This is a genomic window from Staphylococcus sp. HMSC34C02, assembly GCF_001838705.1.
GTDB lineage: Bacteria > Bacillota > Bacilli > Staphylococcales > Staphylococcaceae > Staphylococcus > Staphylococcus borealis.
The window spans coordinates 35,278-77,429 of record NZ_KV838585.1; the positions used below are offsets into that span (position 1 = coordinate 35,278).

General features: G+C 33.7%; 41 protein-coding genes, 1 pseudogene and 2 riboswitches. Of the genes and pseudogenes, 37 read left to right on the forward strand and 5 right to left on the reverse strand.

Annotation, left to right across the window (positions count from 1 at the left end; translation table 11 throughout):
• The first annotated feature begins 420 nt into the window (after positions 1 to 420).
• From HMPREF3239_RS07320 to HMPREF3239_RS07350, 7 genes are all read left to right on the forward strand, one after another.
• On the forward strand, positions 421 to 996 hold the full coding sequence (locus HMPREF3239_RS07320) for an immunodominant staphylococcal antigen IsaB family protein (protein WP_070855193.1): 576 nt from the start codon (positions 421 to 423) through the stop codon (positions 994 to 996).
• A 182-nt stretch (positions 997 to 1,178) separates the two neighbouring features.
• Positions 1,179 to 1,643: an arginine repressor gene (locus HMPREF3239_RS07325; RefSeq protein WP_053029001.1), complete on the forward strand. Its 465-nt coding sequence runs from the start codon at positions 1,179 to 1,181 to the stop codon at positions 1,641 to 1,643.
• Positions 1,644 to 2,000: 357 nt separating this feature from the next.
• Positions 2,001 to 3,236, forward strand: coding sequence for an arginine deiminase (gene arcA, locus HMPREF3239_RS07330; RefSeq protein ID WP_053028999.1), 1,236 nt, complete (start codon positions 2,001 to 2,003; stop codon positions 3,234 to 3,236).
• Positions 3,237 to 3,404: 168 nt separating this feature from the next.
• Positions 3,405 to 4,835: an arginine-ornithine antiporter gene (gene arcD / locus HMPREF3239_RS07335; RefSeq protein ID WP_070855194.1), complete on the forward strand. Its 1,431-nt coding sequence runs from the start codon at positions 3,405 to 3,407 to the stop codon at positions 4,833 to 4,835.
• 34 nt (positions 4,836 to 4,869) lie between these two features.
• The gene (locus HMPREF3239_RS07340) at positions 4,870 to 5,553 is read left to right on the forward strand and encodes a Crp/Fnr family transcriptional regulator (RefSeq protein WP_053028994.1); all 684 of its coding nucleotides are present in this window, start codon (positions 4,870 to 4,872) and stop codon (positions 5,551 to 5,553) included.
• 302 nt (positions 5,554 to 5,855) lie between these two features.
• On the forward strand, positions 5,856 to 6,617 hold the full coding sequence (locus HMPREF3239_RS07345; RefSeq protein WP_070855246.1) for an alpha/beta hydrolase: 762 nt from the start codon (positions 5,856 to 5,858) through the stop codon (positions 6,615 to 6,617).
• A 475-nt stretch (positions 6,618 to 7,092) separates the two neighbouring features.
• Positions 7,093 to 8,088, forward strand: a complete 996-nt coding sequence (locus HMPREF3239_RS07350) for a LacI family DNA-binding transcriptional regulator (protein ID WP_070855195.1) — start codon at positions 7,093 to 7,095, stop codon at positions 8,086 to 8,088.
• A 50-nt stretch (positions 8,089 to 8,138) separates the two neighbouring features.
• On the opposite strand, the gene HMPREF3239_RS07355 is transcribed toward HMPREF3239_RS07350, so the two are convergent.
• Positions 8,139 to 8,504, reverse strand: coding sequence for a DUF4870 domain-containing protein (locus HMPREF3239_RS07355; protein ID WP_070855196.1), 366 nt, complete (start codon positions 8,502 to 8,504; stop codon positions 8,139 to 8,141).
• Between the two features lie 159 nt (positions 8,505 to 8,663).
• Between HMPREF3239_RS07355 and HMPREF3239_RS07360 the strand changes: the two genes are divergently transcribed.
• The 7 genes from HMPREF3239_RS07360 (at position 8,664) to HMPREF3239_RS07385 (ending at position 14,266) form a co-directional block, all read left to right on the forward strand.
• On the forward strand, positions 8,664 to 9,623 hold the full coding sequence (locus HMPREF3239_RS07360) for a helix-turn-helix transcriptional regulator (protein ID WP_070855197.1): 960 nt from the start codon (positions 8,664 to 8,666) through the stop codon (positions 9,621 to 9,623).
• A 62-nt stretch (positions 9,624 to 9,685) separates the two neighbouring features.
• A complete protein-coding gene (locus HMPREF3239_RS12480) occupies positions 9,686 to 9,832 on the forward strand; it encodes a hypothetical protein (RefSeq protein WP_176747958.1) in 147 nt (48 codons plus the stop codon).
• A gap of 119 nt (positions 9,833 to 9,951) precedes the next feature.
• Complete coding sequence (locus HMPREF3239_RS07365) at positions 9,952 to 10,305, forward strand: hypothetical protein (protein WP_239469370.1); 354 nt, start codon at positions 9,952 to 9,954, stop codon at positions 10,303 to 10,305.
• Positions 10,298 to 11,017, forward strand: coding sequence for an ImmA/IrrE family metallo-endopeptidase (locus HMPREF3239_RS07370; protein ID WP_070855199.1), 720 nt, complete (start codon positions 10,298 to 10,300; stop codon positions 11,015 to 11,017). The genes HMPREF3239_RS07365 and HMPREF3239_RS07370 overlap by 8 nt, the downstream gene beginning before the upstream one ends.
• Positions 11,010 to 11,615, forward strand: coding sequence for a hypothetical protein (locus HMPREF3239_RS07375; protein ID WP_070855200.1), 606 nt, complete (start codon positions 11,010 to 11,012; stop codon positions 11,613 to 11,615). The genes HMPREF3239_RS07370 and HMPREF3239_RS07375 overlap by 8 nt, the downstream gene beginning before the upstream one ends.
• Positions 11,616 to 11,697: 82 nt before the next feature.
• Positions 11,698 to 12,492, forward strand: a complete 795-nt coding sequence (locus HMPREF3239_RS07380) for a hypothetical protein (RefSeq protein WP_083324767.1) — start codon at positions 11,698 to 11,700, stop codon at positions 12,490 to 12,492.
• A gap of 1 nt (position 12,493) precedes the next feature.
• Positions 12,494 to 14,266: a hypothetical protein gene (locus HMPREF3239_RS07385; RefSeq protein WP_070855202.1), complete on the forward strand. Its 1,773-nt coding sequence runs from the start codon at positions 12,494 to 12,496 to the stop codon at positions 14,264 to 14,266.
• 98 nt (positions 14,267 to 14,364) lie between these two features.
• On the opposite strand, the gene HMPREF3239_RS07390 is transcribed toward HMPREF3239_RS07385, so the two are convergent.
• Positions 14,365 to 14,697, reverse strand: coding sequence for an SdpI family protein (locus HMPREF3239_RS07390; protein WP_070855203.1), 333 nt, complete (start codon positions 14,695 to 14,697; stop codon positions 14,365 to 14,367).
• A gap of 258 nt (positions 14,698 to 14,955) precedes the next feature.
• Here HMPREF3239_RS07390 and HMPREF3239_RS07395 point away from each other — a divergent pair, with 258 nt between their 5' ends.
• Positions 14,956 to 16,038, forward strand: a complete 1,083-nt coding sequence (locus tag HMPREF3239_RS07395) for a CapA family protein (protein WP_239469369.1) — start codon at positions 14,956 to 14,958, stop codon at positions 16,036 to 16,038.
• A gap of 195 nt (positions 16,039 to 16,233) precedes the next feature.
• Here the strand turns inward: HMPREF3239_RS07395 and HMPREF3239_RS07400 are convergent, their stop codons facing one another.
• Positions 16,234 to 17,874, reverse strand: a complete 1,641-nt coding sequence (locus tag HMPREF3239_RS07400; RefSeq protein WP_070855205.1) for an alpha-keto acid decarboxylase family protein — start codon at positions 17,872 to 17,874, stop codon at positions 16,234 to 16,236.
• A 151-nt stretch (positions 17,875 to 18,025) separates the two neighbouring features.
• On the opposite strand from HMPREF3239_RS07400, the gene HMPREF3239_RS07405 reads away from it, so the two are divergent.
• Positions 18,026 to 18,472, forward strand: coding sequence for a MarR family winged helix-turn-helix transcriptional regulator (locus HMPREF3239_RS07405; RefSeq protein WP_053028986.1), 447 nt, complete (start codon positions 18,026 to 18,028; stop codon positions 18,470 to 18,472).
• A gap of 49 nt (positions 18,473 to 18,521) precedes the next feature.
• On the opposite strand, the gene HMPREF3239_RS07410 is transcribed toward HMPREF3239_RS07405, so the two are convergent.
• Positions 18,522 to 19,148: an FMN-dependent NADH-azoreductase gene (locus HMPREF3239_RS07410; RefSeq protein ID WP_070855206.1), complete on the reverse strand. Its 627-nt coding sequence runs from the start codon at positions 19,146 to 19,148 to the stop codon at positions 18,522 to 18,524.
• Between the two features lie 219 nt (positions 19,149 to 19,367).
• Between HMPREF3239_RS07410 and HMPREF3239_RS12125 the strand changes: the two genes are divergently transcribed.
• The 9 genes and pseudogenes from HMPREF3239_RS12125 to HMPREF3239_RS07450 all read left to right on the forward strand — a co-directional run bounded on the left by HMPREF3239_RS12125 (position 19,368) and on the right by HMPREF3239_RS07450 (position 26,969).
• Entirely contained in the window at positions 19,368 to 19,469 is a 102-nt protein-coding gene (locus HMPREF3239_RS12125) for an SE2200 family small protein (protein WP_016930637.1), read from the forward strand.
• A gap of 511 nt (positions 19,470 to 19,980) precedes the next feature.
• Positions 19,981 to 20,643 carry a YveK family protein gene (locus tag HMPREF3239_RS07415; RefSeq protein WP_070855207.1) on the forward strand — a complete coding sequence of 221 codons (663 nt, stop codon included), beginning with the start codon at positions 19,981 to 19,983 and terminating at the stop codon, positions 20,641 to 20,643.
• Positions 20,644 to 20,654: 11 nt separating this feature from the next.
• On the forward strand, positions 20,655 to 21,365 hold the full coding sequence (locus HMPREF3239_RS07420; RefSeq protein WP_070855208.1) for a polysaccharide biosynthesis tyrosine autokinase: 711 nt from the start codon (positions 20,655 to 20,657) through the stop codon (positions 21,363 to 21,365).
• Positions 21,358 to 22,125, forward strand: coding sequence for a tyrosine-protein phosphatase (locus tag HMPREF3239_RS07425; RefSeq protein ID WP_070855209.1), 768 nt, complete (start codon positions 21,358 to 21,360; stop codon positions 22,123 to 22,125). The genes HMPREF3239_RS07420 and HMPREF3239_RS07425 overlap by 8 nt, the downstream gene beginning before the upstream one ends.
• Before the next feature lie 30 nt (positions 22,126 to 22,155).
• A pseudogene (locus HMPREF3239_RS07430) lies at positions 22,156 to 22,749 on the forward strand (nucleoside-diphosphate sugar epimerase/dehydratase); the annotation flags it as partial.
• Between the two features lie 32 nt (positions 22,750 to 22,781).
• On the forward strand, positions 22,782 to 23,612 hold the full coding sequence (locus tag HMPREF3239_RS07435) for a glycosyltransferase family 4 protein (RefSeq protein ID WP_070855211.1): 831 nt from the start codon (positions 22,782 to 22,784) through the stop codon (positions 23,610 to 23,612).
• A complete protein-coding gene (locus tag HMPREF3239_RS07440) occupies positions 23,605 to 24,831 on the forward strand; it encodes a lipopolysaccharide biosynthesis protein (protein ID WP_070855212.1) in 1,227 nt (408 codons plus the stop codon). The genes HMPREF3239_RS07435 and HMPREF3239_RS07440 overlap by 8 nt, the downstream gene beginning before the upstream one ends.
• Complete coding sequence (locus HMPREF3239_RS07445; protein ID WP_070855213.1) at positions 24,821 to 26,050, forward strand: O-antigen ligase family protein; 1,230 nt, start codon at positions 24,821 to 24,823, stop codon at positions 26,048 to 26,050. Before HMPREF3239_RS07440 ends, HMPREF3239_RS07445 begins: the two co-directional genes overlap by 11 nt.
• The gene (locus HMPREF3239_RS07450; protein WP_256323744.1) at positions 26,025 to 26,969 is read left to right on the forward strand and encodes an LCP family glycopolymer transferase; all 945 of its coding nucleotides are present in this window, start codon (positions 26,025 to 26,027) and stop codon (positions 26,967 to 26,969) included. The genes HMPREF3239_RS07445 and HMPREF3239_RS07450 overlap by 26 nt, the downstream gene beginning before the upstream one ends.
• A gap of 139 nt (positions 26,970 to 27,108) precedes the next feature.
• Here HMPREF3239_RS07450 and HMPREF3239_RS07455 read toward each other — a convergent pair whose 3' ends face one another.
• Positions 27,109 to 28,578 carry an alkaline phosphatase gene (locus HMPREF3239_RS07455; RefSeq protein WP_070855215.1) on the reverse strand — a complete coding sequence of 490 codons (1,470 nt, stop codon included), beginning with the start codon at positions 28,576 to 28,578 and terminating at the stop codon, positions 27,109 to 27,111.
• A gap of 225 nt (positions 28,579 to 28,803) precedes the next feature.
• A riboswitch (SAM riboswitch) is annotated at positions 28,804 to 28,904 on the forward strand.
• A 73-nt stretch (positions 28,905 to 28,977) separates the two neighbouring features.
• Between HMPREF3239_RS07455 and HMPREF3239_RS12485 the strand changes: the two genes are divergently transcribed.
• The 12 genes from HMPREF3239_RS12485 to HMPREF3239_RS07505 all read left to right on the forward strand — a co-directional run bounded on the left by HMPREF3239_RS12485 (position 28,978) and on the right by HMPREF3239_RS07505 (position 42,147).
• Entirely contained in the window at positions 28,978 to 29,148 is a 171-nt protein-coding gene (locus HMPREF3239_RS12485) for a hypothetical protein (RefSeq protein ID WP_174841336.1), read from the forward strand.
• Between the two features lie 176 nt (positions 29,149 to 29,324).
• The gene (locus HMPREF3239_RS12490; RefSeq protein WP_176747959.1) at positions 29,325 to 29,489 is read left to right on the forward strand and encodes a hypothetical protein; all 165 of its coding nucleotides are present in this window, start codon (positions 29,325 to 29,327) and stop codon (positions 29,487 to 29,489) included.
• Between the two features lie 28 nt (positions 29,490 to 29,517).
• Positions 29,518 to 30,186 (forward strand): response regulator transcription factor, encoded by a 669-nt coding sequence (locus tag HMPREF3239_RS07460; RefSeq protein ID WP_070855216.1) that lies wholly within the window; start codon positions 29,518 to 29,520, stop codon positions 30,184 to 30,186.
• Between the two features lie 2 nt (positions 30,187 to 30,188).
• The gene (locus tag HMPREF3239_RS07465) at positions 30,189 to 31,085 is read left to right on the forward strand and encodes a sensor histidine kinase (protein WP_070855217.1); all 897 of its coding nucleotides are present in this window, start codon (positions 30,189 to 30,191) and stop codon (positions 31,083 to 31,085) included.
• A gap of 184 nt (positions 31,086 to 31,269) precedes the next feature.
• Positions 31,270 to 32,019 (forward strand): ABC transporter ATP-binding protein, encoded by a 750-nt coding sequence (locus HMPREF3239_RS07470; protein WP_053028952.1) that lies wholly within the window; start codon positions 31,270 to 31,272, stop codon positions 32,017 to 32,019.
• A 1-nt stretch (position 32,020) separates the two neighbouring features.
• Entirely contained in the window at positions 32,021 to 34,012 is a 1,992-nt protein-coding gene (locus HMPREF3239_RS07475) for an FtsX-like permease family protein (RefSeq protein ID WP_070855218.1), read from the forward strand.
• 90 nt (positions 34,013 to 34,102) lie between these two features.
• Positions 34,103 to 35,026, forward strand: a complete 924-nt coding sequence (locus HMPREF3239_RS07480; RefSeq protein WP_070855219.1) for a DUF4064 domain-containing protein — start codon at positions 34,103 to 34,105, stop codon at positions 35,024 to 35,026.
• 354 nt (positions 35,027 to 35,380) lie between these two features.
• Positions 35,381 to 35,481: riboswitch (TPP riboswitch) on the reverse strand.
• A 232-nt stretch (positions 35,482 to 35,713) separates the two neighbouring features.
• On the forward strand, positions 35,714 to 36,913 hold the full coding sequence (locus tag HMPREF3239_RS07485; protein WP_070855220.1) for a 5,10-methylene-tetrahydrofolate dehydrogenase: 1,200 nt from the start codon (positions 35,714 to 35,716) through the stop codon (positions 36,911 to 36,913).
• Positions 36,910 to 38,031, forward strand: a complete 1,122-nt coding sequence (locus tag HMPREF3239_RS07490) for a 5,10-methylene-tetrahydrofolate dehydrogenase (RefSeq protein ID WP_070855221.1) — start codon at positions 36,910 to 36,912, stop codon at positions 38,029 to 38,031. Before HMPREF3239_RS07485 ends, HMPREF3239_RS07490 begins: the two co-directional genes overlap by 4 nt.
• A 183-nt stretch (positions 38,032 to 38,214) precedes the next feature.
• Entirely contained in the window at positions 38,215 to 39,018 is an 804-nt protein-coding gene (locus HMPREF3239_RS07495) for a zinc-ribbon domain-containing protein (protein WP_070855222.1), read from the forward strand.
• Positions 39,019 to 39,371: 353 nt separating this feature from the next.
• Positions 39,372 to 40,103, forward strand: a complete 732-nt coding sequence (locus tag HMPREF3239_RS07500) for a phosphoadenylyl-sulfate reductase (protein WP_070855223.1) — start codon at positions 39,372 to 39,374, stop codon at positions 40,101 to 40,103.
• Between the two features lie 175 nt (positions 40,104 to 40,278).
• Positions 40,279 to 42,147, forward strand: coding sequence for an assimilatory sulfite reductase (NADPH) flavoprotein subunit (locus HMPREF3239_RS07505; RefSeq protein ID WP_070855224.1), 1,869 nt, complete (start codon positions 40,279 to 40,281; stop codon positions 42,145 to 42,147).
• Positions 42,148 to 42,152: the final 5 nt, after the last annotated feature.

A 42,152-nucleotide genomic window follows, 5' to 3' on the forward strand; every position in this document is an offset into this window, starting at 1 on the left:
ATTCATCTGGCGCATTAGGATTTGGAATCATGTTAACCATCTCAACATCATTATAGAACATATGTTCGTACTTCGGAAGAGGTTTTTTACAATATAAATGAATTTTATATTTATGGCGGAAAAGTAAAAAAGACTATATAAAAGAGCCATAAGTTTAACAAAGGGGAAGTAAACTTATGGCTATAGTCATTACATAATATAACTTTTTGTGAAGGAGTTAATGGGGATTTTACTCCTACATTTAGTATAACATAATTTATATAAAAACATTATTTAACGATTTGTGAAATTTAATTTTGTATAATTTGTAACATTCACACATTAAGCACAAATGCGCTTTCCTTATCAAGGAATATAAATTGTATAACCACTTTGAATAGCGTATGATATGTTTAGTTATAAAGAAAGAAGGCTATTCATTTGAGAAAATCAACGCAAACATTCGTCACTGCAACCTTGGCATTAAGCACATTATTCGGTGTAGGTGTTACCGGTACATTAACGGAAACATCTATCGCACATGCCGAATCTAAAACGATGTCAAACACGACGACTACTAAAGCCAATGCGACATCTGCCTATTACAATTATAAAGGGTATGCGGGTCAAGACGTATCTTTTGTATTAGATAAACATTTTAAAAATGCAGTAAAAGCTGAGAATGTCACATTTAATGGTGTTAAATTAAAGGCAACATCATCGACTAAAAATGTTAAAAAATATGATCAATATTTCAGAAATGTATCTAAAGACGGTAAAACAGCATCATTACTAGATTTAAAGGTGACTGGGCAATTATCATTAGACCAGTTAAATAAAGTTTATGGTAAAGACTTACAAAAAATTGATAATCATAAACATAATACAACGGGTATTTACTACTACCAACCCAATACAAAGGGAATGACAGTTTGGTTTGATGTAGAAAAAGGTAAAGTGGATCGTGTAGTAATGGGCTATAGTACCGTGAAACAAGCAATGAAAGAAACGAAATAGCATAATGGTGACGCTCCGAAAGTTGAGTAATAATGCTCACTTTTGGAGTTTTTTTGTGAAAATAAATAAAAATTATAGCAAAATTCATGAAATAGCCAACACCACGATTTACGAAAAGATGATACGTTAAAGGTAAGAATACATACAGCTTTATGCTGTATAGGGGTAGAGGAGTTTATAATATGAAAAAGAGTAAACGTCTAGATCTCATCGAAACGGTAGTTAAGAATAATCGATTTAATAAAAAAGAAGAGATTGCAGATTATATTGATACACATTTTGGCGTACGTTATAGCATCACTACAATTTCAAGAGATTTAAAAGAATTAAAGATATTCAAAGTCCCAGCAGTAAGTAACCAATCGTATTATAAAAAGTTAGATAATACGCAACAAATGGATGCTAAAACGAAACTACTTCATTATTACGATAATGAAATTCAAAGTATCATCATCAAAGATAGTTACATACTAATCAAAACCTCTCCTGGATTTGCACAAGGTATAAATTATTTTATTGATCGCATGAATATTGCAGAAATCCTTGGAACAGTGGGGGGCAATGACACATTAATGGTACTTACAAATTCAGAGGAAATGGCAAAATATGTTCACTATAAACTGTTTAATCATAAATATTCAAATTAATGCATAAAATATAATGTAGATTTACGTTTTGATGTTATCTATAATAGTGTGTGAAACGCTTAAAATGCAATGTTCACATCTTGAGCGTTCATCATTTTAAACGTGAAATTGATAAGTGTTTATAAATACAGAATGATGCATAAAAAACTTTTTGGGTTAGACATCGGCATGTCAACATGAATGAAATATACATAATAATCACTAATTACCTAACATTATTGTATATTCAATCAAAAATATGCATTGAATAACCAAAAAGCATGAATTAACACACATTTAGAATGTGAAAACAATCACATAATGAAATCTGAAAGCGCTTTATACTCTAGTTGTAGATAAATAAAGGAGGAAATGAATATGACTCAAGGACCTATCCAAGTAAACAGTGAAATCGGCAGATTGAAAACAGTATTACTCAAACGACCTGGTAAAGAACTAGAAAATTTAGTACCAGATCACTTAAGTGGCTTGCTATTCGATGATATTCCTTATTTAAAAGTGGCACAAGAAGAACACGACAAATTTGCACAAACACTTCGTGATGAAGGTGTAGAAGTTGTTTATCTAGAAAAACTAGCAGCTGAAGCCATTGCAGATAAAGATGTGCGTGAACAATTTATTGACGATATTCTTGCAGAATCTCAAAAAACAGTCTTAGGACATGAAGCTGAAATTAAAACATTCTTTGAGACATTATCAGACCAAGAATTAATCGACAAAATTATGGCTGGTGTAAGAAAAGAAGAAATTGAACTTAAAACAACACATCTCGTTGAATATATGGATGATAGATATCCATTCTATTTAGACCCAATGCCTAACCTTTACTTTACACGTGACCCTCAAGCATCAGTAGGTAGAGGTATGACAATCAACAGAATGTATTGGAGAGCACGTCGTAGAGAATCTCTATTTATGACATACATTCTAAAATATCATCCAAGATTTAAAGATGCAGATGTACCGGTATGGTTAGACAGAAATTCACCATTTAACATCGAAGGTGGCGATGAGTTAATTCTTTCTAAAGATGCTTTAGCCATTGGTATTTCAGAGCGTACATCAGCACAAGCGATTGAACGCTTAGCACGTAATATATTCAAAGATGAATCTACAACATTTAAAAAAGTGATTGCGATTGAAATTCCAAATAGCCGTACATTCATGCATTTAGATACAGTATTCACAATGATTGACTACGATAAATTCACAGTGCATTCAGCAATTTTCAAAGAAGAAAATAATATGAATTTATTTACAATTGAATACGATGAAGCCAAAGACGACATTAAAATTACACATTCTAATAAACTACGTGAAACACTTGCAGATGTACTTGGTGTTGAAAAAATCGAGTTTATTCCAACAGGTAACGGTGATGTTATCGACGGTGCACGTGAACAATGGAATGACGGTTCAAATACATTATGTATCCGCCCAGGTGTAGTTGTGACTTACGACCGAAACTACGTATCAAACCAATTACTTCGTGACAAAGGTATTAAAGTACTTGAAATCACAGGTAGTGAGCTTGTTCGTGGACGTGGGGGCCCAAGATGTATGAGCCAACCATTATTTAGAGAAGAAATTTAAAGTATTTCGAGCAAATGTAAGGACTTATTTTGAAAATACATCGCCGAGAAAGTGATGTAGCAATATAACACAAGGAGAAGGGTTTGAAGCAAAATTACCAATCAATTGAATAACGATGCTTCAAGCCCTTAATTTAAAAATAATCCTCCTTAGAAGGGGAAATGAATTATGAATGAATCAGACACAAACAAACTTGGTAAAACGTCACTCATTGGTTTAGTCATTGGTTCTATGATTGGTGGCGGTGCGTTCAACATCATTTCTGATATGGGTGGTCAAGCCGGTGGTTTAGCAATTATGATTGGTTGGATCATCACCGCAATTGGAATGATTTCACTCGCATTTGTCTTCCAAAATCTCACTAATGTAAGACCGGACTTAGAAGGCGGTATTTACAGTTATGCACAAGCTGGATTTGGTGACTTTATTGGTTTCTCAAGTGCTTGGGGCTATTGGTTTGCTGCTTTTCTAGGTAACGTAGCCTATGCAACATTATTGATGTCAGCGGTAGGTAACTTCTTCCCAATCTTCAAAGGTGGTAACACACTACCAAGTATTATCGTCGCTTCTTTCTTGTTATGGGGTGTGCACTTCTTAATACTTAGAGGTGTTGAAACCGCAGCTTTCATTAATAGTATTGTAACTGTTGCAAAGTTAATTCCTATATTCTTAGTTATCATTTGTATGATTGTAGTATTTAATTTCGATACATTCAAAGCAGGATTCTATGGCATGACAAGCGGAGGTACAGGTATATTTAGTTGGGGCGATACAATGTCTCAAGTGAAGAGTACAATGCTTGTAACCGTATGGGTGTTCACTGGTATTGAAGGTGCAGTGGTATTCTCAGGTCGTGCTAAATCGAAAAAAGACGTAGGTACTGCTACCGTCATTGGACTTGTTTCAGTCCTCGTTATTTATTTCTTAATGACCGTCTTAGCACAAGGTGTCATTCAACAAAATCAAATTGCTGATCTTGCAAGTCCATCTATGGCACAAGTGTTAGAACATATCGTTGGTCATTGGGGTTCAGTCCTCGTTAACATTGGTTTAATCATTTCTGTATTAGGTGCATGGCTTGGTTGGACACTATTAGCTGGTGAGCTACCATTCATAGTGGCCAAAGATGGCTTGTTCCCAAAATGGTTTGCTAAAGAAAATAAAAATAAAGCACCTATTAATGCATTATTAATTACAAATATTTTAGTACAAATATTCTTAGTCAGCATGTTATTTACAGATAGTGCATATCAATTTGCATTTTCACTTGCATCAAGCGCGATTTTAATTCCGTATATGTTTAGTGCCTTTTATCAATTGAAATATACAATTGAACATAAAGGACATGCTACAGTGAAACAATGGGCAATCGGTATCATTGCATCTATCTATGCGATATGGCTTGTGTACGCTGCAGGTATTGATTACTTGTTGTTAACCATGTTGCTCTATATCCCTGGTCTATTTGTTTATCGTTTCGTACAACGTAATAATCATAAACCGTTAACGAAAGGTGATTATATCTTATTTGCAGTCATCATCATACTTGCAATAATAGGTATTATTCGCTTAGCGATGGGTAGCGTTTCAGTATTCTAATAAAAAGTTTTAAAAGGTTTAGGAGTGTATCTCAATGGCTGGAAAGACATTTATCAACAACAGAGATAATGATTTAAGTGAAGGACTCAAACAATTAGCGTCTTACTTAAATATTCCAACAGGTGTCATTCAAGCATTCAAGAGTGAGTGTTTCATACGACATTACAATAAAGGACAAATCATATATTATTCATCTGATCAACCGACATATGTGTATTTGTTACTAGACGGGATTGTTTTGCGTGAAACAATAAATGAAGATGGAGACGCTTATCGTAAGCTGAATAAAGCGCAGGTATTATTTCCGTTAAATCATCTCTTTCGGAAAATGGAATTAAACGAGATGTGCACAGCTATTACACCATGTAATGTAATAGGAATACCTAAAGATATGTTGGAATATCTTTGTAAAAATCATGACGACATATTTGTTACACTGTTCGAAAAGTTAAATAACGAACTTGAACTTCTAATGGAATACAATATGGCATTAACTACAAAATTGGCGAGAGAGCGCATTGAGAAAGTACTATATTATTTATGTCATGCAATAGGATGCGATCATGATGAATTTTACGAAATTAATCATATCATGACCATTCAACTACTAAGTGATTTAGCAGGTATTTCACGTGAAACAACAGGCCATATTGTACATGAACTAAAAGAAGAGAAAAAATTAATAAAAAATGGCAAAAATTGGATGATTATAAAGTAATACAATAAGACACAAAGACCCCTTTATATAAACAACGTTTATATTAAACTACCAAAACCGATATAAACACAATTGCTACTTTGAATCCGGGACATAAAGTTCCTGGATACATAAGGCACCTCGTTCATTGAATTAAATGATGCGAAAGGTGCCTTATTTTTTATGCATTCTAATATGAAATGATATAGAAATGCAAAGTAACTTGGCGAGATGACTGAAGGAGTCGCGCTTTGGTGACACCTTTGTCGAAAAAAGTGTAAAATGGATATAATGATTTATTATTAGAAGGGATGATAATGAATATGGCACTTATGACAATCAATTACTTCTCACCAGCTTTAGGTATGCAACAATCGTTTGTAGCAATCATTCCAGAAGACGGGAGTTTCTTCGACGATACATCATCGCCGAAATCGTACCAATCATTGATGTTGCTACATGGATTATCAAGTGATGCAACATCGTATACACGTTTCACAAGTATTGAGCGATATGCAGATGAACATCAATTAGCCATTATTATGCCAAATGCAGATCATAGTGGTTATGCGAATATGGCGTATGGTCATAGTTATTATGACCACATATTGGAAGTGTATCACTATGCGCATAAGTTACTGCCATTATCGACACGGCGTGAAGACAATTTTATTGCAGGACATTCAATGGGTGGATATGGCACGATGAAATTTGCATTAACACAAGGCGAGCTTTTCGCTAAAGCATCACCATTGTCTGCAGTCTTTCAAGCACAAGGACTAATGGAACTTAATTATACTGATTTCGCACCTAAAGCAATCACTGGGGAAGATACCAATATCAAAGGGACTGAACTCGATACATATCATTTAGTTGATGAAGCCATTGACAAAGGCTTAACTCTACCTGAGTTATTCATTCAATGTGGGACAGAAGACTTCTTATATGAAGACAACCAACAATTTATGGCCTACTTGGATGATAAAGGGATAGACTATCAATATGAAGAAGGCCCAGGTGAACATGATTATGCCTTCTGGGATAAAGCGATTAAACGTACAATTGAATGGTTAGTGGAAGCATAAATAGGAGCCTAAATGATTTCATCATTATACGAAGATGGCGCCAATAAAGTGCTATCTTCGAGACTGAAACATAAATAATATGATCATGCTACTTTGCCAATTCGCAGTAGCTGACTGAACTGAGATATCGCTTAAATCAAGCTATTCTCAGTTCTAGTCATCCTTGCGGGCGTGGTCCCAACAAAGAGAATTTCACTAAGAAATTTTACAAGCAAAGCAAGCTGGGAGTGGGCCCCCAGCAAAGAGAATTTCACTAAGAAATTCAACAAGCAAAGCAAGCTGGGAGTCGGGGCCCCAACACAAAAAATCACGAAAGTGATTTCACAAACTAAGCAAGCTGGGAGTGGACGACGAATTTTAAAAGAATCCTGATCCACACCCTATTAACTATTGAATATCTAACTTGAGCGATTGACAAAAATGTAGCGACAACCTATCATAAATAATGAAAACGGTTTCATTGAAGGTGGGTACTATGGCGACAATTAAAGATGTAGCTCAGAGAGCGGGATTATCCATAACGACGGTTTCAAGGTATATGAACCATCATCCCTATATTTCTGAGGAAAAGAAAATTAAAATCCAACAAGCAATGGATGAACTGGATTATGTTCCGAATTCAATCGCGATGCAATTGCGCTCTAACAAGTCTTATACGATTGGCATTATTGTACCTAGAATTACGAATCCGTATTTCGCATACTTAATAGATGCAATTGACAAAGAAATTAAAGATACGCCATATCATACGTTAATCATGCAGACATATAATCATAAAGATGAAGAATTACGGTTATTAAATATGTTTAAACAGAAGCACATTGCTGGCGTGATTATGGGTACGCTTGAAAATGATATAGAGGTTTTAGAACCGTATACGCAATATGGTCCTATCGTATTATCGGCGGATCAATCAACTCAGTCAGATAAAGTGAAAATCATACATACCAATCAACGTCAAACGACGTATGATGCCATTCAATACTTAATTAATAAAGGCTATCGTCATATAGCGTATTGTACAGATAATCATTACTATGATCATTGTTTCAATAAGCCTAGAAATATTGGATTTAGAGAGGCAATGAAAGACAATGGTTTAGCCATTAGACGAGAGTGGATTTTTAATAATGTGCATACGATTGAAGACGGTGAACGCATAGGGGAAACATTGCTAGAACAAGACGTGTTGCCAGATGCTATATTTACTGGCAGTGATGAAGTCGCATTAGGGTTAATTCATTTTTTAACTGAGCATCATATTGATATTCCAAATCAAATCGCGATTATGGGATATGATAACCAACCCATTTCTAGTTTATTGAAGATTCCTTTATCGACAGTGAATCAACCAGTTAATGACATTGGTAAGCAATTGATTCACTATTTATTGGCATTGCTTGAAGATACAACATTTGAAAGTAATCATGACGTATTAAAATTAAATATCGTAGAACGACAAAGCACGTAAATAAAGCCTTCCATTTCGAAGTTTAAACGAAGTGGAAGGCTTGTTTTGTTTTATTTAATTATTTCAATTGTGAATGGAACGACGTAATCTTCACCTTTATTGCATGACACAATTGCTAATATCGTATAAGTGATGTTGGCAATGATTAAAGCCATTAGAGCCAAATAACCAATTAAAATAACAGTCAATAAGAAACTAACAATACCGTAGATACCGTAACTAATAGCGAAATTCAGGCAATTTTTCCCTTGCTTATCAATGTATTCAGATTCGTCTTTTTTGACTAACCAAATCACTAAAGGTGCTACAAAACTTGTGAAAAAGGTTAAGACCCACATAATCATTGCCAGTGTTTTATCTTCTTTTGAAACATGGTTAAACATTTGCGGATGTTTGGACTGGTTTTGCAAATTCATTCTTATTCCCAACTTTCTAAGTGTTTTGAACTGCTTGAGCTTAGTATACCTCCAAGGTGCGTCAATTTTTGTCGTAGTAAAAAGATGTATCTTACATTTTTAATTTTATTGTTGTTTAATAAAGTAGAATCATTCATTTTCCAAAAATGGGAGGTAATTATGACTAAAACAACTGACACGCTAGAGCTGTATTTAAAGTTTATGTCTGGCGAACGCTTATCTAAGGCACAAATAGGCGACATCATAGGTAAAAAATCTGACAGAACCGTGCAGCGTTATATCGCGCATTTAAATGACTTCTTTGCTAACAGAACGGATATGGCGCATTTGAAGATAACGATGAATATGACAGACCGTAAATATGAAATGGTCCACAATAGTAGTGAAACCTTTGATAAAACACAGGTGCTAGCGATATTAAAAATTCTTATTTCAACAAGAGGACTATCTGAAGATGAATTACAAATGATTGTTAATAACCTTACGAAACATATGTCTGATGAGAATCAACGTGTAATTGAAAAGGCCATTCAATCTGAACTAGTTTATTATGAGCCCATGAATCATGGCGAGCCATTATTAAATAAAATTTGGGATTTAAATCATATTATTCAACAAAATCGCGTGATTGAATTTAACTATTTTAACGCAATGAACAAAGGGCGTACACATGTCATCAAACCGATGTATATTACATTTTCTGAACTGTACTTTTATTTAGTAGGGGTTAATGATAGAGAACAGGTACTCATTTTTAGGATAGATCGAATTCAAGAATATAAAGTATTGAACACTAAATTTAACGTTCCGAATTCACCATATATTAGAGAAGGCGCTTTGAAACAACGTATCTATTTCATGTATGGCGGCCATTGGAAGAAAGTACGCTTTGAATTTAATGGCGGGATTATTGAGTCAGTGCTTGATCGTTTCCCAACTGCACAATTATTGAAAAAAGATTACACCAATAACCGATTTGTAGTAGAAATTGAAGTCATTGGCGATGGCATTTTAATGTGGCTGTTATCACAAGGGTCTCGCGTTAAAGTATTATCACCAAATAGCTTGAAAGAGAAACATATCGCTGAAGTTGAAAAGATACTTCGCAACTATAGGTAGACAAATTTTGTCTATGTAGTGCGGTAAACTATGATCAAATCAATCAAAGAGGAGTTGTAATTATGATTAAACTAGATAACGAAGCGAAGAAGTTAGCTAGAAAAGCACTACTAAAACCTAAATTTCTAAGAACACACGTAGAAAATGTCATCATTACAATGATTAAAAGGGGAGTATATTGTAAAGGTAGTAAAAAGAAAATTTTCTAATTTTTTCAGTTAAATAAATTGCATAGATACCTTATTTTTAATATAAAATGTATAGCAAAATATTAATTAAATAATTATAATAAACATGTATCATTCATAAACGAAAGCAGGAAATACATATGATACCCAAATACACGCAAGTCGAAATAAGTAAGCGCATACAAAAAGAGATGGAATTCAGTGGTTTAAATCAAGTGGCATTTGCTAAACATCATGATTATGACACTAAGCAACTGCGTAAGCTTTTAAGTCCAAACTTAATATGGTTAGCGCAAGATTATCAACGTGCAGCTACAATATTAAAGACGACACCTGAAATACTTCTAGAACATTTACCTCAAGAAGACTTAGATAGCATTTCATTTCGTGCATTGGAGAATACAGAAGAAATTAACCACAGAGTCAAACAACTCGATGACATCTTCCAATTGCTGACATATCAATTAAAGATTGAAAGTGAGTCACGTGACTGAATCATACCGTGAAACAATAGAACGTATTATTCCAGTGGCAGAACAATTCATTACAGATCATCAACTCCAATATCCGATAACGAATTCAACGCAAGTGTTATCTGAAATGGGCTACTACATTGTAAAAGCACAAGCACCTAATAATTTATCCGGTTTTTATATGAAGAAAGATCGATTTCCGTTCATCTTTGTGAATACAAATCATAGTAAAGGCCGTCAACAATTTTCATTGTGGCATGAAGTATACCACCATTACATGAATCATCAAAATGGAATTAGTGATTTTAATCATAAGTCATTGGAAGAAAGAGAAGCGGAAATATTTGCAGGTATTGTGTTATTGCCAAATGCAGAAATTCAAAAATGGATGGCAACATATGATGATATTATGCGCCCCGATGTGATTGCGCGCATGAGTGTACATTATCAGATTAGTTTTGGTGCGGCTATGATAAGAGCAATGCAGCTGAATCCTATTTCAAGTGATACGTATCAACAATTGAGTGCACTCTCTCGTATAGATCATAAGGCTCAATTGTATGCAATTTACACAGATAATGATTTACCAACAGATATCTTAGAACCGACAAATGATATTCAAATCTCGCCTAATATTATGACGGTGCTAGAACATAACTATAATGAAGGTCTCGTTTCTGGAGCGAAGATCAATGAAATTATCAACAAAATAGAGGTGCTCAATCATGACTAATAAGGGTATGACGCCGCCAATCGTTGATACAGATATATGGGTTTATCTTATATTGTCAGGCTATTACGAACGAATTATTGCATATTACGGTTATTTGCAATTTTCCGATGTTGTAGAAAAAGAAATACTAAAATGGCAAAGTAATACGCAAGAATTTTCAAATGTAGCGCGTGTATTTAAAAATTTAAAAGACCAACATGATGTCAGAGTTATATATTTTGACGATTTTGATGCATTGTCACAAGCAAGCATCAATCACACACTTAGTGAATATGGATTAAAAACCGTAGATATTTTAGAGAAAAACAAAGGTGAATTTACAAGTTTACTATACGCCTTACATAAAGACATACATCGATTTAAAACAAACGATCGAAAGTTCAAAGAAGAAGTTGAAGACACATTAGATGAAACATTTACCTTCGTCAATTGGATAGACATCTTAGATAATTACAGCACCAACTTCAAAGAGAAACTTGAAATTCAAAAACAAGTTGATATCAAACAACTAAAAATGAAAAAACAAAACCATGATCACAAACATACTAAACAAGACCCACGATGGGATAAATTAAAACAGTATATTAAGGAGAAATAACAATGTTAAATAAAAAAATAGAGTAGCAGCAGTTAATAGTTTAGAAAAAGCAATTCAAAACTTTGAAGTAGAAAAAGCGTATATGGTTACACAATCAGAAAAACTATATAAAGAAAGATTAGTTCTAAAAGATAATATAAAGAAAGTTTGGCAATTTTTAAATAGTATGAGAAATAAACCTGAAGAAGTGAAAATACAGGTAGAAAAATTAAAAATAGAATTTAAAAAATTCGAGAATTTCGTTAGTGAAATTAATGAAGAAGTAGATATGTCTTTCAAAAAAACAGCTGGTGGAGCTGGTAGTGGAGTGGTTGCAGGAGCTGGTGTTGCAGCTTTTGGTCCTTCTGCAGCTATGGCTATTGCAACAACATTTGGTACAGCTTCTACGGGTACTGCAATTTCAACATTAAGTGGCGCTGCAGCAACTAATGCAGCACTAGCATGGTTAGGGGGAGGCGCTCTAGCAGCTGGTGGAGGTGGCACTGCAGCTGGTTCAGCATTGTTGGCTTTATCTGGTCCAATAGGGTGGACAATTGGTGGAGTAAGTATTGCAACGGCTGGTTTCCTTAGAAACTCTAAAAATAAAAAAGTAGCTAATGAAGCTAGAGCTAAAGAAGTTGAAGTCCAAGCGCAAATTAAAATGCTAAAAGGTGCGAGTGAAGAAATAATTGAAACAACTAAATTGACTGAAACTACTAACACAGTAATTGATCCATATTATGATAACATTCTAAATCGTACAGCAAAATACAAGTCTGATTATAAAGAGATTAAATTAGCAGGGGACAATGAGTTGATTAAAGACTTAGGCAGTTTAATTAATCAAACTAAAGGAGCTACTGAGTTATTAAATAGAGCTATAGGTAAGGTGTCTTAATATGGAAGAAGCAAAAAACTTAGATCTTTTTTTAGATTTAAACTATTTAACAGAGTCTAGCCTATTTAAAATTAAAGATGTTAATGAATCTACAAATAAATTATTAGAGGAATATAAAGAAATAGCCATTAATCAAGTCATTCAAAATTTTGGATTAGATAAAATATTAAATATTTACAAAGATGGCGGTAATGTAACTACTGTACACAATGCAAAAAAAGGTATATACACAAATAAGAAAATTAAAGAAAAGTTTGATGATTTAAAGCAGTATAATCGAGATGATTATTCAAATAATATTTATAGTTATGATAAAGAGGGAAATAAAACTATAGAAGCTATGGGTTTGAGCAGTTTGAGAACTCAAACTAAATTGAAAGTCGAACAAAAGCATAACCCTTTAGCTAATACAATAAAAGTAAAAAATGAAAATAGAACTAATGGTCAAAAAAGTCATTCTAGGTATAAGACAAGTGAAAATTACAAAGAACAAATGTCTAATTTTTTAAGTGATTCTTTTAATGAAGATGGTAAGTTATTTGATAGATATAATTCGACAAATAGTTATGAAAATGCCAAAGAATTGCACATAGATCACATAGTTTCAGCTAAATCAATACATTATAGAACAGATTTAACATTGTTTATGTCTAAAGAAGAAAAACAATTATTAGCCTTAAATCCTAATAACTTAGCCTTTATTAAGGGATCTGCTAACCAATCTAAAGGTGAGCATGACTTATTAGTTTGGGCAAATAGTAAAAGTAAAAAAGATCCTAGTAAAACTAATGCTGAATACTTCGATTTAGATATTAATGATGTCAATAAACTATATCAAACGGCTGTAAAAACAATTAATGAGAAAGCGAAGACTGCCAGAAGAAAGTATTACACTAAAGAAACTTTAAAAGGGAGTACTAAACAAGGTATTCAAATGGGCATGAAAGAAATGCTAGGAATGCTACTTTATGATTTGCAAAATGAATTTTTTAAAGAGATGAAGTATTACTTTAATAATTTTAAAAATTTTCATAAAAATAAAGTTAAATGGCAAGAATTAACATTATGCTTCAGTAGAATAAAAGATAAAGTATTTAATAAAGCAAAATCTTATTTTGTAGGATTTAGTACAGGATTTATTAGTGGTTTTCTAGGCAATATATTAACAGTTATTATAAATACATTCAAAACAACTTATAAACGATTAGCGAAATTAATCGGTGAGACATTTAATGGGGTAGTTAAATCAGTTAAGTTATTACTAACGGCTGAAAATGATGAAACAAAGTATAAAGAAGCAGTCAAAGTTTTTACTGCTACTGTAATTGGAGCTTTAGGTGGAATTATGACAGAAAGTTTAATTACCTACTTAAGAACTACACCTTTTTCAATTTTTGCAGAGTTAATTGGTGCAACTGTAGGTGGTATTTTAACAGGAATGACTGTTGCCTCAGCAATGTATATGATTGATGATTTCAAAGGGGTTATTGAGTCGTTGAAAGGCATATTTACTAAAGATAAATATTCTCAAGAAGAATTGAAAGCTAAGTTTGATGAATTACTGTCAAAAATAGATGAAGAATATACTATTATTCTAAAAAGAATTAGAAGAGAATATTTGAAGCTAAATGAGCTGACGATAAACGCATTTAATATGGAATTAAGCGCCACTGAAAGATTCGCTAATACTATAGATTATGCTTCAGCGATGAATGTTCAAGAAGAGAAAATTGTAAGAAATTCGAAAGAAATAGATGATTTCTTTTTAAATTAAATTAGATAATCAACGCAAAAGACTGCTCAACCAGCAGTCTTTTTGATTTCCAAAAAATAAATGGATTTCGCTAATGTTACTATGTCATTAATCTATCATCACAGTTCTCTCTCGACTTTCCAATAGATGATGAATAAATACCATACCATTACTACCAATTCTATGCCTAAACCGGCCATAATGATTAAATCATTGTTTCTCGCTATACCTACAATTTCAATCACGAGTCCGATAATTCCAAACAATATGATCACCCATAAGTATTTTAGAGAATAGATGCCATATTGTTTTTGTGCTTTAATCCAATTGCGATCATTGGCCATGGATTTCTTTGTTCGATAACCGTACCAACCGTTGCGCTCGGTAGGTGGATGGCATTTAAAGATGTAACCAAAGCACCCCATAATGATGCTTAGTGGTAATAATATCATGTTATAACTCCCTATAATAATTAATAAAAATATACAATTAAATGATATATTAAACTATTTTCTTATTCAAATTGCATCGAAATAAGTAATCTACTAAAATTAAATAAAAGCTATGATTATAAAGCGTTATACAATTTATTTAAAGATGTTCTGAATATAAAAGATATTATAATGCTTTAATGAAAGAGGGCACGTATTGTGATTAAATATTATGTCAGCTGTATAATATTATTTTTTACTTTTACTATCCTTTGTGGCATGACGTTAGCCGAAGATGTGACTGATGAGGCGTCAGTGGTTGCGGTCGGAGATAATTTAATACATCCCGTTGTGTATAATGATGCGATGCAACAAGATGGCACGTTTAATTTTAAACCTATGTATTCACACATTAAGCAGGACATACAAACACCTGATCTTGCGTTTATTAATCAAGAATCTCCTTTAGGTGGTGATGATCGCCCATTTTCTGGATTTAAGCACTTTAATACACCAAGCCAAATTGCGCAAGATGTTGTCGCAACAGGCTTTGATATGGTCAATGGTGCCAATAATCATGTTTTAGATCAAGGTGATGAAGGAGTCTTAAACCATCTTAAGGCTTGGAAACCATTTGAAGGTCATGTTTTATTTACAGGTATTTTTAATTCGGAAAAGGACGCTCAAACGATACCAGTCATGACTGTAAATGGCATTAAGGTGAGTTTACTAAGTTATACATATGGTACAAATGATATGACATCACGCTATCCATATACGATTAAAACGTTTGATGAAAAGACAATTAAACGAGATGTAAGAAAAGCTAAACAACAAAGTGATGTCGTGATGGTGTCGGCCCATTGGGGGTTAGAGAATCATCATGAGCCAAATCGTACACAAAGGAAATATGCGCAATTATTTGCGAATGAAGGTGTAGATGTCGTAATAGGCACGCACCCCCATGTCATACAACCGGTTGAGTGGGTGAAGAGTCAACATGGTCATCATCAAACATTGGTCGCTTATTCATTAGGTAATTTTCTGAATGGACAAGATACTGGAAATGAACATAATCAATTATTAGGAAGATTGAATTTTGATATCGTTAAAGCGCCTAAAGGTGCACACATAGAACATGTGAAGTGGACAAGTATGGTCAATCACTATCAGCAGTGGGATGAAACCGATAAAGACACGAGACATGGTTTTGAAGTGTACAACTTAGATGATTATAATGAGAGTTTAGCGCAACAACATGGTTTGAGACACGACAATAAAAGTCAATGGAATCTTAAACATCTCCAAGATATAACGAAAGACGTCATTGATTCCGACTATTTAGATGAAAAGAGTATATAAATAAAGCTATACACAAACAAGGGAGTGGGACAGAATTCTTTTAAATTCGTCGTCCCACCCCCGCAAGGATGACTAGAACTGAGAAAAGCTTGATTTAAGCGCCTTTTCAGTTCAGTCAACTACTGCGAATTTGCTAAATAGCATTATTATATTATTTATGCCCCAGCCTGTTGTTGTTTAGCAGAAGCAATATTTTTATTTATTTTGTGCTGCAAAGGCTTTTGAAATGTCGCGAAGTTTGGCTGGTGCGTCATCCCATTTCATTGTAACTTCAGTGAAGTGTAATTGCTCTGGTGCAGCGTTAATGGCGTCAAAGACGTTCTGTAAGTCATTAGAAGTCTTCACTTCATGCACAGCAACGTTATTGCCACCAAATACTTTCGGTAGCGCTTTATAATCCCACATACGGATATCATTGTATGTTTCTTCCATACCGTGGATTAAGCGTTCTACTGTATAACCATCGTTATTAATCACGAAGATAATCGGTTTGATATCTTGGCGAATCATCGTAGATAATTCTTGAACTGTAAGTTGTAATGAGCCATCCCCGATTAATAAGATGTTACGGCGATTTGGATCAGCCATTTGCGTACCTAAAGTAGCTGGTAGTGTGTAACCGATAGACCCCCATAATGGTTGTCCGATGAATGTCATATCTTTCGGTAAAGCTAAATCATACGCACCGAAGAATGATGTACCTTGTTCAGCTAATAAGACATCATCATCTTTAATAAAGTGTTGCATCATGTCAAAGTAAGTTGCTTGCGTCAAGATATCGTCTGATAAAGTTATTTCATTTGTTGCTTCCTTTTCAAAAGGAGGGAACGTACCCTCATATCGATAATCAATTGTATTCAAGCCGTCGATTAAGCGAGGTAGCGTCACGTCTTCAGCAGTTGTTTCGTTCAGCTTGAAGTTATGGTGATTAAGCATAACGACGTCATTAATATCAAATTTATAAGAGAAACCGGCTGTAGCTGAGTCAGTCAATTTAGCTCCAATATTTAAAATAGCATCACTATGATCGACATAATCTTTAATTTGATTTTCTGCAATTTTGCCATCGTAAATACCAATATAATATGGATTCTCTTCGTTAAAGGCACCTTTACCTAGCGATAATTGAACGACTGGAATCTGTGTTCGATTAACAAATTGCTCAAGTGCTTCGTGTAAGTGGAAACTGTTAATTTCATGACCTGTAATAATGACGGGTTGTGATGCAGAACGTAATTTCTCTGCAACCATATTAATATAGTGCTCAACGTTGACGTCTGGTGCTGGTGTCACATCAAATGATGATTCCACCTCAATTTCAGTCATTGCAACATCAATAGGAAGATGAATGTGCACTGGGCGGCGTTCATGAATAGCAGCATTGATGACTCTAGGAATTTCAGTTGTAGCATTCTCAGCAGTAATGTACGCTTGCGCAGTCGTAATATGTTCAAACATCTTCTGATAGCTATCGAAACGACCTTCACCTAATGAGTGATGCACATATTTACCGGCTTGTTCTACTGCTTGTGTTGGTGCACCTGTAATCGCAATAACAGGGATACGTTCAGCATACGAACCTGCAATCCCGTTAACCGCGCTTAATTCACCTACACCAAATGTTGTAACAAGCACGCCTAGTCCATTGATACGTGCATAGCCATCCGCAGCATAACTCCCGTTAAGTTCATTCGTTGTGCCAACCCATTCCACACCGTCATGACGCACGATGTCATCTAGAAATGCTAGGTTGAAATCGCCAGGAACACCAAATATTTTGTCGACACCTGCACGATGTACTACATCCATTAAGTATTGTCCTACACGTTGTTTCATATTCATTCCACCTTTATTTATAAATTAGAATACACTTACAATATAATTACATTAAATAATAAAGTCAATTACGTTGACCTTTTTTCGACTGTTTTTTGAAAATTGATTATAATGTGGGTAATCATTCACAAATGGAAAAGGAAAGAAGCTTATGGATAGTAATAAAAATGATTATGAACATATGTTATTTTACTTCGCATATAAGACATTTATAAAAACGGCAGATGAAATTATTGAAAAATATGACATGAGTCGTCAACACCATCGCTTTTTATTCTTCATTAATAAATTGCCTGGTATTACCATTAAACAATTATTGAAAACACTTGAAATTTCTAAACAGGGATCACATGCGACGTTGCGCAAATTGAAAGAAGAAGGGCTTATTGTCGAACAAACATCTGAAGAAGATCGACGCGTGAAACAATTATTCCCAACACCTAAAGGAAGTAAGTTAGTTGATAAATTAAATAAAGCGCAAAATGAATTAATGCAACGTACATTTCAAAACGTGGGCCATGATTGGTATGACATCATGGAAGAATTATCAAATTACAGAGAAGGTTTTCAAGATATTCAGCATTTGAAAGATGAGTAAGAAAAAGGCATTGCGTAGTCGTTTACGCAATGCCTTTTAATAAGGTTTATTAGAAATTTTTACCCATTTCTTGTGCTTCAGCAATTGAAGCGGCTTTGATTTCTTCTGTTCTTTCCGGTTGTGCATTGTGGCCTTCAATAATGACATTTTCGTATGAAGGGACACCTAAGAAAGTCATGATGGTTCTTAAGTAACGGTCGCCACTTTCAACATCAGCAGCTGGACCTTCTGAGTAGAAGCCACCACGTGATTGAATGTGTAATACTTTTTTATCTGTTAAAAGACCTTGAGGACCTTCAGCAGTGTATTTGAAAGTTTTACCTGCAATTGAAATCGCATCAATGTATGCTTTTAATACAGGAGGGAATGAAAGATTCCACATTGGTGAAACGAACACATATTTATCCGCAGAAAGGAATTCTTCTAAGATTTCGCTGAAACGATCTACTTTTTGTTGTTCTTCTTTAGTAAGATCGTCACCATTTCTTAATTTACCCCAACCAGTTAATACATCTTTATCAATCACTGGAATATCTTCTTTGAATAAATCAATATGTTTTACTTCATCACTAGCATGATTTTCTTTATATGATTCAATAAATGCTTTACCAGCAGCCATAGAATTAGAAGCTAATTCATCTAATGGATGTGCTGTAATGTATAATAATTTTGCCACAGTCGTGCACCTCTAATAAATTTATTTCGAAATCGATATAATTAATATATTAGATTTTCAAATTATTGCAATACTTTTGATAAAAAATCAGACCAATGGTGTATAAGATAGTGAAACGTGACTTTAAAAATGAACGATTTTAAGTGTATAATATAGGTAAATTTAGATTTAAATATTTAAGAAATCTAATAAATGTAGAACCTTAAAGGAGTGACAGACATGAAGGGATTATTAATTACAGTAGTTTTAGGCGTAGCTGCATATGTTGGTTTCAAAAAATACCAAAACAAAGTAAACGAAATGCCAAATATTGAATATTAATATTTAAAGCCAAGATATTTCTGTGTAGAAGTATCTTGGTTTTTTGTATACATACAAGTTGTTGGATAAATCACAACGGATGTAACGAATGAAAAGGGTTATTTGTTAAGTATAAGTTTTTTAAAATATAAAATAATTTATCTCGAGTGGACATATAATGACTGTTCAATATTATATAATGTACGGATAAAGAATTCTGAATCATGTTATCGGAATTGGGGATAACACTGACTCAAATAATTAGGGAAAAACTACACATTGCGTATTGATGTAGTTTATTTGACACGCATTTACATGATATTTACATAAACTTAAACATATATTCGAAGTAATATTTTAAGATGAAGTGTAATGGTTTTGTTAATTGTAAAAAATATGTTTTGTCAAGTTGAAGAAAAACAAAATTAATTCGTAATTACAAAGAATAATATTAATTATATTTTAAAATTTTGTTGTAAAAACCATGTTAAAAATATAAAATTAATATCGAAATTAGAATTTGGAGGTTGTCATGGAAAATACATTAGATTTATCGAAATTTATGAACGCTATTAAGAAAAATTGGAAGCTAATTGTTCTATTACCAATCATATTAATGCTAATTAGTTTATTAGTAACAGTGTTTTTAATGAAACCTAAATATGAAGCAAATACGCAAGTGCTAGTTAACCAAAAAGAAAAAAATTCGGAGTTAATGGCTCAAGAAGTCCAAAGTAATATTCAATTAGTTAATACATATTCTGAAATTTTAAAAAGTCCACGCATTATTGAAGACGTGGCTAAGAAAAACTCTAAATATTCAGCTGAAGATATAAAAGGTATGTTAACCGTTACAACACAAGCTGAATCTCAAATACTAAATGTGAATGTTAAGAATGGAAGTAAGAAAGACGCAGAAAAAGTTGCAAATGATATTGCAAATGTATTTAGTGATAAAATGCCTGAAATTATGAATGTTGATAATGTATCAGTGTTATCTTCTGCTAAAGGTACTGCATCTAAAGTATCACCTAATTTATTGTTGAATTTAGCAATAGGCCTCATTTTAGGCTTAATTATATCATTGATAGTCATTGTACTAAAAGAAATGTTTGATAAGCGTATTAAATCTGAAGAAGATATCGAAAAAGAATTAAATATTCCAGTTTTAGGATCTATACAAAAACTTAAATAAGGAGAAAAATTATGGCAAGAAAAGAACCAAAAAGAAAAAAATTAGATACACCTTTATACGTTCACGACAAACCGAAATCAATAGTAAGTGAAAAGTTTAGAGGTATTCGTTCTAACATAATGTTCTCAAGTGCAAATGGGGAAATTAAAAGCGTAATCATTACATCAGAAAAACCGGCTGCAGGAAAAAGTATAATTTCAGCTAATATAGCAGTTACGTATGCTCAAGCAGGTTATAAAACTTTAATTATTGATGGAGATATGCGTAAACCGACGCAACATTATAATTTTGAGACTTCTAATTATGATGGTCTATCAAATTTAATCATTGGTAAAAGTGATTTTGATAAAGCTATTCGTAGCACAAGAGTTGAAAATTTAGATTTATTGACGTCTGGTCCGGTACCACCAAACCCATCAGAACTGATTGCTTCAAATAGATTTGAGAATCTTTTTAGTCAATTAAGAGAAATGTATGATTTTATACTAATTGATACTCCACCAGTAATTTCAGTAACTGATGCACAAGTATTTTTACAAATAGTACCTGATTGTGTCCTAGTCATTGATGCGGAAAGAAATAATAAAAATGAGGTTAAAAAGGCTAAAGATTTAATTCAAAAAGCTGATGGGCACATCCTAGGTGCAGTCTTAAATAAGACACCACAAGATAAGTCGTCAAATTATTATTACTATTATGGGGATGAAACTAATAATGATTGATATTCATAATCACGTTTTAATTAATGTTGATGATGGGCCTAAAAATAAAGAGGAAATGTTAAAACTTATTAAACAAGGAATAGATGAAGGAGTTACTGAAATAATTGTGACACCGCATCATCTCAGCCCGACTTTTGATAATGAATATAAAATTGTGCAACAAAAGTTGGCTGAGTTAAATGATATGCAAGAAGTAAAACAGTATGGGATAAAATTATTTCCTGGTCAAGAAATAAGAATTAGTGATCAAATTCTTCCGCAATTAAAACAAGGTAAGATAATTGGTCTTAATAATTCGAAATATATACTTATAGAATTCCCGTCAAGCAATGTACCACATTATGCAAAAAGACTTTTTTTCGAACTTCAATCTGAAGGTTATGTACCAATCATCGCTCATCCAGAGAGAAATAAAGAAATTAGTCAAAATTTAGATGTGCTATTTGAACTAATAAACGGTGGAGCGCTTAGTCAATTAACCGCCGCTTCACTTTTAGGGAACCACGGAAAAAAACTACAAAAGATTTCAATTCAAATGATTGAAAATAATTTAACACATTTTATTGCTTCTGATGCTCATAATGCAGAAAATAGACCATTTGTTATAAATAGCTTGTTTAATGAAAAAAAACTTGCACCTTATAAAGATCAAATTAACCAGTTTTACGTGAACGCTAAAAGGGTTATATCGGACCAAGATATAGCTAAAAAGCAACCAACTCAAAATTATAAAAGTAAAAAAATATTCGGTTTATTTTAACTGTAAATGGAGTAAGTTAGGAGGATAAATGTGGACAAATTAAGTACAAGAGGAAGATTGCTATTATTTATAGTAATAGATTCTTTGATTGTGGCATTATCAGTTTTTGTTTGTTACAACATTTTAGAACCTTATTTTAGAGGGTATTCACATAAAGTATTGATTTTAACTTCCATAATATTATTGTTATCTCATCATGTTTTTGCATATATATTTAATCTTTATCACAGAGCATGGGAGTACGCGAGTGTTAATGAATTACTTTTGATCGTTGAATCAGTAACATGTTCAATAATAGTAACTATATTAACAGTGCCAATATTCACAGGACACCCTCCTTTTATGAGATTATATCTTATTACTTGGATGATGCATCTTATTTTAATTGGTGGATTTAGAATATCTTTTAGAATAACTAAGAGATATATTAACGGGAAAGATTATAAGAAAAAACCAACCTTAATCGTAGGTGCAGGACAAGGTGGTTCTTTGCTGATTAGACAAATGTTAAGAAGCCCCGATATGGGACTTGAACCTGTACTTGCAGTTGATGATGATCCTCAAAAGCGAAAATTAACAATTGCTGGTGGAGTTAAAGTACAAGGTAATATTGAAGATATTCCATTAATCAAATTGGGATTATTCATGCTCATACGATGACAAACGATGGTTTGTTAGCATTGAAGATAAGTAAAAAGTACAATATTCCATACATACTTACAATCAGGAATACAGATATAAATTTCACTTTAAAATATAAAAAGCATTTAAAAAGAACTTTTTATAAAGTAATTATGAATTCACAACAAGTCATTTTTCCTAATCATTCTTATCAAGAAAAGTTATTAGCTACGTTTAAAGGTAATAGCAAATTAAAAATGAAATTAAGAAGCGCAATTATCATTCCGAATGGGGTAGATGGGTTGTGGTTAAACAATCCTGCAAAATATCCCAAATCAATAAATAAAGATCATATCAAAATATTATTTATAGGAAGAATATATAGCAATAAAAATTTACATAATTTACTTGCTGCTCTAGATGATTATAAAAACTGTGAACTAACAATAATTGGAAAAGTAATTGATCAGAAGTATTTCAATAATCTTAAGAAAGAATATAATTTGAATTATTTAGGAGAAAAAAGCAAATTTGAAATTATTGAAATTATGAAAGAACATCAAATTTTTGCAATGCCTTCTTTTAATGAAACATTTGGTTTAGTATACATAGAAGCATTAAGTCAAAACCTTCCAATTTTATATACAAAATCAGAAGGGATATATAACTATTTTGAAGAGAAACGTTTTGGTATTGGAGTAGAACCAAACAACATTACAAGCATAAAAGAAGGATTAGATTTTATTATTGATAATTATCAAATTCTCCAAAATAATCTTAAAGATAAAACTTTTTTAAATGATTTTAATTGGGATAATATAGGTAAATCGTATGAAAAATTATATTTAGGTGAATATGATGAATAAATTTTTAAAAGACTCTTCATTAAATATAATTTCTAATTTGATTGTAGTAGTTGTTATCCAATTGATTGCTTTCCCCTTAATAAATAAAGATGTCACCAATTCTCAATTTGCTTTGCTTATAGTTTTATATGGTATTGCAATTGTTATAGCAACTAGCTTAGGAAATACATTGAACAACGTCAGATTATTACATAGAGAAGGTATTTCTGAGATAGAACGTGAAACAATTTTTACTAGAGGGTTTTTAATTTTATTGGTATTTAACTTGATTATATTCACTGGAATAAGCATTTTTTATAGTCATAAAATTGATGCGAATCTTATTTTACTAATTATTTTTTCATTATTATTAACATCTAGATATTATTTAAACGTGTATTTCAGAGAAAACTTAAATTACACACATATCTTGTTAGTAAACATATTTGTGTTTATTGGTTATTTAATTGGTTTATTAATCTTTAAATTTGTTTTGCCACTATATTCTATTGTGTTCTTGTTAGGTGAAATTTTAGGATTTATATTTTTATATAAAAAAACAAATTTCTTATCATATATCAAGGGTGGTTCGATAATAAATAAATTAAAAGTTAAACGAATACTTCAAGACTACGTTAATTTTACATTAATCAATGTGATTATAAATATATTGAACTACTTAGACCGATTTATATTACTACCTATAATAGGGCCAGTATTAGTGAATGTATACTTTATCGCCTCAACAGCTAGTAAAATGATAGGTCTTGTAACTACGCCAATGAATAATGTCATACTTTCATACTTAAGTATTAAAGATAGTCATGATAATTTAAAAAGATTTGTCCAAATTAATATAGGAGTTATTATTGCAAGTATCCCTATGTTTTTCATTGTAAAATATTCTTCGCTATTAGTTGTATTTGTACTTTATAATACTTATATAAGTAAAGTAACAGCGATAATAAATTTGGTCGTAATTATATGCATTTTACAAATATTCAATAGTATATTCCATCCTTTTGCAATGAGAATGATTCATTCAAGAATTATTTTCTTTATTCAAATTGGATATGGAGTTATTTATTTAGTGATAGCTTTTATTGGTAGTAATTTATATGGCTTGCAAGGTTTCTGTTGGGCCACAATTATTGCTATGTTAATTAAATTGATTGTTACGAACTTAATAGTATTTAGAATAACTGCCTTAAAGAAAGGAATGAGTAAAAGTGAAAAATAATAAAGAAGTAAAGTCAAGAAATTTAATAATTAATAATGTAATAATTAGCCTTCTTATTATTTTGCTTTTTATAGGTTCATTAAACGCAAATGGCAGTGAAATTGGAATTTTATCATTAGGTATAGTTGTAGCTTTTACAAATGTGTTCTATTTTCTTAGAGTAATTTATAGACGACAAATAAAATTATCTGATGCTATTATTTTATTATTGACTATTATTTATATTATTATTTCACTGATCTCATCTCAAATTGGTTTGGGTAACAAAGGATTAACAAATACATTTGAGTTCGTTGCATGTATTGGTGTATATTTATATTTCTCAAGCAGTGATTGGAATGAAAAAGTAATACATAGTATTTATAGAATAAGTATAATTTTTGTTTCACTACACTTTTTAGTTTGGATAGCTCAAGGATTAGGGCGTCAATTCTCAAGTATTTATCCTAATTCAAATATATTAGGACCATTTATGTTCTTAGCGATGTATTTCATCTTAATGAGAATATTTACAACTAGAAAAAGATTTACTCCGTATATATTTCTATTTATTGCCTCCATACTCTTAATAGCAAGTGATACTAGATCAGTTCTATTATCAATTGTAGTAGGTATAATCATTTATATGTTTTGGAATAAAATTATAAAGTACAAAATAGGGAGTATTATAACATTTTTGATAATAGTTATTGGATTTGGATCAATTGTCTTTTTATACCCCAAATTACCAAGGTGGAGTCAATATGGGAAGCTGGAGTCTTGGATGTTAGAGCATACAGGTAAAAGTATAATGTCTGGACGTGCTGATATCTGGGGCAGATTAAGTAACCTTATTGATTTAAGACCAACGTTTGGTTTTGGTCCTAATACTGTTGCCACAGATGTTATTGGCCGAAATGCATCTTCGCATAATTTATATATAAATATGGCACTTCAAACTGGATATTTAGGTTTGATAATCTTTATTTTTATATTATTTACTATTTTCATGAAATATGTTTATAGAGGTCAAAATAAATTGGTTAGATTATCAGCAGCTGGCTTTATAGCAATTTTGGCTCACCAATTATTCGAAATAACTTTAGTGCAGAATCAATTGTCAATCGGATTATTTCAATGGGTTGTAATAGCAACTGGTGCAGGAATGACTCTGAAAAATTATGACGTTAAAAAAGAAAGTGAGGAAATTAGTAATGAAAAAGAAGTCGCCAGTATTTAAAATTATTGTAGGATTACTAATTTTCTTGCTTATATTGGTTGCGGTTGTTGTAGGTTATTTATTTATAAAACTTAAATCATTAAATGATAGTGTTAATACGCCTCTAAATAGGTCTCATTCTGAACTAAGAAAAACTTCTACTAAAGAAGGAGATCCTATGACGGTTGTTTTATACGGTATAGATAGTGATTCACAGCGTGCAAAAGAAAATTCTGGGCAGCGTAGTGACTCTATCGTATTGATGTCAATTAATCCTGATGAGAAAAAAACTGTAATGGTAAGTGTGCCCCGTGATACACGTGCTAAAATCGTTGGACATGGAACTACTGAAAAAATAAATCATGCTTACGCTTATGGTGGCCCAGATATGGCTGTTAAATCGCTTGAACATTTAATGGGAGTGCCTGTCGATCATTATATATCTATTAATATGGATGGCGTAAAAACGGTAGTCGATGAGATTGGTAGAGTTACACTTACGAGTAATGGCTCTTTCACAACTAGAGATTCTAGTAATACTTATCAGTTCACTAAAGGGAAAGAATACAAAATGGACGGTAAAGAAGCTTTAGCATACATGCGTAGTCGTAAGGAAGATGGTGCTGGCGGAGATGAAGGTCGTCAATTACGTCAACAACAAGTGATTACTGCAGTTGCAAGAGAAGCATTCTCTGTTAACTCAGTAACAAAATTGAATGGTATTTTTAAAGCTGCTCAAGATAACTTGAAAACGGACTTAAGTTTCGTGCAGTTAAATCGCTTCAAATCTGATTATGACAAAGCACAAGACAATGTTGAACGTTTAACAATCAATGGTCAAAATGCGCTTGGCGATGACAACTTGTATTACTTCTATCCTGATAAAAATAGCTTAAATGAAGTAAAACAGAAATTAAAAGAAAACTTAAATCTTAACTAAATGAAAGCACTTTGTCGATGACTTTAATCATTGACAAAGTGCTTTTTTAATCACTATGATCACTTCATATACTTTCAAATACATATCATACAAAAGACAAATAACTACTTTTAAACTAAGTGATCATGTTTATTTCTTATTAATTTTGATTTGAAGTGACATCATCGCTAAAGAAATCAAAGATGTTTTTAGCGTTATCTGTATTATCGATATTGCCACGGAATTTTTCTGAACCTGGGCCTTGTGTATAAATGTCTACATCTTCACCGGTATGACCGTAAGTTGTCCAACCTGTATGTGATGCTTCGTTGATTGGTTTTTGAATCGCATCTTGTAATGTCGTTGTTGCTTTTGCTACGTTTTCATCGTCATCGCTTTTTGCTTTGTCTTGTGTGTCTTTAAGTGCTTTAGTCGCATCTTTCACTTTATCCATTTGTTTAGAAGGGAATTCGATGCCATAGCCTTCGTTGATTACTTTTTCAGGGTCTTTACCGTCTACAATTTGCTTTGTCATGTATGAACCTGAATGTTTCATATTACGAATGGCTTCAGGTTTCCATACATATTCATCGCCTGAGCCCATTGATAAACCACCAGTAGCATGGTCGGCTGTTGCAACGACTAATGTATCTTTATGATTCTCAGCGTATTCCATTGCTTTTTGGAATGATTGATCGAAGCTAGACATTTCAGACATAACGCCTGTGATATCGTTTGGATGTGCGGCTTTATCGATTGATGCACCTTCAACCATTAAGAAGAATCCATTTTCATTTTTCTCTAATTTGTCTAATGCTGCGTCTTGCATATCAGCTAATTTTGGTTCATCAGCTGATGCGTCAATTTGTAATGGCATATCTTTTTCAGAGAATAAACCTAAGACTTGATCACTTTGTGAATTTGCAAGTTCATCTTTGTTTGTAACGTAATCATAACCGTCTTTTTGGAATTTATCTGTTAGGTTACCATTGTCTTTACCGAAGTATTTAGCGCCACCACCTAATAAGACGTCTACTTTATGTTGACCATTAATTTTATCATTATAGAATTGTTGTGCGATTTCATCTTTCTTACCGCGATCGTCAACGTGCGCAGCATAAACGGCAGGTGTTGCGTCAGTAATTTCAGCTGTTGACACTAAGCCAGTTGCTTTGCCGTTTTCTTTAGCTTGTTCTAACACGGTTTTTAATTTGTTTTTGTTTGTGTCTACACCGATTGCACCGTTATACGATTTATGTCCAGTGCTTAATGCTGTACCGGCAGCTGCTGAGTCTGTGATGTTTTCTTTTTCATCATCGTTATGTGTTTGGTGTGCACCTATTAAGTATTTGTCGAATGATGTTTTTTCAACTTCTTTAGTATCAGGATTATCTGCAAAGTGACGGTATGCAGATGTGTGTGATTTACCCATACCATCACCGACCATGAAGATAACGTTTTTAGGATTCTTCGTATTACCTATTGCCATGTAATCTTCATCTTGTCCTTGTTGGCCTTGATTACCTTCGCCAGAACCTGATGCATATGACACGTGTGTCGTCCCTAACACGGATGCAGCTAAGATTGAACTCGCTAGCGTTGTCTTACCAAATTTGTTGATGAAACTCATTTTAAAAAAAGCCCCCTAATATGTATAGTGTGTAGTTGTTACACTCTTTATATTAAGAAATTTTATTTGATTTTCAGTTAGTATAAAGTTATTTTTAAGTTAAGTAATTGTAAACAATTATTAATGTATAGAATTTATTTTATATTTAGTTTTATCAAATATTGCAAGCTTTATACTTTTACATTGTTCTTTAATAAGCTATAATACGTATAAATAAAATAGTTTGTCTTATTAAGAGTGAGTGGAGGGAATTGGCCCTATGAAGCTCCAGCAACTGCGTTTGACGTGAGGTGCTAAATCCAACAGGGATTCCTGAAAGATAAGAAGATGTCGGTGAGCGCTTCTTATTTAAGGAGGGCTATTTTATTTACCCAAATTTATAAAAAGGTGGTAAAACATATGGCAACATTGCAAGAGCTATTTGAACAATTAGATTATTGGAAGCAGTATTCACCAAAGCGTTATGGTGGAAGTATGATGAAAGTGGCTAAGATAGGAGAAACTAAAAAGCAAATATACGATAGTGTTTCTATTGAGGATATTAGAACGTACATCTTAAATAAAAAGTAATAATGGATTTTCATCGGCATAAATGATTAGACATTATAGTATAAGAAGCGGTACGTTGAAATCGTTATGATTTTGGTATCGCTTCTGTTTTATGATGTTCATTTTATAAGTAAAGTTGTAAAATGAAGACGAAGACGATGTAGCTATCGACTATAAGAAATAGAGGTGTTCAATCGATGATATTAATTATGTTATCACCACTACTTATCATTGGATTTATCGCATTATCAATCATGGAAGAACGTAAGCGTAAAAAACGAACTGAACATAAAGATGCAGAATTAGAAAAGGAAAAGAACAAAATTTCAAATCCTGACTATGATGATAATGATAAAGCATAAAATTAACGTGTAATGAAAGGTGAGCAATATGAAAGTATTAATCGTGGAAGATGACTTTGTCATTGCGGAAAGTTTAGAGCAAGCGTTAGCGCAGTGGCATTACGATGTCATTGTGGCCAAACAATTTGATAATATTCTTGATGAGTTTCAAACACATCAACCACAACTTGTGTTGCTCGATATCAATTTACCAACATATAATGGTTATCATTGGTGTCAAGAAATTCGTAAGACATCTAATGTGCCAATCATGTTTATTAGTTCAAGAACGGATAATATGGATCAAATTATGGCAATCCAAATGGGCGGCGATGATTTTATTGAGAAACCATTTAATCTATCGCTGACTGTGACTAAGATTCAAGCATTACTACGTAGAACGTATGATTTAGCAGTCTCTAATAATGAAGTTACGGTCAAAGATTGCAAGCTTGTTGTAGACGAAGCAACGCTTTACCACAATGATGAATCCGTTCAATTATCTTTTACCGAATTACAAATTTTGAATATGCTGTTTCGTAATGAAGGTAAGTATGTCAGTCGTACAGCTCTAATTGAAAAGTGTTGGGAATCTGAGAATTTTATCGATGACAATACGTTAGCAGTAAATATGACGCGTTTGCGTAAGAAATTACAATCAATCGGTATTGTAGATTTAATTGAAACGAAGAAGAATGTTGGATATAAGGTGTCGTAATGATGGTGAAAGCATTTTTAAAATCGATTTTAAATGAAATCATTATTGTCGTGATGTTTCTGCTATTGTTTTTACTTATCTTCTTTCTCTTTAATTTGCCACTGAGTGCCTATGTATTGGGTGCAGGAATTATACTGTTTATCATGGTTATCTACTGGTTAGTACAGTTAAGTGGCTTTAAAGCGGAAGTTAAGAAGGAAGATTTGATTCATGAACTTGAATATGAACTGCAACATGTTAAGAGTAATCAAACTGCGTATCAAGAGAGTGTGGAGAACTACTTCTTAACTTGGGTGCATCAGATGAAGACGCCTATTACAGCATCTAAATTATTATTAGAACGTAACGAAGAGAATGTCGTCAATCGTGTACGCCAAGAAATTATTCAAATTGATAATTATACAAGCTTAGCCTTAAGTTATTTGAAACTAATGAACCAGGAAACGGACATGTCCTTTTCAAAGGTATCCATTAATGATTTAGTGCGGCCATTAATTATGAAATATTCGATTCAATTTATTGACCAGAAGACTAAGATTCATTATGAACGGTGCGAAGATGAGGTGCTCACAGATGCACAATGGTGTTCAATCATGATTGAACAACTATTGAATAATGCGTTGAAGTATGCTCGAGGGAAGGATATTTGGATTACGTTTGATCAACAACAACGCGTCTTAACCATTCGTGATAATGGTATCGGCATTAGTCGAGCGGACTTACCGAAGATCTTTGATAAGGGCTATTCAGGTTATAACGGTCGGTTGAATGACAAATCATCTGGTATCGGCTTGTTTATCGTTAAACATATAGCGCGACATTTACATCATCACGTAGATGTTCAGTCTGAACTTAATCAAGGTACCGCATTTAGTATTTATTTCCCGAAAAATAATTAAACTTTCAATATTGTAAGCTAGCCAACAACATTTGTAAGAAATTATCAATGTTGTTGGTCTTTTTTTGTTTTATGATAGAGATAACAATAAAGCACTTGAAGTAGTCTTAGCACAAAGCATAGGATGCCATCTTGAATAAGACTACTTTAGATAACAGAACTTTTAAGAAAGTGAGGGTAAGACGATGTTATTAGACGTTAAGAATGTAAAGAAAACGTTTGGTAGAGGACTGAATGCGACGACAGCGCTGAATGGTATTTCGTTCACCGTTAATAAGGGTGAGTTTGTAGCGATTATGGGTGAATCGGGTTCAGGTAAATCTACGTTACTAAACTTAATTGCCACGTTTGATAAAGTGTCTGAGGGTCAGATCACAATTAATCATCAAGATATTCGCAAGTTACGTAATAAACAAATTGCACATTTCCGTCGTGATAACCTTGGTTTCGTCTTTCAAGATTTCAACGTGCTGCCAACGATGACCAATCAAGATAATATGTTAATGCCCCTCGTTCTTGCGAATCGTTCGCATAAAGTGATGGCGGAACGGATTAAATCGTTGAGCGCTAAGCTAGGTGTTGAGACATTGCTTAATAAATATCCATATCAAATTTCGGGTGGTGAACAACAACGTATTGCGATTGGTCGTGCCTTAATCAATGAACCGGATTTATTACTTGCAGATGAGCCAACGGGTGCGCTCGATTCAAAGACATCTAAACAAATTATGACGTTGTTTCGTGATATTAATGATCATGCACAAACGATACTCATGGTCACTCATTCAACCATTGATGCCGCTTATGCGCAACGCGTATTGTTTATTAAAGATGGCCGTTTGTATCATGAAATCTATCGAGGAGAGGAATCGCAACAAGCATTTCAGAAACGTATCGCTGATAGTTTGGCCATTCTAAATGAAAGAGGGGACTAATATGACCATACACTTGTTATGGAAAATGATTGCTCAGAATTTCAAAATGCAACGACATGTCATTATGCCCTTCATACTGGCACTGGGTATCATGTTCGCAGCTGAATTTATTCTACTGTCACTTAATATGAATACATATGTGCAACAACGTAGTCAGCTATTGCCGATATTTATTGGCATTGGCAATTTCTTTATGAGTGTCTTGGGGTTCATATTTATCTTATATGCGAACCGCTTCATAATGAAACGTCGTCAGCAAGAACTTGCGATGAATATGATACTGGGCATGGAGAAGAAACATTTCCGATTGATTATGCTGATTGAAATGTTATATCAGTATATCTTCATTGCACTCATCAGTATTATCGGTGGCTATCTCTTTGGTGTGTTAATCTTTATGCTGATGAACAAACTGATGCATCAAACGGGTATGTCAGTCATGGATTATCCGTTTAATGTGAACGCAATGCTTATTACATTAGCCTTACTAGCAGCAGTGATGTTATTGCTATTCTTCATTAATAACGTGAAAATCATGTTCCAAAGTCCTATCAAATTAATTTCTCAACGTCAGAGGTCTGAAAGAAAGCTACCACAATTTGTGTTGTATATCTTGCTCGTTATTGGCATCATTACGTTATTTAGCAGTTATCATATTGCCCTTTCTAATCAAATGATCTTGCGCTCGCTATATAATTTGTTCGGTGCCATTGGGTTGGTCATGATTGGGACGTATTGCTTATATTTATCGTTAGGCGTTTTACTATTAGATTGGTTAAAGCGTATTCCAAGTTTGTATTATAATCCGAAATATTTCTTTACGATTTCAGGTTTACAATCTAGGATGAATTCGAATGCCATTGGGCTCGCGAGTATTACGATGTTATGTACCTTTTTAATTGTCACTGTTGGCATGACGATTTCAACGTATCGTGGCATATCGAATCAAGTGGATGCCATTATCTCAGATCAATATAGAGTTTCAATCAATGGTAATATTCATAATAATCCGAAGACCCAGGAGAAGGTGCGTTATTTAGAACGTGATATTCAAGCACATGCTAAAGTTGATTTCTTTAAAAAGAATGCAGTTTCACTCATTGCGGTGGATTACAAACAACCAGGATTATTTAAACATCGTAATAATAAAGATTATAATATGACGATTAATAGTGCCTATCTCGTGATTATGACACAGCACGATTATAATGAGCTAAACACGAAGAAGGTTAAGTTGAAACATGGTGAATTAGGATTTGAAAGTTTAAATCAACCTTTTAAAAAATTAAGCACGGCAACAATGATGGGAGACCAATTTAATATTAAACAAATAGATGGTCATAACTATTCCTATCCAGTTCCAGGATCGTTAACTATTATTACTCCAGATGATAAGACATTCCAACAATTAACCAATTATTATGTCAATGCTGATAAGAACGACCATCATGGCACGCAGAAAGTTCAAAACACATTTATGCATTTTAATATCATGACAAAGCACACATCTGACTTTGATAAAGTGAAAAATAAACTAATGCAACGCTATAAAGTGAGTATTGATGATAAAAGAGAAGTGGCAGGCACATTATATGAAATCAATGGTGGGCTTATCTTTATTGGAACGGTAGTGTCTATCATTCTATTCATAGGTACATTCTTAATGATGTATTATAAAAATGTTGCAGAAGGTTATGAGGATCGTAAAAATTATCAAATTATGCAGCAAGTGGGAATTGAAAAAGCGCGTATTAAAGCTACCATTAATAAACAAATTATCTGGATATTTGCATTACCGATTATTGTGGCAACGATGCATGTGATCTTTGCCTCCAAGATTATATTTAATGTTTTAGGCATTCTCAATGTGAACCGCATTGGTGTGTTTGTGACCAGCTATGTCGGTGTCATCATATCGATTGTTGTGATTTACGCCTTAATGTATTGGATTACCTCACGCATTTACTACATGATTGTTAATCGATACCATTAAATATTTGCGTTAGAAATTTGTTATACTTTTTGGAAAATAAGTGTAACCTAGTCCGCGCAAGGGTATAGAACAAGAAAAGGAGGCGTAAAAATGGCTAATCAAACAAACGATTATACATCGCATCAAACGCAAAACAACAAAATTAAACGCACAGTAGAACATATTCTTACTTGGTTAGGGGTTGCATTACAAGCATTAATTGCAATCATGTTCTTAGTTCTTAAACCATTAATGAGTAATGATAGTTTCAAAGATCAAATGATTAGAGAGTCTCAAAATCAAGGTAATACACTCTCTGCATCTGAAATGAACCAAGGTTTCGATGCCTTAGGTAGCTTCTTCAGTTTCTTAACTTGGGGTGCCGTGATTACATTGGTATTAGCAATCATCGGTGGTATTCTTATTAGTAAGAAACCTAAAATCGCAGGTATCTTATTAATTATTGCAGCACTAGTTGCCATCATGTCTAACTGGATTAGTGCTATCCTTTGGATTGTAGCAGGTATCATGTTATTAGTAAGAAAAGGTAAGAAGAAAGACACTTATGACAATGGTTACTACGACAACAATAACCGTAACCATGACTATGATAACCGTCATGACGATAAAGCGGTTAACGCTAAAAATAATGCCTTTATTTTAGATGAAGAAGATAAAGCAAAAGAACAAAGCGCAATTAAAGAACATTATTCAAATGATGATGTGCATCATGATCGTCAGCAACATTCTAATGAGGATGTGCACAATGGTAGCCATCAACATTTAAATCATAGTGATGATAACAATCGTTACGTAAATACGCGTCATGATTCTGAACATAATGTGGACCATGACCGAGATGAACATAACAACCATACGCAATATGGTTCTCGTAGCGATAGATATCAAGATGAAGCGCATAAGGATGTAAGTGATTTTGAACAATCACAAGACAATCATAAAGATCAAGATTTTGTACGTGAAGAAGCGGACAAATTGAAAGATAAAAAAGATAACGATCCTTACAAATATTAAAAGTTGAGTCGTTTAAAGAGTGAGACGAATGTCTCGCTCTTTTTAATTGCAATAAAGAAGTCGGCGACGCTCCTAAGTTAGCATCACCGACGTTACGTTAATTTCTATTATACGGATAAATGAATTGGATAAATAAAATGAATTTTCTATAATGCTACTAGTCTGAGTTTCTCTCAGACACGACCTACATCACTATGGCACACATGCTACAATAATCAAGTTGTCTGGCAGTCACCTCTATTACGCTGTTTAAAGTAAAAAATACGCAACCTTCACACATAGGAAAGTCACGTAAATGATAGATGTAAGCTTATATGAAATAAGGCATAGTTATCTAAACCTTAAATATGATCTACAATTCCGTCCACACTTTCCTACGCTAGTACGACCTAGTTCAGGTTCAAAGGGTTTGGAGTCATACTCCATCTCAGTTTAAAACACCCCTAGTGCATATATTTATACTATATATTTAATTTAGTAGTTTTAAATCTAGAAGTCAAGGCTATACAATGATGCGTTGTGATTATAGCGTGATAAATTAATATAATAATATTAACTAATTTTATTGTAAAAAGTATTCTTATTATCATAAAATGAACATTGCATCATTTTGATCATCGTGAAATAATCACTTTTCAAAATAAGACATCGTTAAACGAATACATCGTAAATGGAAGGAGGTTCAACATGACCTATACGATTGGGTTAGTGCCATCGCCAGGTGTAGCACATAAGCTAGTGGAACATGCGATACCTAAAATCAAACAGCAGTTGCATGAACGTATTGATGAAGTGGATGACTGGCACTTCGAGCGTAAAGTAGATTTGTTAATAGGTTCTGCTGAAGATGTGCGTGAAAGTATTGATAAAGCTGCTGAGTTGAAGGAAAAACATCAATGGGATGTCGTCATCTGTATTACGGATTTACCAAGTATCTCCGGTAATAAAGTCGTGATTAGTGACTTTAATAGTGAGAAACGTGTGTCAATGCTCTCATTACCTGCGCTAGGTTGGATCGATCTAGAACGTAAGTTAGTGAAAAGTATGACAACGCTCGTCGAACAGTTATATCACAATAATACGAAAGAACGTCCGAAAGTGCATCCGCTTATTCAGCCTAAAGCAGTTGACCCTAGAGAAGATGATAGTCCAAAGAGACGGTATATTAATCGGTTCTTAATATTAGGCTGGATTCAACTTATTTTAGGTTTGACACGCGCAAATGAGCCATGGAAGAACTTGTTTAATTTCAAGAAGATTATTTCGGTTGCGTTTGCCACTGGGACTTATGTATCCATCTTCTCGATGCCATGGGAATTAAGTGTTCAATATTCAACCATCAGATTTATTGTTCTCATGATTATTTCTATATTAGGGATGGCTGGATGGCTATTATATGCGCATCAACTATTTGAAGAAAAGACGGCGAAATCACAACGTGTGTATCGTTATACCTATAATGCAACGACATTACTCACTTTAGTCATGATTACATTGATGAATTATATTGTTTTATATGTATTACTTTCCATCAGTGTCTCATTATTCGTACCTGTGAGTTTATTTAATAATTGGACAAGTGCGAACCCTGACTTTACATTTGTGAATTATTTAAAATTATTATGGTTTGTATCCTCACTTGGGTTATTAGCCGGGGCAATGGGTTCCACTGTAGAGAATGAAGAGAAGATTCGTCGCATTACGTATTCGTATCGTCAGTATCATCGTTATAAAGAAGCGCAACAAGAAGAAAAAGAGAAAGAAGCACAACAATCACAAGACGTATCACATCGTGAAGTTGAACAGTCTTCATCAAACAATGAAAGCAATGATGATGAATCCTATGAAGGTAAGAAACAAGACCATAGAGAGGAGGATGACGCATGAATGAAGCGAAAACAATCGGTTTAGTTGTAGCACCGGGTGTGACAGAGAAACTTGCTGAAAGTTTAATGGACGATATTCCGAATATCCTGTCTCACCAGAATAACAACCAACACGAGTGGAAAGTGGACCTTGTGGTTGATCCTCTGACTGGTTATGCTGAATCGGTAGGGAAAATTTTCAAAAAAATACAAGACTATCATGATCAGCGCCAATGGGATTATGTTGTAGCTATCACAGATTTACCTATGTTTCATAATGAACGTGTGTTAGCATTGGATATCAACAAGAAGAACGGCGCGGCTGTATTCTCGTATCCTGCATTTGGTTGGCGCCCGGTTAAGCAACGTTTCAAGAATGCGATTATAGCAATTATTAATGAAGTGCATCATTCTGAAGCGGAAAACAGTGACTATGATAGCCATAATGAGGTCGCATACGCAGTTAACAAACAATTCCCATTTTCTAAAATTGAAAAAACTGAAGTGCGTCTAGATGAAACAGGCAATGATCATTTACGCTATTTATCTAACACACGGTCAATGGGAATGATTCGTCTCGTTAGTGGTATGACCTTTGCGAATAACCCGCTTAACATGATGGCCAGCTTAAGTAATATTGTGGCAATTGCTTTCACTACAGGCGCATTCGGCTTAATATTTACCACTATGTGGCAGATGAGCATGGAATTCTCAATGTGGCGCCTCTTTGGTATCTCAGTGATTGCAGTGTTAGGTATGTTGCTTTGGATTATGATGTCCCATGATTTGTGGGAGTCAGTAAAACAAAGTCGTAATAAACGCATTACATGGTTATATAATTTAACTACTGTGATGACACTATTTGTAGCGATTATTATTTATTATTTTATTCTCTACATGTTATTTTTAATTGCTGAATTGGTATTATTACCAGCTGATTTTCTAGGACAACAGGTTGGTTTGAAAGGGCCGGCTGGCATCGATTTATATCTTAGCATTCCATGGTTCGCAGCATCTATTTCGACTGTTGCAGGTGCTATTGGTGCTGGACTATTGAATGACCAATTAATTAAAGAAAGTACGTATGGTTACCGACAACAAATGCGATATGATGACAGAAATCAGAACGAGAATGATTAAATTGAAGTCGAGAAGCGCAATGCGTTTATCGGCTTTATTTTTTTAGACACGATTAAAAAATGATAGAAAATCACGGTTGCTTACTTTAAAATGAACTATAACGTGGATGTCGACATAGATAAAAGACCTAATCTCACACCCAACATCTAGATTTAACAGCATGAAGTGAAAGAAGGTAATATCATGAGATTTTGTCCTAAGTGTGGTAACAAGCTGATAAACGAGCAACATTTTTGTAATAGATGTGGCTATGATTTACATCTATTTGAAGATATTTCAGAAAGCGTGCAATATGAACCGTCTACTCATAAAACAAGGATTTGGCCATTTGTATTAATTGGGTTGGTCGTTATTGGCATTATCGTCAGTTGTTGTTTTGCGTATTATCATTTCTTTTTAAAGGAAACAGAACATCCAAAACAGACTGCGACTACGACGACGCATGTGAAGAAAGAGAAAGCGACAACGGATGAAGATAAAGTGTCTAACGATCCTGTTAAAGCTGAAAAGCAAAAAGCCAAACAAAAAGAAGATGAAAAGCACAAAGTGACAGATACGACGCAATTACAAGGCCCTAAAATTGATGTCATGAGTGAAGATTTCCATAGATCATTTATGCAAAAGGATACAAGGGATGCTTATATGGGCATTAAACTAGGCATGACTAGAGCAGAAGTAGAGAAACGATATGGAATTTCAAATCGTGTCTTTCATAAAATAGGAATGGATTATCTTTATACCATTTATGGGAACTTAGCAGTGGCCTATAAATTGAAAGGTAATACTGAAGTAGTAAGAGAAATTGGCGTTTCACCTTCAAATGTTGACGAACGTACATTTATTAGTAAATACAGCGATTATGAAGAAAACAGTGATGCGGGAGTTTATATTTATAATACTGTGAAAAATAATGGCTTTGAAATTTTAGTAGACACAGATAACGGTAAAATTGCACTTATACAATGTATACCTGAAAATCATGACTAGAGAAAAATTACAACAAGAGTTAGATAATATAATAACGCTATTTTGCAAATTTGCAGTAGCTGACTGATTTGAAAATACGCTTAAATCAATCTTTTTTCAAAACTAGTCATCCTTAAGGTGGCGGGCGGAGCCCCACCAAATAGAACTTCATCAAAAAATTATACAAGCAAAGAGTTGGGCGTGGGCGACGAATTTAAAGAGAATTCTGTTCCACTCCCTACTTCTTTTTATATTTCTCTCCAGCACCTTGACTTTATAGCCGAAACTCGATAAAGTAGTAACATATTATTCTGACAATTCTGATAGGTATTAGATTAATAAATTTGTGAAATTTTAGGGGGGACCATAAGTTTATGTCAGTACCGGCAATTACATATGAACATTTTGAAGGTGACCCTTTCATTGATACGATGTCTACTGATGACGCTACGAAAGGCGCGTATCAAATATTAGAATGGGCGTATCGCACATATGGTGATTCCATTGTTTATTCATGTAGTTTTGGAGCGGAAAGTATGGTGTTAATTGATTTAATTTATCAGATTAAGCCTGATGCACAAATTGTTTTTCTAGATACGGATTTACATTTTCAAGAAACGTATGACTTAATCGATAATGTGAAAGCACGTTTTCCAAAGCTTCGAATTGAAATGAAGAAGCCCGATTTAACCCTTGAGGAGCAAGCTGATAAGTATAATCCTGCATTGTGGAAGAATAATCCTAATCAATGTTGTTACATTAGAAAGATTAAACCTTTAGAAGAGGTGTTAGGTGGAGCTGTAGCTTGGGTTTCAGGTTTGAGACGCGATCAATCGCCAACACGTGCACATACCAATTTCATTAATAAAGATGAGCGTTTCAAATCAGTTAAAGTGTGTCCATTAATTTATTGGACAGAAGATGAAGTTTGGGATTATATCAAGAAGCATGAGTTACCTTACAATGCATTACATGATCAACATTATCCTAGTATTGGTTGTATTCCATGTACGTCGCCTGTATTTAATTCGGATGATTCTAGGGCCGGACGATGGTCTAATTTTGATAAAACAGAATGTGGCTTGCATGTTGCTGATAAACCATAATACGTATGGGTAAAATTTTTTGAATATAAAACATAGTATTCTGATATGTTTTATATTTAGGGTGGCAAATTATGCCTGGTAATAGTGTACAGATGGGCATATTTCTTACATAATAAAAGTAGTATAAAGCTATTATCAAATCATTGTTATTTTACGGAATAAGAGGTGGATGCAATTGAATTTAAGTGTTACAAATAGTCCTTTTACAGAAGGGCAAGCGGCACAAATTAATGAACTATTACAAACACTTACGCCTGAACAAAAAGTATGGTTAAGTGGATATTTAGTAGCTAACCAACAATTAACATCAAATGGAGCGATACCATCACAAACTGCTTCACAGTCAGTTAATCAAGACGGGTTAACGGAAGGTACAGAGGCAATGCTCAAACAAAATGAACCTGTGCTTACACCAGAAAAAAGAGCAATCACACTCTTATATGGTTCAGAAACAGGTAATGCACAAGGTTTAGCTGAAATATTTGAAGAGCGACTATCAAATATCGGTCATAACGTGACATTGAAAGCGATGGATGATTTCAAACCTAAGCATCTTAAAAATGTTGAAGATTTATTCATAATTACGTCTACGCAAGGTGAAGGAGATCCGCCTGACAACGCAGCAGAATTACATGAGTTTATTCATGGTCGTAAGGCACCTAAGCTTGAAGGCGTACGCTTCTCAGTGCTTGCTTTAGGTGACCAAACGTATGAATACTTCTGTCAAACAGGTCGCGACTTTGATAGAAAGTTAGATGAATTAGGGGCAGAACGTATTTATGATCGTGTTGATTGTGACGTAGATTATGAAGAAGACGCTGAAAAGTGGATGGCTAACGTTATCAATGCAATTGATACCGCACCGGAAGGCACTCAAAATGAGCAAATTGTGAGTGAGTCTATTAAATCAGCGAAAGAGAAGAAATTCTCTAAAGCTAATCCGTATCAAGCAGAGGTCTTAGAAAACATTAATCTTAACGGCCAAGGATCTAATAAAGAAACGCGTCATATTGAGTTTCTATTAGATAACTTCGGTGAAGATTATGAAGTTGGTGACTGTTTAGTCGTGCTACCTCAAAACGATCCGGCATTAGTTGATTTACTAATAAGCACATTAGGTTGGGACCCGAATGATCAAGTTCAAATTTCGGATGAAGGTGACACACTAAGCTTGGAAGAAGCGCTAACGTCTCATTTTGAAATTACGAAGTTAACGAAACCGCTTCTAATCAATGCGGCAGCATTCTTCGAAAATGATGAACTTAAAGAAAAAGTCAATGATAATGAATGGGTTCAAAATTATATTGCAGGTCGTGACTTAATTGATTTATTAAATGACTTTGCGACAACAGAATTGCAACCTGAAAATTTATATCAATTATTAAGAAAATCACCACCTAGAGAATATTCAATTTCAAGTAGCTACGAAGCGCTACCAGATGAAGTGCATATTACAGTTGGTGCTGTCAGATATAACGCGCATGGTCGTGACCGCTCAGGTGTATGTTCCGTTCAATTTGCTGAACGTATTCAACCAGGTGACACAGTACCGATTTACTTAAAACGTAATCCAAACTTTAAGTTCCCTAAAGAGGGCGATACACCAGTAATCATGATTGGTCCTGGTACAGGTGTTGCACCATTTAGAGCTTACATGCAAGAACGTGAAGAACATGGCTTTAAAGGTAATACGTGGTTATTCTTCGGAGACCAGCATTTCACTACGGATTTCTTATACCAAACAGAATGGCAAGAATGGTTGAAAGACGGCGTGCTAGGTAAGATGGATGTGGCCTTCTCACGTGATACAGATGAAAAAGTATACGTCCAACATCGTATTGCTGAACATAGTAAAGAATTTAATGAATGGCTTCAAAATGGTGCTTCAATTTACATTTGTGGTGATGAAAAACACATGGCGAAAGATGTACATGAAGCTATCCGCAGCGTTCTAGTGAAAGAACAACGCTTATCTGAAGCGGATGCTGAAGCATATCTTAAACAAATGAAGAAGGACAAACGTTATCAACGCGATGTGTACTAATAGAA

What these genes read in the sequence shown, in the direction of transcription:
- HMPREF3239_RS07340 (WP_053028994.1), top strand. Translation starts at nt 4,870, where the DNA reads ATGGCTGGAAAGACATTTATCAACAACAGAGATAATGATTTAAGTGAA.
- HMPREF3239_RS07440 (WP_070855212.1), top strand. Translation starts at nt 23,605, where the DNA reads ATGAATAAATTTTTAAAAGACTCTTCATTAAATATAATTTCTAATTTG.
- HMPREF3239_RS07355 (WP_070855196.1), bottom strand. Translation starts at nt 8,504, where the DNA reads ATGAATTTGCAAAACCAGTCCAAACATCCGCAAATGTTTAACCATGTT.
- HMPREF3239_RS07450 (WP_256323744.1), top strand. Translation starts at nt 26,025, where the DNA reads ATGAAAAAGAAGTCGCCAGTATTTAAAATTATTGTAGGATTACTAATT.
- arcA (WP_053028999.1), top strand. Translation starts at nt 2,001, where the DNA reads ATGACTCAAGGACCTATCCAAGTAAACAGTGAAATCGGCAGATTGAAA.
- HMPREF3239_RS07465 (WP_070855217.1), top strand. Translation starts at nt 30,189, where the DNA reads ATGGTGAAAGCATTTTTAAAATCGATTTTAAATGAAATCATTATTGTC.
- HMPREF3239_RS07455 (WP_070855215.1), bottom strand. Translation starts at nt 28,578, where the DNA reads ATGAGTTTCATCAACAAATTTGGTAAGACAACGCTAGCGAGTTCAATC.
- HMPREF3239_RS07480 (WP_070855219.1), top strand. Translation starts at nt 34,103, where the DNA reads ATGGCTAATCAAACAAACGATTATACATCGCATCAAACGCAAAACAAC.
- HMPREF3239_RS07460 (WP_070855216.1), top strand. Translation starts at nt 29,518, where the DNA reads ATGAAAGTATTAATCGTGGAAGATGACTTTGTCATTGCGGAAAGTTTA.
- HMPREF3239_RS12485 (WP_174841336.1), top strand. Translation starts at nt 28,978, where the DNA reads ATGGCAACATTGCAAGAGCTATTTGAACAATTAGATTATTGGAAGCAG.
- HMPREF3239_RS07425 (WP_070855209.1), top strand. Translation starts at nt 21,358, where the DNA reads ATGATTGATATTCATAATCACGTTTTAATTAATGTTGATGATGGGCCT.
- HMPREF3239_RS07380 (WP_083324767.1), top strand. Translation starts at nt 11,698, where the DNA reads ATGGTTACACAATCAGAAAAACTATATAAAGAAAGATTAGTTCTAAAA.
- HMPREF3239_RS07350 (WP_070855195.1), top strand. Translation starts at nt 7,093, where the DNA reads ATGGCGACAATTAAAGATGTAGCTCAGAGAGCGGGATTATCCATAACG.
- HMPREF3239_RS07385 (WP_070855202.1), top strand. Translation starts at nt 12,494, where the DNA reads ATGGAAGAAGCAAAAAACTTAGATCTTTTTTTAGATTTAAACTATTTA.
- HMPREF3239_RS07375 (WP_070855200.1), top strand. Translation starts at nt 11,010, where the DNA reads ATGACTAATAAGGGTATGACGCCGCCAATCGTTGATACAGATATATGG.
- HMPREF3239_RS12480 (WP_176747958.1), top strand. Translation starts at nt 9,686, where the DNA reads ATGATTAAACTAGATAACGAAGCGAAGAAGTTAGCTAGAAAAGCACTA.
- HMPREF3239_RS07325 (WP_053029001.1), top strand. Translation starts at nt 1,179, where the DNA reads ATGAAAAAGAGTAAACGTCTAGATCTCATCGAAACGGTAGTTAAGAAT.
- HMPREF3239_RS07390 (WP_070855203.1), bottom strand. Translation starts at nt 14,697, where the DNA reads ATGATATTATTACCACTAAGCATCATTATGGGGTGCTTTGGTTACATC.
- HMPREF3239_RS07365 (WP_239469370.1), top strand. Translation starts at nt 9,952, where the DNA reads ATGATACCCAAATACACGCAAGTCGAAATAAGTAAGCGCATACAAAAA.
- HMPREF3239_RS07400 (WP_070855205.1), bottom strand. Translation starts at nt 17,874, where the DNA reads ATGAAACAACGTGTAGGACAATACTTAATGGATGTAGTACATCGTGCA.
- arcD (WP_070855194.1), top strand. Translation starts at nt 3,405, where the DNA reads ATGAATGAATCAGACACAAACAAACTTGGTAAAACGTCACTCATTGGT.
- HMPREF3239_RS12490 (WP_176747959.1), top strand. Translation starts at nt 29,325, where the DNA reads ATGATATTAATTATGTTATCACCACTACTTATCATTGGATTTATCGCA.
- HMPREF3239_RS07395 (WP_239469369.1), top strand. Translation starts at nt 14,956, where the DNA reads ATGACGTTAGCCGAAGATGTGACTGATGAGGCGTCAGTGGTTGCGGTC.
- HMPREF3239_RS07415 (WP_070855207.1), top strand. Translation starts at nt 19,981, where the DNA reads ATGGAAAATACATTAGATTTATCGAAATTTATGAACGCTATTAAGAAA.
- HMPREF3239_RS07345 (WP_070855246.1), top strand. Translation starts at nt 5,856, where the DNA reads ATGGCACTTATGACAATCAATTACTTCTCACCAGCTTTAGGTATGCAA.
- HMPREF3239_RS07470 (WP_053028952.1), top strand. Translation starts at nt 31,270, where the DNA reads ATGTTATTAGACGTTAAGAATGTAAAGAAAACGTTTGGTAGAGGACTG.
- HMPREF3239_RS07495 (WP_070855222.1), top strand. Translation starts at nt 38,215, where the DNA reads ATGAGATTTTGTCCTAAGTGTGGTAACAAGCTGATAAACGAGCAACAT.
- HMPREF3239_RS07485 (WP_070855220.1), top strand. Translation starts at nt 35,714, where the DNA reads ATGACCTATACGATTGGGTTAGTGCCATCGCCAGGTGTAGCACATAAG.
- HMPREF3239_RS07405 (WP_053028986.1), top strand. Translation starts at nt 18,026, where the DNA reads ATGGATAGTAATAAAAATGATTATGAACATATGTTATTTTACTTCGCA.
- HMPREF3239_RS12125 (WP_016930637.1), top strand. Translation starts at nt 19,368, where the DNA reads ATGAAGGGATTATTAATTACAGTAGTTTTAGGCGTAGCTGCATATGTT.
- HMPREF3239_RS07360 (WP_070855197.1), top strand. Translation starts at nt 8,664, where the DNA reads ATGACTAAAACAACTGACACGCTAGAGCTGTATTTAAAGTTTATGTCT.
- HMPREF3239_RS07490 (WP_070855221.1), top strand. Translation starts at nt 36,910, where the DNA reads ATGAATGAAGCGAAAACAATCGGTTTAGTTGTAGCACCGGGTGTGACA.
- HMPREF3239_RS07500 (WP_070855223.1), top strand. Translation starts at nt 39,372, where the DNA reads ATGTCAGTACCGGCAATTACATATGAACATTTTGAAGGTGACCCTTTC.
- HMPREF3239_RS07420 (WP_070855208.1), top strand. Translation starts at nt 20,655, where the DNA reads ATGGCAAGAAAAGAACCAAAAAGAAAAAAATTAGATACACCTTTATAC.
- HMPREF3239_RS07435 (WP_070855211.1), top strand. Translation starts at nt 22,782, where the DNA reads ATGACAAACGATGGTTTGTTAGCATTGAAGATAAGTAAAAAGTACAAT.
- HMPREF3239_RS07475 (WP_070855218.1), top strand. Translation starts at nt 32,021, where the DNA reads ATGACCATACACTTGTTATGGAAAATGATTGCTCAGAATTTCAAAATG.